Here is a 57,264-nt window from a genome sequence, read left to right as displayed (position 1 = left end):
GAAGATTGCCTGGTCAGTGCCCAGGAAGGGCGCCTGTACCTGCGCCCGGAACACATCGATGCGTTATTGCAAGGCACCGATTTGCTGATGCGCATCGCGACTCCGAACAGTGTGTCGGGGCCTGCGGAAATCCAAGCCTATGTCGCCTTGATGGGGCGCCTGCTGGATCCGATGGCCGCCGCGGTACCGGACCTGGCACCCACCGCGCCGGTGATGGCAGAACTGCAACTCCAAGCACCCGTGGTGGAAGAGCTGGCGCCGCCCGTCGAGCCGCTGGCGGTTGCGCCGAAACAGAACCGGCGCACCACCGAAAACGGCGAGCGCGTGCTGCGGGTCACGGCTGAGCGCCTGAACAGCCTGCTCGATCTGTCGAGCAAATCCCTGGTGGAAACCCTGCGGCTCAAACCGCACCTGGCCACCATGCAGCGGCTCAAGCGCATGCAGAACAACAGCCTGCGGGCCCTGGAAACCCTAAACCTGCACCTCAAGGACCAGGCCCTGAGCCTCGAAGCCCGGGAAGCCCTCGAAGATGCCCGTCGGCTCTTGGCTGAATCCCAGCAACTGCTGGTGGAAAAAAACGCCGAGCTGGACGAGTTCGCCTGGCAGGCCAGTCAGCGCGCCCAGGTGTTGTACGACACGGCCCTGGCTTGTCGCATGCGACCGTTTGCCGATGTGTTGAGCGGCCAGGTACGGATGGTCCGTGACCTCGGTCGTAGTCTCGGCAAGCAGGTAAGGCTGGAGATCGAGGGCGAGAAAACCCAGGTCGACCGTGACGTCCTGGAAAAACTCGAAGCGCCCCTGACGCATCTGCTGCGCAACGCCGTGGATCACGGTATCGAGACCCCGGAACAAAGGCTGTTGGTCGGCAAGCCGGAGGAAGGCCTGATCCGTCTGCGCGCCTCCCATCAAGCCGGCTTGCTGGTGCTGGAGTTGAGCGATGACGGTAATGGCGTCGATCTGGAGAAGGTCCGGCGCAGCATCGTCGAGCGCCAGTTGTCCCCGGCCGATACGGCCGCGCAACTGAGTGAAGAGGAGCTGCTGACGTTCCTGTTCCTGCCAGGCTTCAGTCTGCGCGACACAGTCACTGAAGTCTCCGGGCGCGGTGTCGGCCTGGACGCAGTGCAGCACATGGTCCGCCAACTGCGCGGAGCGGTCGTGCTGGAGCAGACGGCAGGTAAAGGCAGTCGCTTCCATCTTGAAGTGCCGCTGACCCTGTCGGTGGTGCGCAGCCTGGTGGTGGAGGTCGGCGGCGAGGCCTATGCCTTCCCGCTGGCCCACATCGAACGCATGTGCGATCTGGAGCCGGCGGATATCGTTCAGGTCGAGGGCCGCCAGCATTTCTGGCACGAAGGCCGGCATGTCGGGCTGGTGGCCGCCAGTCAATTGTTGCAGCGTCCGGCGAACCAGGTGGCTCAGCAAACCTTGAAAGTCGTGGTGATCCGTGAGCGCGATACGATCTATGGCGTCGCGGTCGAGCGCTTTATCGGTGAGCGTACATTGGTGGTGCTGCCCCTGGATGAGCGTCTGGGCAAGATCCAGGACATCTCGGCCGGCGCCTTGCTCGACGACGGTTCGGTGGTGTTGATCGTCGACGTCGAGGACATGCTGCGTTCGGTGGACAAACTGCTTAACACCGGGCGCCTGGAGCGCATCGCGCGCCAAGGCAGTCAGGCGGTCGAAGCGGCCCGCAAGCGGATCCTGGTGGTCGATGACTCCCTGACCGTGCGTGAGCTGCAGCGCAAACTGCTGCTCAATCGAGGGTATGACGTGGCCGTGGCGGTCGATGGCATGGATGGCTGGAATGCCTTGCGTTCGGAGGATTTCGATCTGCTGATCACCGACATCGACATGCCGCGCATGGACGGTATCGAGCTGGTGTCGTTGTTGCGCCGGGACAACCGCCTGCAATCGCTGCCGGTGATGGTGGTGTCCTACAAGGACCGTGAAGAAGACCGTCGTCGTGGACTGGACGCCGGGGCCGACTATTATCTAGCCAAGGCCAGCTTTCACGACGACGCCCTGCTCGATGCGGTGGTTGAGCTCATTGGAGGAGCACGGGCATGAAAATCGCAATCGTCAACGACATGCCCATGGCCGTGGAGGCCTTGCGCCGGGCATTGGCCTTCGAGCCGGCGCACCAGGTGATCTGGGTGGCGGGCGATGGCCGGGAGGCCGTGCAAAAGTGTGCCGAACACACGCCCGACCTGATCCTGATGGACCTGATCATGCCGGTGATGGACGGCGTGGAAGCCACCCGGCGCATCATGGCCCAAACGCCCTGCGCGATCGTCATCGTCACCGTCGATCGCCAGCAGAACGTGCATCGGGTGTTCGAGGCCATGGGCCATGGCGCCCTGGATGTAGTCGACACGCCGGCCCTCGGCGCGGGCAATCCCCAGGAAGCGGCGGCCCCACTGTTGCGCAAGATCATGAACATCGGCTGGCTGATCGGCGACAAGGGCAATCGGGAGCGACCGGCCCCGAGTCCCGCGCGCAGTTGCGGCCCACGCCAGAGCCTGATCGCCATCGGTTCATCCGCTGGCGGGCCGGCGGCCTTGGAAATCCTGCTCAAGGGCCTGCCCCGGGACTTTTCCCCGGCCATCGTGCTGGTGCAACACGTCGACCAGGTATTCGCCGCCGGCATGGCCGAATGGCTCGGCAGCGCCAGCGGCCTGAACGTACGCCTGGCCCAGGAGGGCGAGCCGCCGCAAAGCGGCACCGTGCTGCTGGCGGGCACCAATCACCATATCCGGTTGTTGAAAAACGGCACGCTGGCCTACACGGCTGAGCCGGTCAACGAGATCTACCGTCCCTCTATCGATGTGTTTTTCGAGAGCGTGGCCAGTTACTGGAATGGCGACGCGGTTGGCGTTTTGTTGACCGGCATGGGGCGAGATGGGGCGCAAGGGCTTAAACTCATGCGCCAGCAGGGCTACCTGACCATCGCGCAGGACCAGCAGAGCAGTGCGGTGTACGGCATGCCCAAGGCGGCTGCGGCCATCGATGCCGCCGTGGAAATACGCCCGCTGGAAAAGATAGCGCCTCGTTTGCTGGAGCTTTTTCCCAAATGACCCTCTCAACAGCAATCCTGGCCCAAGTAGTTTCAGGTGAACGCACATGAATGATTTACAGCTCGACGACTTCAAGACTGACGAAAATGCCGCCATGGTGCTGTTGGTGGACGATCAGGCCATGATCGGCGAGGCAGTACGACGCGGGTTGGCGAACGAAGAAAACATCGACTTCCACTTCTGCGCCGACCCGCACCAGGCCATTGCCCATGCCGTGCGCATCAAGCCGACAGTGATCCTGCAGGATCTGGTCATGCCTGGGCTCGACGGCCTGAGCCTGGTGCGCGAATACCGCAAACACCCGGCGACCAAGGACATTCCGATCATCGTCCTGTCGACCAAGGAAGACCCGCTGATCAAGAGCGCGGCGTTCGCAGCCGGGGCCAACGACTATCTGGTCAAGCTGCCGGACAACATCGAGCTGGTCGCGCGCATCCGCTATCACTCGCGTTCCTACATGACGCTGCTGCAGCGGGATGCGGCGTACCGCGCCTTGCGGGTCAGCCAGCAGCAGTTGCTCGACACCAACCTGGTGCTGCAACGGCTGATGAACTCCGACGGCCTGACCGGGCTGTCGAACCGTCGGCATTTCGACGAGTACCTGGAGCTTGAATGGCGCCGCTCGCTGCGTGAGCAGAGTCAATTGTCGTTGCTGATGATCGATGTGGACTACTTCAAGACCTACAACGACACCTTCGGCCACCTGGAAGGCGACGAAGCCCTGCGCCAGGTCGCCACGGCGATCCGCGACGCCAGCGCCCGGCCTTCCGACCTGCCGGCCCGCTACGGCGGCGAAGAATTCGCCCTGGTGCTGCCCAACACCTCCCAGGGCGGGGCGCGACTGGTGGCGGAAAAACTGCGCATGACCGTCGCGGCGCTGAAGATTCCGCATATTGCCCCGACCGAAGGATCGAGCCTGACCATCAGCATCGGCCTGTCGACCATCACCCCGACAGCAGGCAGCAATTGCCGAGAATTAATCTCGGCGGCGGACAAGGGGCTGTACCTGGCGAAGAACAATGGGCGCAATCAGGTGGGGATCGAGTAACTTCCTTTTGAAGCAAGCAGCGTTATCTTCTGAGCGTCCAACAAGCTCTGAAACCCAGGCTCCAAAAATCGGTTTCTAGCTAAAAGCGGCTCTGTGGTCAGTCTAGTTTTGAACTGGTCACATGAGCTGGTTGCATAGCTCATGGGCAAATCAGCCAAGTACAAGACGATGAGTAGGGGCGACAGAGCTGGCATGGAGCCGCACCTGTTTGACCCTTACTACTTTATCGTCAAATGATATTTGCGTAAAAGCATCAGTGCGCTATCTATCGATATAATTGCGTTAGTAATATCATTATTTTCCGGAGCAATGTTAAAGTTCAAGACGTCGGTCATGTCGGTATAGTTAAGTTTGCACTCTTCAAAGTGTGTGTGTGTGAGGTCGCTTCCATAAAACGATGAGCGAGCGAGATTGCATTTTTGGAAAAAAGTATCTCGAAGCATGCACTGTATAAACTGGGTTTCTACGAGGTTGCGGTTGGTAAAAATGTTGTAGTCAAGCCGGCATTTGTTGAAGGATAGTTTTAATGGGGAGGCAGCATTAGTCCAGTCGAGACCAAGTGATTTGCACTCATTGAAGCTCGCATCAACGAACTGTGAATTGCCAAGTATCACATTGCTAGTATCGCACTCAGTGAATTCACAAGAGTCGAACTGGCACTTGCTTAATTTCGCGCCAGAAAAAAAGCACTTGATGAATCTGCATGAAAAAAAACTCCAGTTCGATATTTTTTTTTCAGAAAATTTCAATCCGGAAAATACCCGATGCTCAAGATGACGAACTCTGTTCATACTTGCTCCTTATTATTTGGTAAGTAATTAAAGTGTCAGCGTTCCTCAAGTACTGTCGCCTTGATGAACGCTTCGTCTGCAGTGGTTGAGTTGAATAGGTCCAGGAAATTTTGCATGCTATTAAATCTATGCATGCCAGATTTTTGGAGGAAATAAAAGTAGTCAGTATTTTCACCTATTTCTTCTAGGATGTGCGAGGAAACGATAATGGTACATCCGGAGTCCTTCATCTTATTTATAAGTTTCCAGATAAGATAGCGATACTGAACATCCACGCCTGCTGTCGGCTCATCCAGGATGAATAGATTTTTTTTACAAATCGCTAGCATTGCTGCTGTCGCGAACCAACGCTTCTCGCCAAAACTACATATTCCTGTTCGATGATTCTTTATTTCTTCGTAGCGGCGCAGCATGTGTTTCGGCCATAAGCGAGTCAAACTTAAAGATGCCTGAAGTTTACTAATCCCCTGAAAAGAGGACATCATTTCTAATACTTCTTTGATGCGTAAAGCAGGGGGGAGAGTAACAACTTGTGGCAAATAGGCGATCTCATCTGCCTTGATGCTGACCAGTAGATTGCCACTTGTTGGTCTCAGGTGTCCGCTTATCAAATCGAACAATGTGGTCTTGCCTGCTCCATTTTCTCCTAATACTCCAATAATGCAGCCGCGTTGAAAAGAAAACGAAATATTATTTAGGACGCTATTTTCGGCGTATTTGAATGTGAGGTTTTCACCATTGATTAAGGTGTTTGTCATTGTCTGTTCCATACGGGGTTTGTTCTCATGAAAGTGGTACCGACTCCACCTAGGGCGATCAGGAAGAGTATTGTGCCGATTGACTCAGGTGCAAATACACCGTTGCCAGACATAAATCGAGTGGCAATTGATAGTGGGTTGAATAAGTTAAGATAAGTAAGTGTCGGCGTATCTGACTTTAAACTAGCAACGCTGAATATCAGCATTGTCATGAAGATTATTGATATGCCAGAGTTTGCATTTGAAAAAGTTATTGGTAGTACAGAAATAATCATTGTGCTCCATGCAAATAAAATCATTATGAGTGCAAAAGGTAGTGAGAAGCTCTTCAGGGCTGTTGTTGGGTTTGTTCCGAAAATAGTTGTTGTTAAGGTTGTAAAGATAATAAAATAGAGAATTGAAAGTATAATAGATGCATTTATTTGTGATACTAGAAAAATTGTTTTTGCTTTTTTGCCCTGAATGAAAGTTTTCATAAAGCCACTTTCACGTCTACCCACAAGATACAAGGAAAATCCAAACAAAGAGACGGAGAGAGCTAAATAGCTCAGATACCAAGACGCTTGTGCGATGTACCACTCAGATGAAAGGTTGTCGTTGTTGAGGGAGTCGAGGTTAAGAAACACGAATAGAAGTGGCGGGGCTATCAGAGACCAGAAGAGGGAAAGCGGCTCTCGGAGTTGTTCGAGGATAAACAAACGACTTAGCGTGCTGGTGTTGACTATCCAAATTCTCAATTTGTGTCTCCTTGCGTATGATTTGATGTGGACTACGGAAAGGGAACCATGCTCAGTTTGCGATCTTCATATGTTTTCGGGAATTCGGAAGAAATTGCATTTTCGAAATTCAATGGGCTGGAACAATCCATGTGTATGAAGAGGGCTGGGCTGAAAACTCGAACGAGCCAAACTAAGCCCCTGATAAGTGACTCACTTCGAGCATAAACAAATACATTGTTTGTGATTGTTTTAAGGTGTGATTCTAGCTCGTATCTAGTGATTTTTGGTTTGTCTAGGAAATCCTTGAGTGAAATTACATGAAGTGGAGTTTCTTTTGTCATGAGCGTGTAGGTGTCTCTTTTGTTGCTTTTCCAGAAGTGACGGTGATAACTGTCGTCGATATCGGTAATATCATATCCGCCAATCTTGAAGTAATGCAAAAAAGCAAAACTTTGCCATAGTTCTGTTATTGATTTTTCTATTGCCGATTCTGCAGAATATCCATAACTAAGGCCGGTGCAATATTGCACGGTTAGTGAGTTGTCATCTGCGCCATATATGCTTATTACTGCGAAGCCTGGAAAGCCGGGTATCGTAATGTCGTATAGCTTTAGTGAGCCGGACTGCTGAAGTTTATTTATTAGAGTTCTGGTGTCGGTTTTCAGGCCCTGCAGTTCGTTGGTTATAATTATCTCTTGGGGTACCTGTTTGGTTATCCAATACCGAAGCAGGCACTGTCTTTCGATGAGTTCTTTTAACGCACCATCAAGGGCAGAGTTAAGATTTATGTGCGCGGCGCATCCTGTCGTGTCTCTGTTAGGTAGATACTTGATATCTTCCTGTAGGGCATGGTTCGATAGTGAGATAAAAACTGTGGGAGCATAACTCATGGCATGGGAAAATAGATTGAACACTCGGTTGCATGAGAATTGATGCGACTCTATTGACGGTCTGAGTTTTTCTTGTGTGGTTTGCGTTAGCGCTGCAGTATAAGTCTGTACTGCTTCAATGGGCATCATATCAGCTAATCTAAGCAGCTTTTCAGGGGTGACTTCGTTGTAAAAGTGGCGGCGTTCCATGAATTCGCCAATAGTTCCACAAAGTGCCTCTCGTGAAGTGCCTACAGCACTTGTTGGAGCGACTCTATGATGATCAAAGGCTTGAGCAAGTGCTGGAAGTTCGCGTGCTATCTGTGGGGTAAGCATAAGGTTGGAAGGCCAAATCGATCCGATTGGTTGAGCTAAATTTATCATTTTAATTACTCGCATTTCCAAAAAATTGCACGACTAAAGGTGCCATGCTTCTCATATCAATACCGATGGTTTTGGCAACTTGAAAATCAGTGAAACCTGCCCAAGGTCGGCTTCGAAGGCCAAGAATTTTTGCGTTTAGATCTGCTGTTTGATACATGGAGCCAGCTTCCATTAAAGCAAGACGGTAGCCTCTCGTACGATATTTGAAGATGGCTCGTTCAAAGAAAATTGCATAAACTAATGCGAAATGTGGCCGCCCAAGAAGTCCAGAGTCGCCGCCCGAAAGATCGCTAAGAATATTCTCAGGGGAGTGGGCGGTCATTGACTCTAATTGTTTGGATAGCGGAAGGAGGTGTAAAATACTATCTCCTGTTGGCCAGTCACTTATTTTTTCAGAAACTCGACAAACAAACACATCAATTGGGTAGAGCCCTCCGCCAGAAGGATAAGGACGCTTTCTGCTTTCGCTATTTCTTGCGCTAAAGCTTTCTATTAACAGTTTGTCAATTACCGAAAACTCAAGCGTTTGTGTATCGTCAAAAAACTCTGCTGATTCGTCTCTGAGTATAGATGTTCTTTTTCCGGTTAATTGGACTGATGATTTAATGCTTGGCCATATGGATAGCTCTGACTCGACCATTTCCGATAGGATTTTGTCCGGAGCGCTCGATAAGTAGCATCTGTTGGTAATTCCTGGTATCAGCGAATAATTGCTTTTTGAATGAAATTCTATTACTTGGTTGTACGTTTCAGGGTCAGTGAAGCGTCCGATCTCAAATGGTGAAATCTCAATAGGTTTTTCCATGGTTACCACACTCCTTTCATGCAGCTACAGCTGTGCCAGTGAGCGATGGGTTCACTTGATACGTTGCAGTTAATTAGATCAGTGCTTATGGCTGATATAAAATTGTCGAGGTGTACCCGATTGATAGGTATTCCTACTAATTGCTGAATTCGTCGGCGCAGAACCTGAGCCGAAAACATCCGGTCGCAATCTGTTATGGGAATGCTTGGAGGTATCGCTTTTTCGTAACTACTTAATAGTTCGATCACTTGGTGCCAGGAGTTTTTGTTGTTGCCGAAGCTTCGTTGCTCTCGGCTTCGCCATCTGTCAACGTGGCAAAAATGACATGGGCTCCCAATGGATGGCATGAAGAGTCCGTCAATTTTAAAATTGTGGCAAAAATAGTACGCCTGAATGAATCCGATATTTTTAAGTGTGGAGCATTTATTGTATAGATCTCGTATGATTGGAGATGAATAGTTCTCCAGGAAAATAATAAATAATGAGCTGTCTTTTAATGCGTCTGGGGGGATGTTGTTGGGTGTGCATGATGTAACTAGATTTACGCCATCCGCTCTTAGGGAGGATTCAAATGTTGATATTGAGCTTAGATCGCTGATTAGTACGCATTGTGAAAATGGAGTGTTTTCGTTTGTGTGTTCAGAGGCTATTTCTAATATTCCTGTTTGCTGTAGAAATTTCACTCCCTTTTCCTGGTCGATATCTCCGGTTCGTAAAGCTGCGCTGAACTCTTCTTTTTGAAAGTACTGGGCTCGATCTCCAGTAAGCTCTGTTAAGAAGCGAATCATGTTTTTGTCTGTTACGCGTATTGAAGTATGTGGGGCGATTAGTAATGTGCCACCAACGCCGTCGGTGAGCCCGAAAGGCCTTATGAAGTACATATCATTCCTTCGAATTTAGGTCGTTACTCTTTTTCCAAGAGTAACGACTTTGGAGGGGGGCTAGTTTCTAGCTTTGGTTGTTAATTGCGTTCTGGTGCGCCGGCGTTACCGCTGCCTCCACTTCCGCCATTGCCACCACTGCAACCGCCACCACCACATCCGCCGCAACCACCACCTTGCCCACCGCAGCTTCCTCCCAAGCTCGTTTGTGGGTGGTCATATGAACTTCTTTGCGAATCTACAGCAATAATCTCGCCGAACTCAGAGATGTATTCATTATCCATAAGATAAATCCTTTTCTAGAATGTAGGTTAGATATTGGTGTTGCCATTGCAAAGTGCTTAACGATCGAGCTCGATGCAGGTTTATTTATAGTTTGAAATGATCTGGTTGCGCAATTGCTAACTTCGTAGTCCTTCTCCCTTTCTAGTGAAAGTTAATTCCTACAAAGTTGTTAGATGCTTTCAGCATTTTGTGAAATTGCGTTTAGTTTGGTCGTGTAAGTTGCTATATGCGCAGCACCGAAATGTCTAAACCTGGGGGGTTTCCGGGCCTACGGCCAAGCAGAACGACTGATTTCGAGAGCTGACCGCCAGGCGGGCTGCCGTGACAGCCTGATTACGGTATACTCGCCGGCTTTCAAAAGTTCGCCAACGAGTGCTGCCCGCCATGGAAATCAACCCGATCCTTAACACCATCAAGGACCTGTCCGAGCGCTCCGAAACCATTCGGGGGTATCTTTGACTACGATCAAAAGCATGAGCGTCTGACCGAGGTCAATCGCGAGCTTGAAGATCCGAGTGTCTGGAACAAGCCTGAGTACGCCCAGGAGCTGGGCCGCGAGCGTTCTGCGCTGGCGCAGATCGTCGATACCCTGGACGAATTGAACACGGGTCTGGCCGATTGCCGCGACCTGCTGGACATGGCCGTCGAAGAAAACGACGAAGGCGCAGTGGGCGATGTCGTCGCCGAGCTGGCCCGTCTCGAAGAAAGCCTGGCCAAGCTGGAATTCCGACGCATGTTCAGCCACGAAATGGACCCGAACAACGCTTACCTGGACATCCAGGCCGGTTCCGGCGGCACCGAAGCCCAGGACTGGGCCAACATTCTGCTGCGCATGTACCTGCGCTGGGCCGATAAACGCGGTTTCGACGCGACCATCATGGAGCTGTCGGCCGGTGAAGTCGCCGGGATCAAGGGCGCCACCGTGCACATCAAGGGTGAATACGCCTTTGGCTGGCTGCGTACCGAAATCGGCGTGCACCGCCTGGTGCGTAAAAGCCCGTTCGACTCCGGCAACCGTCGCCATACCTCTTTCTCCGCGGTGTTCGTTTCACCCGAGATCGATGACAAGGTGGAAATCGAGATCAACCCGGCAGACCTGCGGATCGACACCTATCGTTCCTCCGGTGCCGGTGGTCAGCACGTAAACACCACCGACTCGGCCGTACGTATCACCCACGTACCGACCAACACCGTGGTCAGCTGCCAGAACGAACGCTCCCAGCACGCCAACAAGGACACCGCCATGAAAATGCTGCGGGCCAAGTTGTACGAGCAGGAAATGCAGAAACGCAACGCCGCGTCGCAGGCTCTGGAAGACACCAAGTCGGACATCGGCTGGGGTCACCAGATCCGTTCGTACGTTCTCGATGCCTCGCGCATCAAGGACCTGCGGACCAACATCGAACGCAGCGACTGCGACAAGGTACTCGACGGCGATATCGACGAATACCTGGAAGCCAGCCTGAAATCAGGGCTGTAAGACATGCAATACGGGATCGGTCTCGATCCCTTGTAGGAGCCGGCTTGCTGGCGATCCCCGGCCGCAGGCCGGGGGCAACGAACCCGTGATGGAATATTTAAAGACATGAGCGACCTAGAACTCGACCCGCAAGCCCTGCAACAGGAAGAAAACTCCCTGATCGCCCTGCGCAAGGAAAAGCTTGCTGCCGAGCGCGCCAAGGGCAATGCCTTCCCGAACGACTTCCGCCGCGAAAACTACTGCAATGACTTGCAGAAACAGTACGCGGACAAGACCAAGGAAGAGCTGGCAGAGGCTGCAATCCCGGTCAAGGTTGCCGGTCGCATCATGCTCAACCGTGGCTCGTTCATGGTGATCCAGGACATGACCGGTCGCATCCAGGTCTACGTCAACCGCAAGACCCTGTCCGAAGACACCCTGGCCGCGGTGAAAACCTGGGACATGGGCGACATCATCGCAGCCGAAGGCACCCTGGCCCGTTCCGGCAAGGGCGACCTGTACGTTGAAATGACCAACGTGCGCCTGCTGACCAAGTCCCTGCGCCCGCTGCCGGACAAGCACCACGGCCTGACCGACACCGAGCAGCGCTATCGCCAGCGTTACGTTGACCTGATCGTCAACGAAGACGTGCGCCAGACGTTCCGCGTGCGTTCGCAAGTCATCGCCCACATCCGCAGCTTCCTGATGAAGCGTGACTTCCTTGAAGTGGAAACGCCGATGCTGCAGACCATTCCGGGCGGCGCGGCAGCCAAGCCGTTCGAAACCCACCACAATGCGCTGGACATGGAAATGTTCCTGCGTATCGCGCCAGAGCTGTACCTCAAGCGCTTGGTAGTTGGCGGTTTCGAGAAAGTGTTCGAGATCAACCGCAACTTCCGTAACGAAGGTGTGTCGACTCGTCACAACCCTGAATTCACCATGTTGGAGTTCTACCAGGCCTACGCCGACTACGAAGACAACATGGACCTGACCGAAGAACTGTTCCGTGAACTGGCACAGCTGGTCCTGGGCAGCACCGACGTACCGTACGGCGACAAGGTGTTCCACTTCGGCGAACCGTTCGTGCGCCTGTCGGTCTTCGACTCGATCCTCAAGTACAACCCTGAGCTGACCGCCGACGACCTGAACGACATCGACAAGGCACGCGCTATCGCCAAGAAGGCCGGCGCCAAGGTGCTGGGCTTCGAAGGCCTGGGCAAACTGCAGGTGATGATTTTCGAAGAGCTGGTCGAGCACAAACTGGAGCAGCCACACTTCATCACCCAGTATCCGTTCGAAGTATCGCCGCTGGCCCGTCGCAACGACGAGAACCCGAACGTCACCGACCGCTTCGAGCTGTTCATCGGTGGTCGTGAAATCGCCAACGCCTACTCCGAGTTGAACGACGCGGAAGACCAGGCCGAGCGTTTCATGGCCCAGGTGGCCGACAAGGACGCGGGCGACGACGAAGCCATGCATTACGACGCCGACTTCGTTCGCGCGCTGGAGTACGGCATGCCGCCGACGGCGGGCGAAGGCATCGGCATCGACCGCCTGGTGATGCTGCTGACCAACTCCCCGTCGATCCGCGACGTGATCCTGTTCCCGCACATGCGGCCGCAAGCGTAAGTGTTTCAATTAAAAAGCCGCCTGAAATAGGCGGCTTTTTATTGCCTGTCTGGTACAAACGTATCAAATAGTTACTTTTGAAGTAGAGAGGAATACCTGTCGTGAACTCTGCAATAGCTCAAGAAGGTGCAGCGGGTATCGCCACTGCGGTCGCTGAAAGTGTTCAGTACCAGGGCCGCAAGGCCAGCCGACAGGGCAGCGAGCAGCGTCGACAGGACATTCTCGATGCCGCGATGCGCATCGTCGTGCGTGATGGCGTACGGGCCGTGCGCCATCGTGCAGTGGCTGCCGAGGCTCAAGTGCCGTTATCGGCGACCACTTACTACTTCAAGGATATCGATGACCTGCTCACCGATACCTTCGCCCAATACGTGGAGCGCAGCGCGGCCTACATGGCCAAGCTGTGGGTGAACAACGAGGGCCTGCTGCGCGATATGATCGCCAGCGGCGACGGCAGTCCACAGGCGCGTTCAAAGCTGGCGGACGATATTGCACGGTTGATGACAGAGTATGTTCATCGGCAGTTGGTGACCCGTCGTGAGCATTTGATGGCCGAGCAGGCGTTCCGCCAGGAAGCGCTGTTGAACCCGCGCCTGGCCGAGTTGGTGCGCTCCCATCAACAGATCCTGCTGCAGGGTTCCTGCCAGCTTTTCCAGGTGCTGGGCTCCCGCGAACCGCAACAGGATGCCAAAGTGTTGACGGCGATAATCGGACGGATGGAATATCAGGGCCTGCTCAACGACGCCGAACCGGTCGCCGAAGAGGAAATGCTCGGTATCCTGACGCGTTACATGCATTTAGTGCTGGCGTCGGTTTAATCCCTTGTGGGAGCGGGCTTGCTCGCGAATGCGGTTGCACATTCAACGTCTATGTCGACTGAAACTGCGCATTCGCGAGCAAGCCCGCTCCCACATTAGGTAGGCGTGCGTTCCAAAAGGGAGTGTTGAATGAGAGTCTGGCGCGTCGTAGTGGTCGCCTTGTCGTTCCTGTTGCTCAGTGGCTGCCTGGTGACCTTCAAGGAGCCGCTGCCTACGCGCGAGCCTGTGCCCAAGGGCTTGCTTGGCAAATGGACCAGCACCAATGCCTGGGGTGAGCCGGTCAACCTGGAGCTGACGCGCATCGGCAACAATCGCTATCAGGCCGTGAGTTACTTCAAGGCCAAACCAAAGGAGCGCGAAGCCTATCCTTTCACCGTGTCACGCCACGGCAGCCGCTGGTATCTATCGGCGAAAGTGCCGGCGAAGTTCGGCGGGCATTTCACCATCGGCGGGTTTGAACTCACCGACCAGCATGAACTGGTGGTGTATAACCTCGACCTTGAACAGATCAACCAGGCTCTGGGACAGAAGGCCTTGAGCGGCGAGAGCTTCCAGACCGACGACGGCGATGGCGTGTTGATCAACAGCCCCGTGGACCAAGTGTCCGCCTACCTCGACGACCCGGCCAATTCCGATGTGTTCGTCGAAGTGGTGCGTTACCAGCGCCAGGTCAAAGCCAAGTAACCCAGCACAGCAGATTTCTACAGGAGTTTCGGGTGGACGATTACCAGCAGTCGATACGCATTTTGTCCGATCGCATTGTGCTGGCGCAGACGCCGATTCGCGTCCTCGATGCGGTCAAATGGGACGACAGCATCCGCAAGGGCTTCCTCAAGGCCAAGGGCAAGGAGATGCCGGCGGTGGACCGCGACTACTACCTCAACCGTCCGTTGGCCTTCGATTCCAGCAAGGTGAAGCTGGAATTCCAGAACATCGAGCGCGACATCACCCGCCAGCTTGGCCAGTTCAACCCGGTCGGGCAGATCATGCGCCGCATGTGCAAGGAATACCGCATGGTGGTGCGCATGCTCGAAGCGCGCGGCACCGAGGATTTCGGCCTGATTTCCCAGGAGTTGTACGGCGCTGCGTCCGATGCGTTCCACGCTGGCGACCCGACGCTGTCCGACCTGGGCATGATGCTGTCCGAATACCTGAACAACATCGACGGTCGTGGCGATCTGAAAGATGAACCGAAGACGCTGACGGCCAAGGATGCCGTCGACCTGTTGCAGCATCGCTTGAACAAGGTGTTTGGCGAGGCAGAGGAAACCATCCGGGTGTTCGAGTCCGACGGGATCGTCGCCGATGCGGCAGCCGGCGCCGACTACATCAAGATCCGCTCCGATGCGATGTTCAACCAGCGCGATGTGCGCGCCCTGGAAGTCCACGAAGGGCTGGTGCACGTCGGCACCACCCTCAACGGCCTGAACCAGCCGATCTGCACCTTCCTGGCCAAAGGTCCACCCTCGTCAACGGTGACCCAGGAAGGCCTGGCGATCCTGATGGAAATCATCACCTTCGCCTCGTACCCGAGTCGCCTGCGCAAACTGACCAACCGCACGCGGGCGATTCACATGGTGGAGGAGGGCGCCGACTTCCTGCAGGTGTTCGAGTTCTTCCGCGAACAGGGTTTCGAAATGCCCGAGAGCTACAGCAACGCCAGTCGCGTTTTCCGCGGCTCGGTGCCGACAGGTCTGCCCTTTACCAAAGACTTGTCCTACCTCAAGGGCTTTATCATGATTTACAACTACATTCAGCTGGCGGTGCGCAAAGGCAAGCTGGAGCAGATACCGCTGCTGTTCTGTGGCAAGACCACCCTGGAAGACATGCGCACCTTGCGCCTGTTGGTGGACGAGGGGCTGGTGGTGCCGCCCAAGTACCTGCCGGAACAGTTTCGCGACATGAACGCGTTGTCGGCGTGGATGTGCTTCTCCAACTTCCTCAACCACCTGAGCCTGGACCGGATCGAGGCGGATTACTCCAATATCCTGTAATCACGACACCTTCTGTAGGAGCTGGCTTGCCAGCGAAGAACGATAACGCGGTGCGGCAGGTAAACCGCGTTACGGCGTTCGCTGGCAAGCCAGCTCCTGCAGGGTCAGATATTCACATATATCGCGAGGTTTCAACGGATGAGAATCCTCGGCATCTTCTGCCTTCTCCTGGTCCTCAGCGGTTGCAGTTCCTTGCTGTTCTACCCCGAACCCGGCCAGCTGTTCACCCCGGAAAAAGCCAAGCTCGAATACCGCGAGGTCACCCTGACCACCGCCGACGGTCTCAAGCTGAACGCCTGGTGGCTGCCGGCGAAAAAGGGGGTCGAGGTCAAAGGCACCGTCCTGCACCTGCACGGCAACGGCGGCAACCTGCCCATGCACCTGGGCGGGAGCTGGTGGTTGCCCAAGGAGGGTTACCAGGTACTGCTGGTGGACTATCGCGGCTATGGTTTATCCGAGGGCGAGCCGAGCCTGCCGGCGATCTACCAGGACATCGACGCCGCGTTCAAATGGCTCGACCAGGCCCCCGAGGTCAAGGGCAAGCCACTGATCCTGCTCGGCCAAAGCCTCGGTGGGTCGATGGCCGTCCACTACCTGGTGCAACACCCCGAGCGGCAAAAGCAGCTCAAGGCCCTTGTGCTCGATGGCGTGCCCGCCAGTTACCGTAGCGTCGGCCGCTATGCGCTGAGCAATTCATGGGTGTTCTGGGCGTTCCAGGTGCCGCTGTCCTGGTTGGTGCCCGATGGCGACAGCGCGATCAACTCCATGGCGCAACTCAATGGCGTGCCGAAACTGATCTACCACAGCATCGACGATCCGCTCGTGCCTCTTTCCAACGGGATCCGACTGTATCAAGCTGCGCCGCCGCCAAGGGTGCTGCAATTGACCCGTGGCGGTCATGTGCAGACATTCGCCGACCCGGTCTGGCGCAAGGTCATGTTGCGTTATCTCGATGACCCGCAGCATTTCAACGGCCTGCGCCGCCTGGGTGAAATCCCCAATTACCCGGCGCCACCGAATTCAGAAAATGAACCACCAGAGAGCCCGCAATGAGTGAAGAACGCAACGCCATCCCGCTGATCATCACCGGTATCTGCAGCATCCTCGGCACCGTCGCCGCCCTGTGGTGGTACGGCTACCTGCACTTCGCCAAGCCAGAGGATGCGTTGCTGCTCAACGAATTCACCATGCTCAAGACCGTGCCGGGCGAAGACTACAAAGTCTCCCTGGAGCCGGCGGCGCAGGTGGCGCAGTGCATCGATGGTGTGCTGGTATTGTTCGATACCGAGCAGAAAGGATTGACCGGCGTGTTGATCAACAACAAGAAAAAGGCCGTGCGTTGCATGGGGCAGGAAACGCCGCAGAAGCTGGAGCAGTAAACACAAATAAAATGTGGGAGCGGCGGTGCGACGATTCGACTTGCTCGCTCCCACATTGGTTTTGCGTTATTGCCAATTATTGGGTGTTGGCACTCACCGCCGAACGTGGAATCACCGGCTGGTTGTCATTGGAAATAGTCACTTCCACCCGACGGTTCTGGGCCCGACCCGAGACGCTGGTGTTATCCGCTACGGGATACTCCTTGCCATAGCCCTGGGCGACGATGCGGGTCGGATCGACGCCCATCTTCACCAGCGCCGTGCGCACGGAGCTGGCGCGACGTTCCGACAGTGACTGGTTATGCGAGGTGGTACCGGTGCTGTCGGTGTAGCCCTCGACAATCACTTTGCGATCCGGATTGTCCCGCAGGTACTGCGCCAATTTGTTGATGTTCACCAGACCATTGGATTTCAGCTCGGCCTTGTCGGTGGCGAACAGCACATCACCGAAGGTCACCAGCGTGCCGCGATCGGTCTGCTTGGCGTTGAGGCTGTCCTGCAACTGCTTGATCTGCTGGTCGCGGGCGTCCAGGCGGGCCTGGGCCCGTTGCGCGGAAGCATTTTTCAGGTTGGCTTCGGCGGTACGCAGAGCGATGGTCTGTTTCGCCACTTCGACGCGCTGATTGGTCAGGTAGGCCAACTGATCGACCTTGGCCGCATCTTCCTTGTCCAGATAGGCTTTATCGGCCTTGTCCAGATAATCACTGGCTTCCTTGGTTTCCAGCGCCGCGACTTTGCTCGCCTGCGGGTTGGCCTGCAGCCCTGAATAATTGGTGCGGGCCTGTTCAAGGCTAGGGTTCGGTGGCGTGGAGCACGCAGCCAGGGCGACGCTTGCGGCCAGCAGGGCAGGGATCATCATGTGTTTGCAATTCATGGTTTAGTCCTTTCAATCGATTAAGAAATACGTCGCGCCGCGCCGTTACTGAACGGTGCGCTGGCTTTCCTGACGCAGTTCCTGAACCCCTTTCTGAGAGTCCTTCACAGACTGTTCGGCTTTCATCGCCTGGGCTTTGCGCTCGGCTACGCGAGCGTCCCACTCAGCCTGTTCGGCCAGGGTCCTGGCTTGATCGTACTGCTTGTCGTGCATGGCAATTTCGGCTTGCTTGAGCTTGTCCTGTGCAGCTTTCATTTCCACGGCGGCGAATTCGGTACCGCCGGCGCTGACGGCGCTGTTGACCGCTGACTCGGTGACGGCGAATTGCTCGGTAGGCGGGTTACCGGCGCAACCGGCCAGTACGAGACTGCCACCGATCGCCAGTGCCGCCATTTTCAGACCGTGCAGGGAAGAGGATTTGCCAGTTCGGGTTTTCATTGATTTCAACTCCATTGGGCTAACTCCTGAGCAACGTGAACATCCATCCTGGGCAAGGAGCCGAAAGCTACCGTTTTGGGGGCGTTTTGATACGGCCGTCCCAGGCGTGGTTACTGGGTTGACCCGAGGCGTTTTTTGAAAGTTCAGAGAAATTAGCCTGCTACCGAAAAAAACTTCGACGAAGTGGGCGGGGCTCTATACCGAGGATTGTGGGGATAAGCATGCATGTTCACGCCCCTCGAAGGGGGCGCGAACAGCGTTTTTCAGAAGGGAAGATAGGGGGAAAAATCAGTGTTTCTGTTTGTCGCCCCCGGCCGACAAATCGTGCAGATGACGACGGGACAAGGCGAGAAAACGTGGGGTCGGGCCGATGTCTTCGTACAGCGGGTCGCCTTCTTCGTCAGTGGCTACGACGGTCGTACCTTTCACATAGGGAAAGCTTTTTTCCAGTTCTTCCAGGGCAGCCCCGATCAGTTCGCCCAACAGTTCTTCGGGATGCCGCTTGGGGTACATCTCGATGATCGCCGCAAGCCGTGCGGCAGCCTCCACGTCCAGATGAATCGAATAGCCTGTGTCGGTCAGGCGACCTTTGGCGTTTTCTTCCCAGTGGTTGGCAAGCTCGCGGATTTTCATAATGACCTCATTGCGCTCCTGCTCATTGCAGGCGGGGAATGTCCGGCAGGCGCCGGCGACAGCCGTTGTACGGCGTACTGTTGAGACTAGCTTCAACGCCAAAGGTTTACAGGCCCTTCGTCGTCTTGCTTGTAAGAACCGGTCTGGAGCGGCACTCTTAAGGTTCCTGGTCGACCGGATTTTTCGCTGGAGAACTGTTGATGACCGATATTGATGCACGCTTGCGCGAAGACGTTCACCTGCTGGGTGAGTTGTTGGGCAACACCATTCGTGAACAGTACGGGGACGGCTTTCTCGACAAGATCGAACAGATCCGCAAGGGCGCCAAGGCTGACCGTCGCGGCTCCATGGATGCCGAACTGAGCGCCAGCCTCAATCAGTTGACGGAAGACGAATTGCTCCCGGTGGCGCGGGCCTTCAACCAGTTTCTCAACCTGGCCAACATCGCCGAGCAGTACCAGCTGATCCACCGTCGCGAAGAGTCCCAGCCGGCACCATTCGAGGCGCGGGTATTGCCGGAGTTGCTCGCCCGCCTGCGCGCCGAAGGTCATGGCGCCGAGTCCCTGGCCCGGCAACTGGGTCGACTTGAAATCGAGCTGGTGCTGACCGCACACCCGACCGAAGTCGCGCGCCGTACGTTGATTCAGAAATACGACGCCATCGCCGCGCAACTGGCAGCCCTGGACCATCGCGACCTGACCAGCGCCGAGCGTGAGCAGATCAAGTCGAGGTTACAGCGCCTGATCGCCGAAGCCTGGCACACCGAAGAAATCCGCCGCACGCGGCCGACGCCCGTCGACGAAGCCAAATGGGGCTTCGCGGTGATCGAACACTCGCTGTGGCAAGCGATCCCCAATTACCTGCGCAAGGCCGACCAGGCCCTGCACGCCGCCACCGGCCTGCGCTTGCCTCTGGAAGCCGCACCGATTCGCTTTGCCTCGTGGATGGGCGGCGACCGCGATGGCAACCCGAACGTGACGGCGGCGGTGACCCGCGAAGTACTGTTGCTGGCGCGCTGGATGGCGGCTGACTTGTACCTGCGCGATGTCGATCACCTGGCGGCCGAGTTGTCGATGCAGCAGGCCAGTGAAGAATTGAAGGCCAAGGCAGGCGACAGCGCCGAACCCTACCGCGCGGTGCTCAAACAGCTGCGCGAACGCCTGCGCGCGACCAGAAACTGGGCGCACACCGCGTTGTCGACGCCGACGCCGGCACCCGCCGATGTGTTGCAAAACAATCGCGACCTGCTCGATCCGCTGGAGCTGTGCTATCACTCGCTGCATGAGTGCGGCATGGGCGTGATCGCCGACGGTCCGTTGCTCGATTGCCTGCGCCGGGCCGTGACGTTCGGCCTGTTCCTGGTGCGCCTCGATGTGCGCCAGGACTCGTCGCGCCATACTGCGGCGATGACCGAAATCACCGATTACCTTGGCTTGGGTCGCTATGAAGACTGGAGCGAAGAAGAGCGCATCAGCTTCCTGACGCGCGAACAAAATAACCGTCGGCCCCTGCTGCCGGCCCACTACACGCCCTCGGCCGACACCGCCGAAGTGCTGGCGACTTGCCGGGAAATCGCCGCCGCGCCAGGGGCGTCGCTGGGCTCGTACGTGATCTCCATGGCCGGTGCCGCTTCCGATGTGCTCGCGGTGCAGTTGTTGCTCAAAGAGTCCGGCGTGTTGCGGCCGATGCGCGTGGTGCCGCTGTTCGAAACCCTCGCCGACCTCGACAACGCGGGCCCGGTGATCGAGAAGTTGTTGTTGCTGCCGGGCTATCGCTCGCGCCTGCAAGGACCGCAGGAGGTGATGATCGGTTATTCCGACTCGGCCAAGGACGCAGGGACCACGGCGGCGGCCTGGGCGCAGTACCGGGCGCAGGAGCGGCTGGTGGATATCTGCCGCGAACAACAAGTGGAACTGCTGTTGTTCCATGGTCGCGGTGGCACCGTGGGGCGTGGCGGCGGCCCGGCCCACGCGGCGATCCTGTCGCAGCCGCCGGGTTCGGTCGCCGGACGCTTCCGCACCACCGAGCAGGGAGAAATGATTCGTTTCAAGTTTGGCCTGCCGGACATCGCCGAGCAAAACCTCAATCTGTACCTGGCCGCGGTACTCGAAGCGACCCTGCTGCCGCCGCCACCGCCAACGCCTGAGTGGCGCCACTTGATGGACGAACTGGCCGCCGACGGCGTCAGCGCCTACCGCGCCGTGGTGCGGGAAAATCCGCAGTTCGTGGAGTATTTCCGCCAATCCACCCCGGAACAGGAACTGGGGCGCCTGCCGTTGGGCAGTCGTCCGGCCAAGCGACGTGCCGGCGGGATCGAAAGCCTGCGGGCCATCCCGTGGATCTTCGGCTGGACCCAGACCCGCCTGATGCTGCCGGCCTGGCTGGGCTGGGAAGCGGCACTGAGCAAGGCGCTGGAGCGCGGTGAAGGCGAACTGCTTGCGCAGATGCGCGAGCAATGGCCGTTCTTCCGCACTCGCATCGACATGCTGGAAATGGTCCTGGCCAAGGCCGACGCGGATATAGCCCGGTCCTACGACGAGCGATTGGTCGAACCGGACTTGCTGCCATTGGGTGCGCACTTACGCGACCTATTGTCGCAGGCGTGCGCCATCGTTCTCGGGCTGACCGGCCAGTCACAGCTGATGGCACATAGCCCAGCCACCCTTGAATTCATCCGTTTGCGCAACACTTACCTCGACCCGCTTCATCTATTGCAGGCCGAGTTGCTGGCACGATCGCGGCAACCGGATGTGGCACAGGACAGCCCGGTAGAACAGGCGTTGCTGGTGTCTGTAGCGGGGATTGCCGCCGGTTTGCGCAATACCGGCTAAGGTTTTTTGCCAGGGGTTGGAGCATCCGGCGCGGGCGTCGGATGCGGCTCGATGGCGGGTGCAAAAGTGCTGCCAGGCGACAGTTAATGATGGGGTTGCGACTTGGGGAACCGGGTTGCGGGGGCACGACAGACAGCGGTTTCTCCGACTTTTGGCGGCTTGTGTGGGCGCAGCCTGCTGTGTATCTTGAGCAGCCTTTGGCCGTTTGGGCGGTCACGACCCTATTTTTGAGATTGGCCCCACGAGGCGAATCTGACGTTATCTAAATAAAAAATTGAGGAGCACATCGATGCGCGTCATTCTGCTGGGAGCTCCCGGGGCCGGTAAAGGTACTCAGGCTAAGTTCATCACCGAAAAATTCGGCATTCCGCAAATCTCCACCGGCGACATGCTGCGTGCTGCGGTCAAGGCCGGCACCGAGCTGGGCATCAAGGCCAAGAGCATCATGGATGCCGGTGGCCTGGTGTCCGATGACTTGATCATCGCCCTGGTCAAGGACCGTATCGCCCAGCCTGACTGCGCCAACGGTTTCCTGTTCGACGGTTTCCCGCGCACCATTCCCCAGGCTGAAGCCCTGGTGACTGCCGGTGTCGAGCTGGACGCAGTGGTTGAAATCGCCGTTGAAGACGAAGAGATCGTGCAGCGTATCGCCGGTCGCCGCGTTCACGAGGCCAGCGGTCGCGTTTACCACATCGTCTACAACCCGCCGAAAACTGCCGGCAAGGACGACATCACTGGCGAAGAGCTGGTGCAGCGCAAGGACGACACCGAAGAAACCGTGCGTCATCGCCTGTCGGTCTACCATTCGCAGACCAAGCCGCTGGTGGACTTCTACCAGAAGCTGTCGGCTGCCAACGGCAAGCCGAAGTACAGCCATATCGAAGGCGTCGGTTCGGTTGAATCGATCACCGCCAAGGTGCTTGAAGCACTGAGCTAAAAAAACGCTTCATCTTCTACGGCCCGCTTGCGGGCCGTAGTTGTTTATACTGGCGCACTTTTTCTGACCTCTCTTGTGGATACATCGATGAGCACCTTGCTGGCCCTGGACACCGCGACTGAAGCTTGCTCCGTTGCCTTGCTGCATGACGGCAAAGTGACGAGCCATTACGAGGTGATTCCGCGCCTGCATGCACAGAAGCTGCTGCCGATGATCCAGCAGTTGCTCGCCGATGCCGGCACCACCCTGCAAGCGGTCGACGCCATCGCCTTCGGTCGGGGGCCGGGCGCGTTCACTGGCGTGCGCATTGCCATCGGCGTGGTGCAAGGCCTGGCGTTTGCACTCGATCGTCCGGTATTGCCGGTGTCGAACCTGGCGGTGTTGGCCCAACGCGCCTATCGCGAACACGGCGTCAGCCAGGTCGCGGCGGCCATTGATGCGCGGATGGACGAGGTGTATTGGGGCTGCTACCGCGAAACCGCGGGGGAGATGCGCCTGGTCGGCGCCGAAGCGGTATTGCCTCCGGAGTCGGCCGCGTTGCCGGCCGATGCCAGTGGCCAATGGTTCGGTGCAGGCACCGGCTGGGGTTATGCCGAGCGCATCGCCGTCGACCTGAGCGGCCAGGATGCGGGCATGCTGCCCCACGCCGAAGATTTGCTGACCCTGGCGCGGTTTGCCTGGGCGCGGGGCGAGGCGATCGTGGCGGATGAGGCGCAGCCGGTTTATCTGCGGGACAAGGTAGCGACGCCTAAGGCGCGTTAATCCTTGAAACCGTGTCGTCCCATTCGCGAGCAAGCCCGCTCCCACAGGATTTACGCCAATCCCTGTGGGAGCGAGCCGGCTCCGGGCGGCGATCCGACGAAGGCGATCTCCCTGACGAAACCAATCGTCGTTTTCTAACCCCGGGTTTTAAACCTTTTGCCTTTTATGTGTTCTAGTTATCACTGGGCGGTTTGCGATGTGGCTTAGGTGCCACTAGACTGCCATTACTGATACCGAGCATGCACCTATGCGTATAGACGGCGTTTCCTCTCAGTCCTACCCCATCAAGCGCAAGCCTCGCAAAGACCAGGTCGTGCATGACGAGTCCGTCGATATCGAAGGCGAGCTGGAGTTCGCCTCTGAAGAGCAACTGGCTGCCCGTGCCGCCAAAGCCGCTGCGCAAAAGCTGAGCAATCTTCCCGCCCGTCAGCAGGACATGCTTTATCACCGCGCGATGAGCAGAAGCGTGGCAATGGCACTCTCCAGCTATCTGAGTACTGCCAGTTTCGTCGATTGGGATGCGCAAGTGCTGGGCCTCGATCTGTACATCTGATGCTGCCTTACTACCTCGGTTGCCCGTCCTGGAGTGAAAGCGCCTGGCGCGATTATTTGTATCCAGCAGATGCCAGGCCCGCGGAATTTCTCGATCTGTATTCCCAGGTATTCAACGCCGTCGAAGGCAATACAACCTTCTATGCGAGCCCGGCTGCGAGCACGGTGCAGCGCTGGGCAGAAACCATGCCCGAGCATTTTCGCTTCACCGCCAAATTTCCCGGTGACATCAGCCACGGCGGTGACTTGCGCGATCAACTGACCGCCGCCGAGACCTTCACCCAACTGCTCAGACCCCTCGGTGAGCGGGTTTCGCCACTGTGGTTGCAGTTGTCGAAAAGCTTCACGCCACAACGCTTGCCCGAACTGGCCGGCTTTATCGATGGCCTGCAACGACCGCTGGCCGTAGAAGTGAGGCATGACGACTTTTTCGCCAAGGGTGATAGCGAGCGCGAGCTCAATCGCCTGTTGCTCGATCGCGGTGTCGAGCGCATTTGTCTCGATCCCCGTGCGTTGTTCAGCTGCACCTCGACCGAGCCTTCAGTACTGCACGCCCAATCGAAGAAACCCCGTGTGCCCCCGCGTCCGGCAGCATTCACGCGGTTTCCACAGGTGCGCTTCATCGGTCATCCGCAGCTTGAGGCCAACGATCCGTTCCTGCTGCCGTGGGTGGAGAAAATTGCCCTGTGGATCGAAGAGGGCCGTACGCCCTATATCTTCCTGCACACCGCCGACAATCTGCTCGCGGCGAAACTGGCGCAACGTTTTCATGCGCGCCTGATGCTGCGACTGCCTGGCTTGCCGGCGCTGCCTGAGCTATACAGAGAGCCCGCGGCCGAGCAACTTGGCTTGCTCTGACAGCGGACTCGTTTCCCTACAGGAGCCTGCCAATGGATGCGCAAACCCTTCGAGCCCAAGCGTTCAGAGCCCTGCACGAACGCCAAGGGGCTTTTGTGATCCCCAATCCGTGGGATGCAGGTTCGGCGAAAATACTCGCCAGCCTGGGTTTCGAGGCGCTGGCGACCACCAGCGCCGGTTACGCTTTTTCCCAGGGACGCCCCGATGGCGGCCTGACCCTGGACGACACCCTGGCCAACGTCCGGGCGATCGTCGCCGCCACCGACCTGCCGGTCGCGGTCGATCTGGAAAACGGCTTTGCCGATGATCCCGCCGAGTGCGCGCAGAGCATTCTGGCGGCTGCGGGCGCCGGTGCCGTCGGCGGTTCGATCGAAGACTTCACCGGCCGTGCGCAGGGGCCGATTTATTGTTTCGAGCATGCCGTCGCGCGCATCGAGGCCGCCGTCGCGGCCGCCCGCAGCTTGCCTTTCGCGTTTACGCTGACCGCCCGGGCCGAGAATTTCCTGCATGGCAATCCGGATCTGGCTGACACGATTCGCCGCTTGCAGGCGTTCGCCGAAGCCGGTGCGGACGTGTTGTATGCGCCGGGATTGCGCAATGCGGACGAAGTCCTGGCGGTGGTCCGCGCCGTGGCGCCCAAGCCGGTCAACGTATTGATGTCCGGCGGCTTGAAGCTGACGGTCGAGCAACTGAGCGAAATGGGCGTCAAGCGCATCAGCGTCGGCTCGGCGTTGGCCTTGGCGGCGATGGGCGAGTTCTATCGCGCCGCCGGGGAGATCAGGACAGCGGGCACGTTCGGCTTCACGTCACGCTCCATGCCGTACGCCCAGGCCAATCAGTTTTTCAAAGGCTGACGATGCGGCTTCGCGGGTATCTGCTGCTGGTACTGGTGATCATCGCAGCGGCAGGTGCGGGCGTCTGGCGCGGCTGGATTTCGCTGCCGCCGCAGTGGAATCCCTGGGCACCGCTGGACGTAAAGGCCGCGCCGAACCTGTTGACCCGCTACAAACTGATGCGGCTGCGCGCTGATCCGCAGCTGTGCGACCAGGCGCTGAGCAGCTCTGGATTGCGTGTGACCCGTCAGGCCGACAGCCCGGACGCCGAATGTCCGCTGACCAATACCCTGCGAGTCCAGGGCAGCGGAGTCGCCCTGAGCAGCAGTTTCCTCGCCAGTTGCCGACTGGCGGTGTCGTTTGCCCTGTTCGAGCATCACGCTTTGCAACCGGCGGCGCAGGCGGTCTATGGGCAAGCGGTCACCCGGGTCGATCATCTTGGCAGCTTTGCCTGTCGCAATGTCTACAGTCGCGAGAATGGCAGGCGTAGCCAGCATGCGTCGGCCAATGCGCTGGATATCGCCGGTTTTCGCCTGGCTGACGGTCGGACCATCAGCGTGCTAAAGGATTGGCCGAAGGATAATCAGGACGCGCAGTTTCTAAGGCAGGTTCGCGATGGCGCCTGTGGCCTGTTCAGTGTGGTGTTGAGCCCGGATTACAACGCCGCCCATCGCAATCACTTTCATGTGGATGTCGGGCCGTGGTGGGTCTGTCGTTGAGGCTCAGGCGGCGAGGCGCAGGTTCTGCAGAACGATCGGGCGCGCCCAGCGGCTGTCGAAATCGAGCTGCTTCTGTTGTTCCACCAATTCTTCAGGCGAGAACGGCGGGAACGGCTTGTCCAGCAGCTCGAGTTCGAACTCGGCGATGGGCAGGTGCAGCGCACGCGGTTGTGGAGTCGGGCCCGCTGCTGGAAGGTGCTGGCCGGCGGTGAGTACGATCGGTCGGACCCAGCCGCTCTCGAAGTCCTGCTGCTTTTGCTGGGCGTCGATTTCTTCAGGCGGGAAGGGTGGGAATGGCTTGTCGGCCAGGTCCATGTCGAACTCGGCAATCGGCAGGAACAACGGCTCTGGCGGACGAACTTCGTTGTCCCTCACGTCGCATTCGCGCTGGGAAACGATGTGTGCCAGCAAGTCGCTGCCAACGCTGGGCTCAACCGGGCTGTCGAGATCAACCGGTGGAAAATTCAACGATTCAGGCAGCACTGCCTCACCCGACTGTTCGGCCAGCGCACGGGCAAAGAAATCCTGCCAGATGTGACTGACGCCGCTCAGCGCCTGGGTGTTGCGCAGGTTGTAGTCGCCGTAGGGCGAGATAAAACCTGTGATTGTGGGTTGAATGTCTGACATTTCTCTCGGTCGACGCTCAGCTCTGGCAAAATGCTCGTTAGTTTTGTTATCGGCCGTTTTTGCCGATCATTAATTTTTTGAGCGTGTTTTCCGATGATTGATCAACCTGCGGCCTGCCGCATCCATGTCGAGGCGCTGGGCGCGGCCTTCGAGCCCCAGGCCGAGCAATGGGCCGAGCGCCTGGGCCTGCCGCTACAAATGGCTGATGGCGAGTTCGCGTTGCAGGTGGGTGACCAGGGGTTGCAGCTGCAACAGTTGGGGCCGGATGCGCCAGGCCCGGTACGGGTGGATTTCGTCGAGGGAGGTGCGGCGCATCGGCGGTTGTACGGTGGCGGTAGCGGCCAGATGATCGCCAAGGCTGTCGGCATCGCCCAGGGCGTACGCCCGCGTGTGCTGGATGCCACCGCCGGGCTGGGCAAGGATGCGTTCGTGCTGGCCAGCCTGGGCTGCGAGATGAGCCTGATCGAGCGTCAGCCATTGATCGGTGCCTTGCTCGAAGATGGCCTGGCCCGGGGCGCGGAAGATTTCGACGTGGCGCCAATCGTGGCGCGCATGCGCCTGCTCAAGGGCAATTCGATCGAGGTGATGCGCCATTGGGAGGGCGACCCGCCGCAGGTGATCTACCTCGACCCGATGTTCCCCCATCGTGAGAAAACCGCCTTGGTGAAGAAGGAAATGCGCCTGTTCCGGCCGCTGGTAGGGGATGATCCCGATGCACCGGCCTTGCTCGAAGCGGCATTGGCGTTGGCCACCCACCGGGTTGTGGTGAAGCGCCCGCGCAAGGCGCCATGCATCGAAGGGCCGAAGCCGAGTCATGCACTGGATGGCAAGTCCAGTCGATATGACATCTATCCGAAAAAGGCGCTCAAGCCGTAAGACCGAGTCGTCCCAATCGCGAGCAGGCTCGCTCCCACAGGGAATCTACGATGTGGCATAGATCCATGTGGGAGCGAGCCTGCTCGCGATGGGGCCAGACCCGGCAGCCTGAATCTATTTGGCTCACTCAGGCCGATAAGCCCGCATGAACAATCCCACCACTTCCTGCACATGGCTCTCGGCCGCATCGCCGGTCAACGGCTCGCCGCAGCCGTAAAGCAACCGAAAGTTCGCCGCGCCCTTGAGCAGGCAGAAGAAGTGTTCCGCCGCGTTGCGCGGTTTATCGATACTCAACACGCCGCTTTCGTTGATTCGCGCCAGCAACCGCTCCATGCCGTGGAGCATGCGCTGGGGCCCAGCCTCGAAGAAGATCAGCGAGAGTTTCGGGTCCTGGCTGCCCAACGCCATGATCAGGCGATGCAGGTTCACCGACTCGTCGCTGTTGATCAGCTGATGAAAGCCGCGGGCGATGTTCAACAACACCGTTTCCACGGCCACGCCTTCCGGCAATTCGAAGAACAGCGACGGCAATTGCTCCTCGCACTTGGCCACCACGGCGGCGGAGAACAGCGTCTCCTTATCGTTGAAGTGACTGTAGACCGTCAGCTTCGACACCCCGGCCTGCGCAGCGACTGCATCCATGCTGGTGTTGGCGTAACCCTTGGTCAAAAACAGCGTTTTCGCTGCATCGAGGACCGCCTGGCGCTTGGCCAGATCCTTGGGGCGGCCCGGGCCACTGGGTGCTGAAAGATTGTTCGGCATATTCGCTTTTATTACTGGACTGGTGAGTTTGCTATTAATAACATACTCGTCAGTATAATTATTCCAAGCACCATTGGCGAAAGGTCCTTCACCATGTTCCGCTATGCCTTGCCCCTCGCGTTGCCAGTCACCCTGGCGTTTTTATTGACCGCGTGTGGTCACGAGGAGGCGCCTGCTGTCAGCGTGCGCCCGGCCATGGTGGTGCAGCCACAGCCTTCGACCCAGGCGACGGAAAGCTATCCCGGCGAAGTCCGCGCTCGCTTTGAACCGGACCTGGCGTTCCGCATTGGCGGCAAAGTCAGCCGACGACTGGTCGACGAAGGGCAGCGGGTCAAGGCCGACCAACCGCTGGCGGAACTCGATCCCCAGGACGTACGCCTGCAACTGGAAGCCACCCGCGCCCAGGTCGCCGCCGCCGAAGCTAATCTGAACATGGTGCGCGCCGAGCGTGATCGTTATAAAACCCTGATGGAGCGGCAGCTGGTCAGCCGTTCGCAGTACGACAATCACGAAAACCTTTATCGGTCCGGTGAAGCGCGTCTTAAACAGATCAAGGCCGAATTCAACGTCTCGACCAATCAGGCCAGTTACGCGGTACTGCGCGCGCCGCAGGATGGTGTAGTCGCCAAGCGTGCGGTGGAAGTCGGGCAAGTCGTCGCGGCCGGGCAAACGGTGTTCACCCTGGCCACCGATGGCGAGCGGGAAGTGTTGATCAGCCTGCCGGAGCAGAGCTTCGGCCGCTTCAAGGTCGGCCAGCCGGTGTCGGTTGAATTGTGGACGCAACCGGATCAGCGCTTCGCCGGACACATCCGCGAACTGTCGCCGGCCGCCGATCCCAAGTCCCGCACCTTCGCTGCGCGTATCGCCTTCAATGCCGGCAGGGTGCCGGCAGAACTCGGCCAGAGCGCCCGGGTCTTCGTGCAGACCGACGCGGCCGTACCGTTGTCGGTGCCACTGTCGGCGCTGACCGCGGAAAATGGCGTGACCTACGTCTGGGTCGTCAGCGCCAACAACACCTTGAAGAAGACCCCGGTGCGGGTCGGCGCCTTCGGTGAAAAAACCGTCCCCGTGCTCGAAGGCCTCAGTGCCAGCGACTGGGTAGTGGCCGCCGGCGTCCATGTGCTTCTCGACGGGCAACAAGTGCGTCCGGTGGATCGCTCCAACCGCGTGGTCAATCTGGCGGACAAGGAGTAATCCCCGATGGGTTTCAATCTTTCTGCCTGGGCGCTGCGTAATCGCCAGATCGTCCTGTTCCTGATGCTTTTGCTGGCGATCGTCGGCGCACTGTCCTACACCAAGCTGGGTCAAAGCGAAGACCCGCCGTTCACCTTCAAGGCCATGGTGATCCGCACCAACTGGCCGGGAGCGACTGCGCAGGAAGTCTCGCGCCAGGTCACCGAGCGCATTGAAAAGAAGCTGATGGAAACCGGCGAGTACGAGCGCATCGTGTCGTTCTCCCGCCCGGGTGAATCCCAGGTGACGTTCATCGCCCGTGACTCCATGCACTCGGTGGATATCCCGGACCTCTGGTATCAGGTGCGCAAGAAGGTCAGCGACATTCGTCACACCCTGCCGCCGGGCATTCAAGGGCCGTTCTTCAATGATGAATTCGGCACTACCTTCGGCAATATCTACGCCCTGACCGGCGAGGGCTTCGATTACGCCGTGCTCAAGGACTATGCCGACCGCATCCAGATCCAGCTGCAGCGGGTCAAGGATGTAGGCAAGGTCGACCTGCTCGGATTGCAGGACGAAAAGGTCTGGATCGAGCTGTCCAACGTCAAGCTCGCCACCCTCGGGCTGCCCCTGGCGGCGGTGCAACAGGCGCTTGAAGAGCAGAATGCGGTGTCCACCGCCGGGTTCTTCGAAACCAGCAGCGAGCGATTGCAGCTACGGGTCACGGGTAATTTTCAGACGGTCGAAGAGATCAAGAACTTCCCGATTCGTGTCGGCGATCGGACGTTCCGCATCTCGGATGTCGCAAACGTGCGACGCGGGTTCAACGATCCACCGGCACCGCGCATGCGCTTCATGGGTGAGGACGCCATCGGCCTGGCCGTGGCCATGAAGGACGGTGGTGACATCCTGGTGCTGGGCAAGGCCCTGGAAATCGAGTTTGCCCGTATCCAGAAAAATCTCCCGGCCGGCATGCAACTGCGCAAGGTCTCCGACCAACCGGCTGCGGTGAAGACCGGGGTCGGCGAGTTCGTCCAGGTGCTGGTCGAAGCGCTGGCCATCGTGTTACTGGTGAGCTTCTTCTCCCTCGGTGTGCGCACCGGCATGGTGGTGGCCCTGGCCATTCCGCTGGTGCTGGCGATGACGTTCGCCTGCATGTATTACCTGGGGATTGGCCTGCACAAGATCTCCCTCGGCGCGCTGGTGCTGGCGCTGGGCTTGCTGGTGGACGACGCCATCATCGCCGTGGAAATGATGGCGATCAAGATGGAGCAGGGCTTCGACCGGATCAAGGCGGCGAGTTATGCCTGGACCAGTACCGCCTTCCCGATGCTCACCGGCACGCTGATCACCGCTGCCGGTTTCCTGCCGATCGCCACCGCGCAATCGGGTACCGGTGAATACACCCGGTCGATCTTCGAAGTGGTGACCATTGCGCTATTGGCGTCCTGGGTGGCGGCGGTGCTTTTCGTGCCGTACCTGGGGGAAAAACTCCTGCCGGACCTGGCGAAAATTCATGCAGCCAAACACGGTGCCGGCCAACCCGATCCCTACGCCACGCCGTTTTATCAGCGCGTTCGGCACCTGGTGGAATGGTGCGTGCGCTGGCGTAAGACGGTGATCATGGCGACCGTGGTGCTGTTCATTGCGTCCATCGTGCTGTTTCGTTTTGTGCCACAGCAGTTTTTCCCGGCGTCGGGCCGACTGGAGTTGATGGTCGACCTGAAACTGGCCGAAGGCGCGTCCCTGAGCAACACGGCCGAGGAGGTCAAGCGCCTCGAAGCCTTGCTCAAGGACAAAGCCGGGATCGACAACTACGTGGCCTACGTCGGCACCGGTTCGCCGCGTTTTTACCTGCCGTTGGATCAGCAATTGCCAGCGGCGAGCTTCGCCCAGTTCGTTGTCCTGGCGAAAACCATCGAGGAGCGTGAATCCCTGCGCACCTGGCTGATCACTACCCTCAACGAACAATTTCCGGCCATGCGCTCGCGGGTCACTCGTTTGGAAAACGGTCCGCCGGTTGGTTATCCGGTGCAGTTCCGGGTGACCGGTGAACACATCGAGGAAGTCCGCGCACTGGCCCGCAAAGTCGCGGCCAAGGTTCGCGAAAATCCCCATGTGGTCAACGTCCACCTGGACTGGGAAGAGCCGAGCAAGGTGGTGTACCTGAACATCGATCAGGACCGTGCGCGGGCATTGGGGGTGAGCACGGCGAACCTGTCAAAGTTCTTGCAGAGCTCGCTGACCGGTTCCAGCGTCAGCCAGTACCGCGAAGACAACGAGTTGATCGAGATCCTGCTGCGCGGCACCTTGCACGAGCGCACCGAGCTGTCGCTGCTGCCAAGCCTGGCGGTGCCGACCGACAATGGTCGCAGCGTGGCCCTGTCGCAGATAGCGACCCTGGAATACGGCTTCGAGGAAGGCGTGATCTGGCACCGCAATCGCCTGCCCAACGTCACCGTGCGTGCCGACATTTATGGCAAGGAACAACCGGCGACCCTGGTGCAGCAGATCATGCCGACGCTGGACCCGATCCGCGCGGAACTGCCTGACGGGTATTTGCTGGATGTGGGCGGTACGGTCGAGGATTCTGCGCGTGGGCAGAACTCGGTGAAGGCGGGCGTGCCATTGTTTATCGTGGTGGTGTTGACCTTGCTGATGCTGCAATTGCGCAGTTTTTCGCGCACCGCGATGGTGTTCCTGACAGCGCCCCTGGGCTTGATCGGGGTGACGCTGTTCCTGATGGTGTTCCGTCAGCCGTTCGGGTTCGTCGCCATGCTCGGGACCATCGCGCTGTCGGGGATGATCATGCGTAACTCGGTGATCCTGGTGGATCAGATCGAGCAGGATATCGCTGCCGGGCTGAAACCCTGGCAGGCGATCATCGAGGCCACGGTGCGGCGTTTCCGGCCGATTGTGCTGACCGCGCTGGCGGCGGTCCTGGCGATGATTCCGCTGTCGCGCAGTGTGTTTTTCGGGCCGATGGCAGTGGCGATCATGGGGGGGTTGATCGTGGCGACGGCGTTGACGCTGTTGTTCCTGCCGGCGTTGTATGCGGCCTGGTTCCGGGTCAAGAAAGAACCGGCCTGATTGTTCAAGCGTGTACACCTGTAGGAGCTGCGGCAGGCTGCGATCTTTGATCTTGATTGTCAAAATCAAATAATCGTCCAACCACGGCCCGAACCTGCGGCACTTCCTACAGCCATATCAGAACCGTCCGATATTGAGACTCGCAGGTCCGGATGTTGTACTCAAGACTCGGTTTCACGAGTTTTCGAGACAGCTCCAATGAAGAAGCCACCCATGCTGAAGGGGCGGTCAGACCCGGTTTTTGATTTGCTGACAAAGTCGCCCCACAAGGAGCGCCTCACTGAATACCTCGCCTTGCTCAAGCCCCTGGACGAGCAGGGGCGCTATTTGCCATTCGATGATTTGCGTTATCGCTGGGCCTCTGGACTGGATTCGAATCTTTGCTGGGCTTTGGTCAAGAAAGCCCGAACAGCGCAGTACGCCAGCCTGTTGCCATTGGGTGAGCCGGTGCAATGGGGCCGTTTCCTGTTGACGCCCTTGGCGCAAAAAGCGATTTCCTCCGTGGACCGTCGAACGACGACGGCCGCGTTGGAATACATGAGCAGCCAGATCGGCGAGAACGCGCATTTCAGCTACCTGCTCAACGACCTGATCGAAGACGAAGCCATCAGCAGCAGTCAGCTCGAGGGTGCAGCGACTACCACTCGGGTGGCCAAGGACATGCTCAAGCGCCATCGCCTGCCGCGTACGCCGGATGAGCGAATGGTCATCGGCAATTACAGGATGATGAACTTTGCCTGGGAGAAACGGAACGAGCCCTTGAGTGTCGAGCTAATCACGGCACTTCATCGCGTTGGCGTATCCGGTATCGACGATGCGCAATATTCGCCAGGGCATCTGCGGATCAGGGATGACGTGGTGGTGCAGGACGGCCAGGGCAATACCGTTCATGTACCGCCTCCCGCCGCGGGGCTCGCTGCCCGATTGCGGGTGTTGTCGCAGTGGATCAATCAATCCCATGACGATCCGCACCGTGTGGATCATCTGCACCCGTTGATCAAGGGCATCGCGCTGCATTTTGCCCTGGGTTATGAGCATCCTTTTCGCGATGGCAACGGCCGCGTCGCGCGGGCGTTGTTCTACTGGTTCATGTTCAAGAACGATTTCTCGGCGTTTCGCTACATCGCAATCAGCGTCTTGCTGCGCAATGCGCCGGTGAAATACGGCCGTTCCTATCTCAACACCGAAGCGGATGACCTGGACCTGACGTATTTCATCGATTTCCAGTGTTTGGTGGTGCTGCGTGCTGTCAGCAGTTTTACCGAGGCCTACAGGAAAAGTCTTGTTAATGCCGAGAGCCTTGATCGTTGGTTGTCGGAGTCCGGGTTTTTCGAGCGGCTGAGTGGGAAGCAGCGGGCGGTGTATCAGGTGGCCAGGAGCGGGATGGCGAAGGAGTTTACGGCGATCAATGTGAAGGAGAATCTGGGGTGTTCGTACAACACGGCGTCGGCCACCTTGAACGGATTAGTGGATTTGGCGTTGTTCGAGAAACGCAAGCTGGGGCGTGAGTGGGTGTATTTTCTGCGTGTTAAAGCGAACTGATTTGTGGGAGCGAGCCTGCTCGCGAAGACGGTAAGCCTGCCAACATTTATGTTGACTGAACGGGCCTCATCGCGAGCAGGCTCGCTCCCACAGGTTTTTCGGTGAGGTTTAGAGCGTACCAAATACTTTCTTGGCCAAACTGGTCGCCGCCGCCGCCGGGTTCTGGCGGATGGTTTCTTCCTGTTTGCCGATCATCTCGAACAAGCCATTCAACGCCTGTTCGGTCACATAGTTTTCGACGTTGGCATTCTTCGCGTCGATCACGCCCATGGTCGCGGCCTGGCCGGCGAAGGAGTTGTACTGCTGGGCCAGGCCGACCTGGTCGGTGGCTTGCTTGACGATCGGCAGGAATTTGATGCGGATTTGTTCGCGGCTGGTCTTGTTCAGGTATTGGGTGGCCGAGTCATTGCCGCCGCTGAGGATGCCCTTGGCGTCTTCCACGGTCATTTTCTTCACCGCATCGACGAGGATTGGCTGGGCCTGGGTCACGGCGTTTTCCGCCGCTTTGTTCATGCTGGTTTCCAGTTGGTCGACCTGATCACCCATGCCGAACTGTTTCATTTTGCTGGCGACCTTGCCCAGTTTGCCCGGCAGCTCGATTTTCACCTCCGGGTTGTTGCTGAAGCCACCCGGGGTGCCGAGTTGTTTCACGGCCAGTTGCGCGCCTTGGGTCAGGGCGTCCTTGAGCCCGCCGGTGGCGTCTTTCTGCGACAGGTCGCTGAGGGACAGTGCCGCGGCGCTGGCGGAGATCATCAAGCCTGCGCACAGGCCGGCAAAGCTTAGGGTGGGGCGGAACATGGCAACTTCCTTTTTCAAAAAAATTCTGGGCGAGTCAATCTAGACGGTTGGCGTGGGCTGATCCGCCGCATCTTCGCTGCGATGCAACGCCACCTGACGGATCGACAAGCGAATCTCTGCCGGCAACACCCGTTTGGCCGCGCCTTCGGCCAGTTCGCCGAGCAGCTCGTGATAGCTCAGCTTGCCGGCCTCGTCGCGCTTGAGCACTTGAAGGTCGAGCATCGTCTGGATGAAGTGGCGGAACAGGCTCTTGTCGAAGAATTCCGGGGCGTTCAAGCCATGCAGTATCGACAGGCGCTGGGCCATGACCGTGCACAGGTCTTCCAGCTCTTCGGCGCTGATGCTGTTCTGGCCGCTGTTGAGCAGCAAGGACACGGTCATGTAGAAACGCTGCAACGTCTGGGCGATGCTTTTCGACAGCAGCGTCAGCAGCACAAAATGCCGCGAGCTTGGCGCCGGGCGCAGGTACACGTTGTTTTCGAAACGCAGCAAGCCTTGCTCGACGAAGGCTTCCAGCCACTGGTCGATCACCGCGTCCAGTTCGTCCAGCGACCAGCGAATGAACAACTCCGCTTGCAGGTAGGGGTACAGCGCACGGGTGTAGCGCAGGACCTGTTCGCGGCTCATGCGCGACGCGCTCTGGAAGAAACTCGCGAGCAGCGACGGCAGCGCAAAGATGTGCAGCACGTTGTTGCGGTAGTAGGTCATCAGGACGGCGTTCTGCTCGTCCAGGTAGAGAATCTTGCCCAGGGCGTCGCTTTGCTCGGACAGCAGGTCCATGTCCTTCACGTGCTCAATCAGAGCGCGACCATCGCCGTCCGGCAGCGTGGTGTGCGGCGAGTACGGGACTTTGCGCAACAACGCCAGGTACAGGTCGAGGACACGCGCCATTGCGCGATCGTCCAGGGCCAGGCGGCTGGTGGACAGCAGCGCCAGCGCAACCAGGTTGACCGGGTTGATCGCCGCCGCTTCGTTCAAGTGCCGGGCGACTTTTTCACCGAGGCGGTTGGTGGTTTCGTTGAGCCAGGCCGGTTTGAACTGCGGGCCCAGTGCCTGCGTGCGCCAGTCCGGCTGCTCGCTGTCGAGGAATTGCGCGAGTTTGATCGGCTCGCCGAAGTTCACCGCCACTTGCCCGAAGCGCTGCTTGAGTGCGCCGATGACTTTGAAGATGTCGAAGATCGATTCTTTCTTCTTGGTCGCGCCCCGCAACTCGCCAAGGTAGGTGCGGCCTTCCAGCACGCGCTCGTAACCGATGTACACCGGTACGAAGACGATGGGCATGCGCGACGAACGCAGGAAGCTGCGCAAGGTAATCGCCAGCATCCCGGTCTTCGGTTGCAGCATGCGCCCGGTGCGTGAGCGGCCGCCCTCGACGAAGTATTCGACCGGGAAGCCTTTGGTGAAGAGGGTGTGCAGGTATTCGTTGAATACCGAGGTGTACAGCGGGTTGCCCTTGAAGGTGCGGCGCATGAAAAACGCACCGCCGCGACGCAGCAGGCCACCGATCCCCGGCATGTTGAGGTTGATCCCGGCGGCGATGTGCGGCGGGGTCAGGCCATTGCGGAACAACAGATAGGACAGCAGCAGGTAGTCGATATGGCTGCGGTGGCAGGGTACGTAGATCACTTCGTACCCCGGGGCGACTTTTTGCACCCCTTCGATGTTGTTGACCTTGATGCCGTCGTAGATCTTGTTCCAGAACCAGCTCAGCACCACTTCCATGAAGCGGATCGCAGTGTAGGTGTAGTCCGAGGCGATCTCGTTGCCGTAGCGCAGGGCTTGGGCCTTGGCTTTTTCCGCAGAGATGTTTTCACGCTCGGCTTCGTCGAGGATCGCTTGCTTGACCAGCGGCTGGTTGACCAGGCCCTTGACCAGATTGCGCCGGTGGGAAATATCCGGTCCGATGACGGCGGCTTTGAGGTTGCGAAAGTGCACCCGCAAAATGCGCTGGGCCATGCGCACGGTGCGCTCGTGGCCCTTGTTGTGCTCGATCAGTTCGCGCAGGTGGATCGGCGCGGAGAACTGCACGCGGGTCTTGCGGCCCAGCACGATGATGCTGAGCAAGCGACGCAAACGCCCGGTGACGGCCCAGCTGTCGGCGAACAACAGCTTCCATGGACTGTTTTCGCTGTCCGGCGACTGGCCCCAGAACACGCTGACGGGAATGATCTGCGCGTCTTCGGCAGCGTTCTGGCTCAAGGCGCTGACCAGGCGGGTCAGGGTGGGCGGTGCGCCGCGCTTGTCCTGGCGGCCTAGCCAGTCCGGGTCCGGGGTCAGGTAGAAGAACGCGGCCGGTTCCAGCAGGTTGCCCACCGAGACTGGCAGCACCGGGCGCGGCAGGCCGGCCTTGGTGCATTCGGTGTCGACCACGGCGAGGTCGGTCAGCGAAGGATTTTGCAGAACGTAGAACACCGGACGACTGCGGTCGAGGTTGAGGGTGAACGACGACTGGTTGATCGTCTCCGAGCGAACCCAGAGGTACAACAGCCGGCGCAGGGTGCCAAACACAAGACGGCGGAACGGGGAGCGGGTCATACGGCTTCTGCGTGAGTGAATAAAACCGAGCGTTTGCTCGGGCGCTCGATAGTGTGCCGGATTCGCTGAAAATCGGCAAAAAAGCAGTCAACCAATCTGTAGTTGAGACTTTTTGTGTGTGTCATATACTCGGCCGCTCAAAATAAAAACAACGGGGGTACTGACATGGTTACGCGCGAAACCGGCAATGTGAAGTGGTTCAACGACGCCAAGGGCTACGGCTTTATTCAGCGCGAGGACGGGGTGGACGTGTTCGTGCATTACCGCGCGATTCGCGGGGAAGGGCATCGCTCGCTGACCGAGGGTCAGCAGGTGGAATACGCGGTGGTGACCGGCGAGAAGGGCTTGCAGGCTGAGGATGTGGTAGGTCTGTAACTCGGATCTTCAGATCACCCAGAACCAATGTGGGAGCGGGCTTGCTCGCGAATGCGGTGTGTCAGTCAATGTTGATGGCGACTGACAGACCGCATTCGCGAGCAAGCCCGCTCCCACATGTGATTGGCGTCGTTTACGCGGTTTTCCAGGTGATCTCTTCTTCACCGTCGGCGCTGATGCGAATCCAGCGATCCGCCGTCTCTTCACCTTCTTCCTCGACCCAGCTACCCGGTGCGCAGCGCACTTCGACGTTGAGTGCGGCGAACGCGGCGCGGGCGCAGGCGATATCGTCGTCCCACGGCGTCTGGTCGCTTTCCAGGTACAGGCTGTTCCATTTCCCTACGGCCTTGGGCAACCAGGTTACTGGCACGTTGCCAGCCTTGCATTTGTAGGTCTGGCCTTTCTGCACCCAGTCGGTGCACGGGCCCAATGCCGTGCCGAGCCAGGCCGAGATGGCCTTGTGGTCGACGTCGGCGTCTTTCAGGTAAATCTCGATATCGGGTTGGCGCATGGATGTCCTCACTGCGTGTCTGAAAAATCCATTCGCGGATTTAGCCGGTCTCGGGCCGTTGCCCAAGGCCAAAAATGTTTGAAGTTATTGAAGTACGAAATAATCGTAGCGCATCGACACGGTGACCTCGAAAGGTTCGACCTGATCGACAACCGCTGCCCGGCGTTCGGCACTGGCACGCCAGCCGTGGGGCGTCATGGCCAGCAGGTTCGCCCGGTCCTGACCGCTGGCAAGCGTCAGTTTGAATGTCAGGGTTTCGCTGTGTGCCAGTGCCATGCCTTCGGGCACCAGGTCCAGGTGCTTGTCGTCGATGTACTCGCGGACTTCGTCGTACAGCCGCTCACGCAGCTCCATCAGGTGGCCGCTGGTCGGCCCGACTTTCATCAGGCCGCCGCCGGGGCTGAGCAGGCGCTTGGCTTCTTCCCAATCCAGCGGGCTGAAGACACTGGCCAGGAACTGGCAGCTGCCCGACGCGAGCGGCACGCGGGCCATGCTGGCGATTAACCAGGTGAGTCCGGGATTGCGTTTGCAGGCACGCTTGACCGCTTCCCGGGAAATGTCCAGGGCGTAGCCGTCGGCGTCCGGCAAGGCGTCGGCGATTTGCGCGGTGTAATAGCCCTCGCCACAACCGATGTCCACCCAGCGCTGTGGCGCGTAGCCGGCAGCCAGTTCCGCGAGGCGCTTGGCCACCGGCGCATAATGGCCGGCGTTGAGGAAGTCGCGGCGGGCCTCGACCATCGCCTGGTTATCCCCAGGGTCGCGGCTGTTCTTGTGCTGCACCGGCAACAGGTTCAGGTAACCCTGGCGCGCGCGGTCGAAACGATGCCCGGCGGGGCAGGCCACGCCGTTGTCCACCGCGCTCAGCGGTTCGCTGCAGATCGGACATGCCAGCATCAGGCGAGCAACTTGATCAGGGTCTGGTAGTAGATTTCGGTGAGCACATCGAGATCGGCCGCCAGCACCCGCTCATTGACCTGGTGGATGGTCGCGTTGACCGGCCCCAGCTCAACCACTTGCGTGCCCATGGTCGCGATGAAGCGGCCATCGGAGGTACCACCACTGGTGGACGCCTTGGTTTCCCGACCGGTGATGTCCTTGATGCTCGACGACACCGCATCGAGCAGCGCGCCCGGTTCGGTGAGGAACGGCAGGCCGGACAATGCCCAATCGATGTGCCAGTCCAGGCCATGCTTGTCGAGGATATCGGCGACGCGCTTCTGCAGGCCTTCGACGGTGGATTCGGTGGAGAAGCGAAAGTTGAACACCGCGATCAGGTCACCCGGGATCACGTTGGTCGCGCCGGTCCCGGAGTTGACGTTGGAAATCTGGAAACTGGTCGGCGGGAAGAAATCGTTGCCGTGGTCCCAGTGCTCGGCGGCCAGTTCGGCCAAGGCCGGAGCTGCAAGGTGGATCGGGTTCTTCGCCAGGTGCGGGTAGGCCACGTGGCCCTGAACACCGCGTACGGTAAGCTTGGCGCCGAGGGAGCCGCGACGGCCGTTCTTGACCACGTCACCGACCAGGGTGGTGCTCGACGGTTCGCCGACGATGCACCAGTCCAGACGCTCCTTGCGCGCGGCCAGGCGTTCAACCACCGCCTTGGTGCCGTGATGCGCCGGGCCTTCTTCATCGCTGGTGATCAGGAAGGCGACCTTACCCTTGTGGTCCGGGTAGTCGGCGACGAAACGCTCGGCGGCCACGGTCATCGACGCCAGGCTGCCTTTCATGTCCGCCGCGCCGCGGCCGCAGAGCATGCCGTGCTCGTCGATCACCGCGTTGAACGGGTCGATCTGCCAGGCCGTCACGGGACCGGTCGGCACCACGTCGGTGTGGCCGGCGAAGCACAGCACGGGCCCATCGTGTTTGCCGTGGGTGGCCCAGAAGTTATCCACATCTTCGATGCGCATCGGTTCCAGGGCAAAACCGGCATCGCCCAGGCGCTGCATCATCTGCTTCTGGCAATCGGCATCGACCGGGGTCACGGACGGACGGCGGATCAGGTCGATGGCGAGTTGAAGGGTCGGCGAAAGGTCGGCGTGGGCCGTCATGGAAAACTCCGGAAGCTGTAAATGCGGGAGCGAGCCTGCTCGCGATGGCGGTCTGTCAGCCAACATAGTTGTTGAATGTGACGGACTCATCGCCAGCAGGCTGGCTCCCACAGGTATTGGGTCGGGCCATAAGGCCGCTGGGCGCGCAAAATGGCGGTTATCTTAAAGCAAAACGGCGACCATTGGCCGCCGTTTAGTGCATCCGGGCTGATTTAGACCACCGGTGCCGTTTGCCCCTCGACCGACGGTTTCGGCAGCGACGACAGGAACGCCATGATCAGCGCGGCCAGGTACGGCAGCGACTGCACCAGCAACATGGTCACCCAGAAGCGCATGTCGTTGCTCGGCATGCCGTTCACCAGGTAAATGCCCAGGGCCGCGCCCCACAACAGCAACATGATGAACACTTCTTCTCGAGCCTCGGAAATCGCCACCCAAAAGCCGTGGTTATCGGCGTTTTTCGGCGTGCGGAAGAACGGAATGCTGCTGGTGAAGAAGCCGTACAGCACTGCCTTGGCGATGGTGTGCGACAAGGCCAGCCCGGCCAGCGCCGCGCAGAATGCATCCTTGAGGTTCACGCCCACCGCACGACGGTAGAGGAAGATGATCTTGCCGACCTTGAACACGAACAGCGCCAAGGGCGGGATGGCGAAAATCAGCAGCGGCGGGTCGACCCGTTGCGGCACGATGATCATCGCCGCCGACCACAACAATGCGCCGACGGTGAAGAAGATGTTCATGCCATCGGCCACCCACGGTAACCAGCCCGCGAGGAAGTGGTAGCGCTGGCCGCGCGTCAGTTGGGTGTCCTTGCCGCGCAGCAGGCTGGCGGTGTGGCGCTTGATGATCTGGATGGCGCCGTAGGCCCAGCGGAAACGCTGTTTCTTGAAGTCGATGAAGGTATCGGGCATCAAGCCTTTGCCGTAGCTGTCGTGGTAATACGCCGCCGACAGGCCTTTTTCGAACACGCGCAAGCCCAGTTCGGCGTCTTCGCAGATGCACCAGTCGGCCCAGCCCAGTTCTTCGAGCACCGAGCGGCGGGTCATGGTCATGGTGCCGTGCTGGATGATCGCGTCACGGTCGTTGCGGGTGACCATGCCGATGTGGAAGAAGCCTTTGTATTCCGCGTAGCAAAGCTTCTTGAAGGTGCTTTCGTTCTGGTCGCGGTAATCCTGCGGCGATTGCACCACGGCGATCTTCGGATCGGCGAAGTGCGGCACCATGTGCTTGAGCCAGTTGGGGTGCACGCAGTAATCGGAGTCGATCACGGCGATCACTTCCGCATCCTTGGCGGTGTGCGGAATCAGGTAGTTCAGCGCGCCGCCCTTGAAACCGGCCAAGGGTGCGACGTGGAAGAACTTGAAGCGCGGACCGAGGGTTGCGCAGTAATCGCGCACCGGTTCCCAGACCGCCGGGTCCTTGGTGTTGTTGTCGATGATCAGGACTTCGAAGTCCGGATAGTCGAGGTTGGCCAGGGCGTTGAGGGTCTGTTTGACCATCTCCGGTGGCTCGTTGTAGCAAGGCACGTGGATCGACACTTTTGGACGGTAGCTGGAGTCGCCTTCCACCGGCAGGAACTCGCGTCGGCGCTTGTGCACCCACACGGCTTCGGCCAGTTCATGGGCCTCGGTCAGCAATACGATGAATACACCGAGCGCACCAAGCGCTAGCAGGAATCCTACGGTCAGGCTGAACCAAGTGCTGTATTGCTGGCTGTAGTCATAACCGATCCACACCAGCACCGAACCGCAGAGGAACGCGATGAAGGTCAGGAAGGTACGGCCACGCTGACGCAGGGCCGAGCCGTCGATCATCAGCAAGGTCAGCGACAGCAAAGCCAGCACCACCGAGCCGATAGCCAGCACACGCCATTGCGGAATGGCGACCACCGGGCCTTCGAAGTTGAATTTCTGTTGGCGCGCGGCGTTGAACACGCCCCAATAAGCACCCACCGAGCCTTCATCGCTGGCCTTCCACGGTTGGTCGAACGCTTCGATCACGAAGTAGTTGAAGCCCTGGCGGTTGAGCTTGTTGACCAGGGTTCTCAGGTAGATCGCCTGGTCTGCCGGCGACGCATCGGCGCCTCCGCGCATGCGGCCGTTGCTCGGCCAGCCCACTTCGGACAGCAGCAGCGGCTTTTTCGGGAACATCTTCTTCAGGTCGCGGGCGCGATCGAGGACGAACTGCCCGGCCTTGTCCATCGGGATGAATTCCCAGTACGGCAGCACGTGGGCGGCGATCAGGTCGACGTGCTTGGCCAGTTCCGGGTGCTCTTTCCAGACGTGCCACTGTTCGGACGTGGTCACCGGCACCTTCACGGCGGCGCGGACGCGGTCCAGCATGACGCTGAGTTCCTGGGCAGTGATTTCCTTGCGGAAGATCGCTTCGTTACCGACCACCACGCGAACCACACTGCGTGAGGTATTGGCGATTTCGATGGCGCGGGTGATTTCGCGCTCGTTGCGCTCCTGGTCCGGGCTGATCCAGATTCCCAGCGTCACCCGCAGGCCGAACTCTTCCGCCAGTTTGGGAATGTTCTCCAGCGTGCCATCGACCGAGTAAGTACGGATGTTGTCCGTCAGCTTGCTCATGATCTCCAGGTCACGACGCATTTGATCGTCGGTCGGGTACTGCTCTTTCTGTGGGAATTGACCCTGCTGGAAAGGTGAGTACGAGAAGCCGGAGATCTGTTCGGGCCAGTTGGGGGCGGTCACCGGGCGATTGATCAGCGCCCAGAAGCCGGTAAACAAGGCAGCGATGGCGAGCACCACCACCAGGTTGAGTCCAAATTTACGCGATGACATAGTTATTTCGGGTTCCAAAGACTGTGGAACGAAGGAACGGTCGGACCGCCAAGGGGCGCGCATCCTACACTGGGCATTCTCTGAACGTACAGCGGACAGGGAATTACCCGACATTGGGCAATTCACTTTCACATAAGTTCTTACACTTACCGCTTGAAGCCTAAAATTTAGTGCTGCGAAGGCCTATACTGCGCGCCGGTTTTTGAGGTGATGGTCATGAGTACAGAAGATCCGCGGTTTGCAGGCATCGCCCGCTTGTATGGCATCGAGGGCCTTGAGCGCCTGCGCGCAGCCCATGTGGCGATCGTCGGCGTCGGCGGCGTCGGTTCCTGGGCGGCGGAAGCCATGGCCCGCTGCGGTGTCGGCGAGATTTCGTTGTTCGACCTGGACGATGTCTGCGTCAGCAACGCCAACCGCCAGCTGCACGCGCTGGACAGCACCGTCGGCAAACCCAAGGTCGAGGTAATGGCCGAGCGCCTGCGCGGGATCAACCCGGATTGCACGGTGCACGCGGTGCCGGATTTCGTCACCCGCGAGACCATGGCCGAGTACATCACACCGAACATTGACTGCGTGATCGACTGCATCGACAGCGTCAACGCGAAAGCGGCGCTGATCGCCTGGTGCAAACGGCGCAAAATCCAGATCATCACCACCGGCGGCGCGGGCGGGCAGATCGACCCGACGCTGATCCAGGTCTGCGACCTCAACCGTACATTCAACGACCCGCTGGCGTCGAAAGTGCGCTCCACCTTGCGCCGCGACTATGGCTTCTCGCGCACCGTGACCCGTCATTACAGCGTGCCGTGCGTATTCTCCACCGAGCAACTGCGCTACCCGAAACCCGATGGCAGCATTTGTTTGCAGAAGAGTTTTGTCGGTGACGGCGTGAAGCTCGACTGCGCCGGCGGGTTTGGCGCGGTGATGATGGTGACGGCGACCTTCGGCATGGTCGCGGCGACCAAGGCGGTGGACAAGATCGTGGCGGGTGTGCGGCGGCCGGCGGAGCGCGTTAAACCTCAAGCCTGAGGTTGTTGCTGATGGCCTCTTCGCGAGCAAGCCCGCTCCCACATTGGAAATGCGCCGAACACAAATCCCCTGTGGGAGCGGGCTTGCTCCGGGCGGCGTTCCGACGAAGGCGATTAACCGGCCAACTCCATCATCCGCTGAAGCACCGCATTCAGGCCGTTACTACGCGACTGCGACAACTGCCGCCCCAACCCCAATTGATTGAACCACTCCGGCAAATCCACCTGCCGCAACTCAGCCGCTGACAACCCGTTGACCCGCGCCAGCAGCAATGCCACCAGCCCCCGAATCAACCGCGCATCGCTGTTGGCGCTGAACTGCCAATGACCGTCACGTAACTCACCCACCAGCCACACCTGGCTTTCACAGCCGTGCACCCGGTTGGCGTCGCACATGTCCGAGTCGCTCAAGGCGGGCAGGCGCTCGCCCCATTGCATCAACAGCCGCGCACGTTGCTCCCAGCCAGCGGCAGCCTGAAAGGTTTCGAGTGCGGTAACGGCGTTGGCGGGCAAGCTCATCGCAGCAACTCCAGCGCCTGGTCCAGGGCTTCAAAGAATCGTTGCAGGTCCTCGGAATCGTTGTACAGCGCCAACGACACCCGAATCGCCCCGGCCAGCTTGTAGCTTTTGAGCAAGGGCATGGCGCAGTGATGACCGGCGCGCACGGCGATGCCCTGTTCGGTCAGCAGGTGCGCCAGATCCGAGTTATGCACACCTTCGACGGTAAAACTGGCCAGGGCCACCTGCGGCCTGCCCAACAAGCGAATGCCGTCGCGTGCCGCAAGTCCTTTCAACAGACAGGCATGCAGCGCTGCTTCATGGGCCGAGACCGCGTCCTGATCGAGACCGACGAGGTAATCCAGGGTTGCCCCCAGCCCGATGACACTGGAGATCGGCGGCGTTCCGGCTTCGAAACCCAGTGGGGCATGGCGAAAGCGAGCGCTGAGGTAGTCAGCGTCCAGCACCATTTCGCCACCGAACTGCCAATGACGCAGTTGCTTGAGCGCCTCGTTGCGCCCGAACAGCACGCCCAGGCCATCGGGGCCGTAGAGCTTGTGGCTGGAAAACACATAAAAGTCGCAGCCCAGCGCCTGCACGTCGTGCCGGCCATGGACCACGCCCTGGGCGCCGTCGATCACGGTCAGCGCGTTGTGTGCCTTCGCCTGCGCCAGCAGCGCGGGTAGCGGTTGCCAGGCGCCGATGACGTTGGACAGCTGGCTGACGGCCAGCAGGCGTGTGCGAGGGCCGATCAACCGTCCGGCGGCTTCAAGGTCGATCACGCCGTCAGCATCCAGCGGCAGGATCACCAGCTTGAGGTCGCGACGGGTTGCCAGTTGTTGCCATGGCAGCAGGTTGGCGTGGTGTTCCAGGGCGCTGATGGCAATCTCATCGCCTGGATTGAAGAGAGGCTCCAGGCCATAGGCCAGGAGGTTCAGCGCGGAAGTCGCGCCGTGGGTGAAGATGATTTGACCGCTGTCGCCGGCATTGAGCCAATGGGCGGCTTTGCGCCGACTGTCCTCGAACGCCTGGGTGGCGTGAGCGCCGGGCAGGTGTTGCGCCCGATGCACGTTGGCCGCGCCGTTGGCGTAGTAATGCGCCAGGGCATCGAGCAGGGCTTGGGGTTTTTGCGTGGTGGCGGCGTTGTCCAGGTAGGTCTGGCCTTGCCGCTGCAGGGCGGCGATGGCTGGAAAGTCGGCGCGCCAGGGAGAGAGTATCATCATGCTATCGGGCCCTGGTGAACATGGGCGGGGTATACACAAGACACTGTGGGAGCGAGCCTGCCCGCGAAGGCGTCCATATGGATGCCAGAAGCTTCGCGAGCAGGCTCGCTCCCACAAGTGCCTGCGGCACTTAGTTGTGAGCGTGCAGTGCTTCGTTCAGTTCGATCGCCGATTTGTGGGTTTTGCATTCCACTGCACCGGTTTCCGAGTTACGACGGAACAGCAGGTCGGTCTGGCCGGCCAGTTCACGGGCCTTCACGACCTTGACCAGCTTGTTGTTCTCGTCCAGCAGCGCCACCTTGGTGCCAGCGGTCACGTACAGGCCCGATTCAACGGTGTTGCGGTCGCCCAACGGGATGCCGATACCGGCGTTGGCGCCAATCAGGCAGCCTTCGCCCACCTTGATCACGATGTTGCCGCCACCCGACAGGGTGCCCATGGTCGAGCAACCGCCGCCCAGGTCCGAACCCTTGCCGACGAATACGCCGGCGGAAACGCGGCCTTCGATCATGCCCGGGCCTTCGGTGCCGGCGTTGAAGTTGATGAAGCCTTCGTGCATCACGGTGGTGCCTTCGCCCACGTAGGCGCCCAGGCGCAGGCGCGCCGCGTCAGCGATACGCACACCGGCCGGTACCACGTAGTCGGTCATTTTCGGGAACTTGTCCACCGAGAACACCTCCAGCAGCTCGCCGCGCAGGCGGGCTTCGAGTTGATGCTCGGCCAGTTCGGCGAGGTCGATTGCGCCCTGGCTGGTCCAGGCCACGTTCGGCAGCAGTGGGAACACGCCCGCCAGGTTCAGGCCGTGCGGCTTGACCAGGCGATGGGACAACAGGTGCAGCTTGAGGTAGGCCTCAGGCGTGGAGGTCAGCTGTGCATCTTCGGCCAGGACAGTGGCGACCAGCGGCTTGTGGCTCTCGGCCAGACGGGTCAGCAGGGCCGCCTGGGTAGCGTCGACGGCTTTCACGGCTTCAGCCAGTTGCGAGGCTTGCGCGGTGGTGAAGGTGATGGCCTGGTTGCCTTCGCTGTAGCCCAGGATCGGCGCGATGGCAGCGACCAGTTCGGCCGAAGGATTAAGCAGCGGCTGTGCGTAAAATACTTCCAGCCAGGCGCCTTGACGGTTTTGAGTGCCGACACCAAAGGCCAGGCTGAATGGGGTAGTGGACATGTTGATACCTCTAACAAAATTGAAACGGGCTGCTTACTTGAGCGCGGCCGCGTAGATATCTGGCTTGAAGCCAATCAGGGTTCGGTCACCGAGATCGAGCACCGGGCGCTTGATCATCGAAGGTTGTGCGAGCATCAATTCAATGGCTTTCGGCTGGTCGAGATCGGCTTTGCGTTCGTCGTCGAGCTTGCGAAAGGTCGTGCCTGCACGGTTCAACACCACTTCCCAGCCGTGCTCGTTGCACCATTGGGTCAGGTGTTCACGGTCGATACCGACCGCTTTGTAATCATGGAAGTCATAGCTGACAGCATGTTCATCAAGCCAGGTGCGCGCCTTTTTCATGGTGTCGCAGGCCTTGATGCCGAAAAGGTGCAACGTTTTACTTGAAACGGTCAAGGAATCGCCCCCTTTACAGGTGTCGGAAATAAAAGGTGTCGGATTATGCCATGGCCGGACGGTTTCGCGGCGGCTGTAGGACAAAACCTGTGGTAACGCGGTTGTGACAGCGTGCGACATAGGTACAAGGGCCAGCACATAGTCTAAGCGGCTAATATGGCACTTCAAATGCTGTCGATTGTCCGGGAACCCCGTTTTATGCAAACCGCCTACACCGTCCTGATCCTGTTGATGCTGGTGGGCGTTTCACGCTTGCTGGGGCGGGTGATCCCGCTTCCATTGCCGTTGGTGCAAATTGCCGCGGGTGCCTTGCTGGCCTGGCCGACCCTTGGCCTGCATGTGGCGCTGGACCCCGAATTGTTCCTGTTCCTGTTCCTGCCGCCGCTGTTGTTTTCCGACGGTTGGCGCATGCCCAAGCGTGAATTCTGGCAGCTACGTGGACCGATCCTGACCCTGGCCGTGGGTTTGGTGCTGTTTACCGTGGTCGGCGCCGGGTATTTCATTCACTGGTTGCTGCCAGGTATCCCGCTGCCCGTGGCGTTTGCGTTGGCGGCAGTGCTGTCGCCCACGGACGCCGTGGCGGTCTCGGCGATCTCCCAGAATCGCTTGCCGACGCCCTTGATGCACATTCTGCAGGGCGAGGCGCTGATGAACGATGCCTCGGGTCTGGTGACCTTCAAGTTCGCGCTTGTGGCCGCCGTGACCGGGGCATTCTCGCTGGCCAACGCCAGTGTCACCTTTGTCTTGGTGGCGGTGGGCGGCCTGGCGATTGGCGTCGCGTTGAGCTGGCTGGTGGGGCGCCTGCGCGCGTGGATGATCGCCCGTGGCTGGGATGACCCGGCCACCCACGTCGTGTTCATGTTGTTGCTGCCGTTTGCCGCGTACGTGCTGGCCGAGCGCGTGGGTGCATCGGGCATCCTGTCGGCGGTAGCGGCGGGGATGATGCAGAGCTGGCTCGACCTGCTGCCGCGCCAGACCAACACGCGGCTGCTCAATCGCAGTGTCTGGTCATTGCTGGAATTCGCCTTCAATGGCCTGATTTTCCTGCTGTTGGGCTTGCAGTTGCCAGACATCATCAAGGCCGTTGCCAGCCATGAAACCTCGCTGTGGCCGACGCTGTTGTATCGCTGCTTCGATGTGCTGGCGATTTTCCTGGTGTTGCTGGTGCTGCGGTTCGTCTGGGTGCAAAGCATCTGGCGCCTGTCCATTCTGTTGCGGCGCTGGCGTGGCAAGGCTGAGATTACCCGGGTGCCGAGCGCCCGTTCCTGCTGGTTGCTGACCGTCGGTGGCGTGCGCGGGGCAGTGACGCTGGCGGGTGTGATGTCGGTGCCGATGTTCATGGGTGCCGACGCATTTCCCGAGCGTGACCTGCTGATCTTCATCGCGGCCGGGGTGATTCTGCTGTCGTTGATCGCCGCCTGCATTGCCTTGCCGTTGCTGCTGCGCGGCATCGAGAAAAGCCCGGACGACAAGCGCCGCAATGAGGTGCGCGAGGCCTGGCGTAAAACCGCCGAAGCGGCGATTCATGCCCTTGAAACCGAAGAGGTCAACCCGCAGGATGCCGCTCAAGCAGCCCTGGCGGCAGAACTCAAGGCGCGGATCATGTCCGAGTATCGGTATCAGCTGGAAGTGTTCAATGACTCGGCCGAAGCCCAGGCGCTGGCGTTCCAGATGGATCTGCTGGAGCGGCGTCTGCGCTTGAAGGCGCTGCGGGCGCAGCGCCTGGAGCTTTACAGTCTGAGCCGTCATCACCAGGTCGGCGATGACGTGTTGCGTGAGGTGTTGGGTGAGCTGGATCTGAGTGAAGCCAAGCTCGGCCAGGTGAAATAACCCCGCGGTTATTTGCGGCGCTGGATGAAGTCGCGGATACGTTGCGCAGCCTCGACACACTCGGCCAACGGCGCAACCAGCGCCATGCGCACACGGCCGGCACCCGGATTGACGCCATCGACATCCCGCGACAGGTAGGAGCCCGGCACCACGGTCACATGCTCCTGCTCGAACAGGTCGCGGCAGAAGGCTGCGTCGTCACCGGCCACATTCGGCCACAGGTAAAAACCGCCGTCCGGGCGTTGCACGTCCAGCACCGGGCTGAGGATTTCCAGCACGGCGTCATACTTTTCGCGATACAGCGCACGGTTGGCGCGTACGTGCACTTCGTCGTTCCACGCGGCGACGCTGGCCAGTTGGGTCTGGACCGGCATCGCGCAGCCGTGGTAGGTGCGATAGAGCAGGAAGCCCTTGAGGATATCCGCGTCACCGGCCACGAAGCCAGAACGCAGGCCCGGCAGGTTGGAGCGCTTGGAGAGGCTGTGGAAGACCACGCAACGCTTGAAGTCCTTGCGACCCAATTCCACGCAGGCGCTGAGCAGCCCGGCCGGCGGGGTCTGTTCGTCGAAATACAGCTCGCTGTAGCATTCGTCCGCAGCGATCACGAAGTCGTGTTCGTCAGCCAGGGCGATCAGCTTCTTCAGGGTCTCGACCGGAATCAGAGCGCCGGTCGGGTTACCCGGCGAGCACAGGAACAGGATCTGGCAGCGTTTCCAGATGTCCGGGGAAACGGCATCGAAATCCGGGTTGAAGCCGTTTTCGTCCAGGCACGGCAGGTAGTGCGGCTTGGCCCCGGCGAGGAACGCGGCGCCTTCATAGATCTGATAGAAGGGGTTGGGGCTGACCACCAGCGCGTCGTCGCCACGATTGACCACGGTCTGGGTGAAGGCGAACAGCGCTTCGCGGGTACCGTTGACCGGCAGCACGTTGCGCGCCGGGTCGATCCAGCCGTTCGGCACGCCGAAGCGCCGCTCGCACCAGGCGCCGATGGCTTCGCGCAGCGCGGGGATACCGAGGGTGGTCGGGTACACGGCCATCTGATCCAGGTTGCTGGCCAACGCCTCGGCGACGAAGCTGGGCGAGCGGTGCTTGGGTTCGCCGATCGACAGCGCGATAGGGCGCTTGTCCGGGTTGGGCGTGACGCTGCCGAGCAGGGCGCGGAGCTTTTCGAACGGGTAGGGCTGGAGCTGGGTCAGGGCGTTGTTCATGAGGGCCTCGTTCAATGTGGGAGCGGGCTTGCTCGCGAAAGCGGTGTGTCTGTCGCCATCAATGGTGTTTGACAGGACGCTTTCGCGAGCAAGCCCGCTCCCACAGGGGGAATATGTATATTCAGATACTGATGCGCGACAACTTGATATCGGGTTCCTGGTTAACACTCAACTGCTCGACGATTGCGTCTTGTAACCGACTGCACAACAACGGGTCGGACAACGGCTGGTTGTTCGCGTCGGTAATGAAGAACACGTCTTCCACGCGCTCGCCGAGGGTGGCGATCTTGGCGTTTTGCAGCGACAGGTCGAACTCCAGGAAAATCGTGCCGACCCGTGCCAGCAGGCCAGGGCGGTCAGGGGCGGTCAGTTCCAGTACGGTCACCGGACGCTGGGCGTCATTGTGGATCGTCACCTGTGGCGCAAAGGCGAAATGCTTGAGCTGGCGCGGCACCCGACGCTGGATGATGGTCGGGTAATCGTCCGGATTGCGCAGGGCTTCGGTCAGGCCGTCACGGATCTGCTTGACCCGCGCCGGATTATCGCCGATCGAGTCGCCGTCGGTGTCGAGCACAATGTAGGTGTCGAGGGTGAACTGGCTGCTGGAGGTGATGACCCGGGCGTCATGGATGTTCAGGTTGAGCTGGTCCATCGCGGCCACGGTCACGGCGAAGAAGTCGTGCTGGTCCGGTGCGTAGATGAAGATCTGCGTGCCACCCTCGAACTCGCGCTGGGTGGTTTCCTTGATCAGCACCAGCGGCCCGCCGTCGGCTGGCTGCTGGAGGATCGCATCACTGTGCCAGGCGACGTCGCCGGCAGTGTGGCGCAGGAAATAGTCATCACCCAGTTGCGCCCACAATTGCTCGACGTCGTCCGGGTCGGTGCCGCCCCGCACGAGGATGTCCAGCGCGGCGCTTTGGGTCTGGCGGATCTGTTCTTCGCGGTCCACCGGGTTCTCCAGGCCGCGACGCAGGGCGCGCTTGGTTTCGGTATAGAGCTGGCGCAGCAGGCTGGCCCGCCAGGAGTTCCACAGCGTCGGGTTGGTGGCATTGATGTCGGCGACCGTCAGCACGTACAGGTAGTCGAGGCGGGTTTCGTCGCCCACGGTCTGGGCGAAATCATGGATCACCTGCGGGTCGGACAAATCCTTGCGCTGGGCCGTGGTCGACATCACCAGGTGGTTTTGCACCAGCCAGACGATCAGGCGGCTGTCCCACACCGGCAACTGATGGCGCTGGCAGAAGGCCTCTGCGTCGACCGCGCCGATTTCCGAGTGATCGCCGTGCCGGCCCTTGCCGATGTCGTGGTACAGGCCGGCCAGGTAGATCAGTTCGGGCTTGGGCAGCTTGGCCATGAGCTTGCTGGCCAGCGGGAATTTTTCCGAGACCTGGGTGTACTGCAGCTTACGCAGGTGCTTGATCAGGTTCAGGGTGTGGGCGTCGACCGTATAGATATGGAACAGGTCGTGCTGCATCTGCCCGACGATGAAACCGAATTCCGGCAGATAGCGCCCGAGAATGCCATAGCGGTTCATCCGGCGCAGGTTGCGGTGGATGCCGATCTTGCATTTGAACAGCTCGATGAACAGGCTGGTGTTGCGAATGTCGTTGCGGAAGTTGTCGTCGATCAGGTGCCGATTCTCGCGCAGCAGACGAATGGTATCGGCACGCACACCCTTGATTTCCGGTTGTTGGGCCATCAGCACGAAGATCTCGAGCATGGCGAACGGCGTGCGGCGGAACACGTTGTCGTTGCGCGCTTCGATGTAGCCGTCGTGCAGCTGGAATCGCGAGTTGACCGGTTGTGGCGGTGCCGCATCCTCCGGCGCGAGGATGACTTCCTCGAAGTGCTGGATGATCAGGTCGCTGAGCTGGGCAATGCTCATGACCACGCGGAAATATTGCTGCATGAAGTTCTCGACGGCCTGCTTGGCGTCGTCCCCCTCAAACCCCAGCAGCCCGGCAATGGTGCGCTGGTGATCGAACAGCAGGCGGTCTTCGGAGCGTCCGGCGAGCATGTGCAGGGCGTACCGGACCTTCCACAGGAACTCCTGGGAGGAAGCCAGCAAGGCGTTTTCGCTTTCGACCAGGAACCCTTCGCCGGCCAGTGCCCGCAAGTTCAAGGTGCCGTATTCGCGACGGGCCACCCAGAGGATCGTCTGGATATCCCGCAAGCCACCGGGCGAGCCCTTGACGTTGGGTTCCAGGTTGTATTCGGTGTCGTTGTACTTGTGGTGACGAGCCTTCTGCTCGGCGCGCTTGGCCAGGAAGAAGTCCTTGCTCGGCCACATGTGCGCGGTGCTGGTGACATCCAGCATGCGTTGGCGCAAGTGTTCCGGGCCGCAGATGGTGCGGCTTTCCATCAGGTTGGTCACGACTGTCAGGTCGGCGCGGGCCTCCTGGGCACACTCCTCGACCGACCGAACACTCTGGCCGACTTCCAGGCCGATGTCCCACAGCAGGGTCAGGAAACGCTCGATGGAATCGCGGAAAACCTCGTGGTCGGCACTGTCGAGCAGGATTAACAGGTCGATGTCGGAATAGGGGTGCAGTTCGCCACGGCCGTAGCCGCCGACCGCCACCAGCGCGATATCGGCGTCTTCACTCCAGTCGAACTGTTCCCAGGCCTTTTGCAGGAGGTTGTCGACGAACCAGGCGCGGTCCTCGATCAATCGGCGAATGTCCCGGCCACTGCGAAAGCGTCCGTCGAGCACTTCGCGAGCCTGGCGGATCGCCTTCTTGAAGGCCGCGATCGGGCTGGCCTTCAGGGCCAGTTCAGCCTGGAACTGGCCACGATCGAAGAGTTCGGGATCCACCTGCGGCATTGATTGGCTTTCCTTTCTATAGGCTGGGGACGGTGACGGGATCAGGCCGAAACGCGGGGGATGGTGTCATCGCTGCGCAAGGTGAAGATCTCGTAGCCGGTTTCGGTCACCAGGAGGGTGTGCTCCCACTGCGCCGACAGCTTGCGATCCTTGGTGATCGCGGTCCAGCCATCGCCCAGCACCTTGGTGTCGGCCTTGCCCTGGTTGATCATCGGCTCGATGGTGAAGGTCATGCCGGCTTTGAGCTCCATGCCGGTGCCGGCACGGCCGTAGTGCAGAATCTGCGGCTCTTCGTGGAACACCTTGCCGATGCCGTGGCCGCAGAACTCGCGAACCACCGAGAAGCCGTTTTTCTCGGCGTGCTTCTGGATGATTTCACCGATGTCGCCCAGGCGGCAGCCAGGCTTGACGATTTCGATCGCCTTGTACATGCATTCCTGGGTCACTTGCGACAGGCGCTCGGCCCAGACAGGTACGGTGCCGACGTGGAACATGCGGCTGGTGTCGCCGTGGTAGCCGTCCTTGATGACGGTGACGTCGATGTTCAAGGTGTCGCCATCCTTGAGCGGCTTGTCGTTCGGGATGCCGTGGCAGACCACGTGGTTGATCGAGGTGCAGATCGACTTCGGGTAGCCCTTGTAATTCAGCGGGGCAGGGATGGCCTTCTGTTCGTTGACGATATAGTCGTGACAGATCTGGTTCAGTTGATCGGTGGTAACGCCCGGTTTGACATGTTCGGCAATCATTTCCAGCACATCGGCGGCCAGTTTGCCGGCGACGCGCATTTTTGCGATGTCCTCGGGGGTTTTGAGGGTGACGGTCATACAGGCTCTCTCTGCGCTCGATGGCGCTTTCTTGACGAAAAGGGCGTTGCGCGATCGCTCTTCGCAGCCCTGAAAAACGCGATTCTAACAGACGATCAACGCAAATCCGCGGCTCTGTGCATCGCTTCTCTTTATAGAATGGTGCATTCTGGGCGGATTCCAAGGGGGTGATGATGAGCATTCGCCTCGATTGTAGAATCCGGGTTCCGTTTTTCCCTGCCTTGTGATATAAAATGCGCCGCTTTCCGGGGATGCCCCGAAAAGCCTAAATCCACACACGTGTCGACACGATGACCTGGGTGCCGCAAGCGAAATGCTGGTGGTTGGTCATTGGGATACGTGGAGGCCAAACCCGACTTATTAAGGAACTATCATGTCCCAAGTCAACATGCGCGATATGCTGAAGGCCGGTGTGCACTTCGGTCACCAGACCCGTTACTGGAACCCGAAAATGGGTAAATACATTTTCGGCGCGCGTAACAAGATCCACATCATCAACCTTGAAAAAACCCTGCCAATGTTCAACGAAGCTCTGACTTTCGTAGAGCGTCTGGCCCAGGGCAAAAACAAGATTCTGTTCGTCGGCACCAAGCGTTCCGCTGGCAAGATCGTTGCTGAAGAAGCAGCACGTTGCGGTTCGCCGTACGTCGATCACCGCTGGTTGGGCGGCATGCTGACCAACTTCAAGACCATCCGTGCTTCCATCAAGCGTCTGCGTGACCTTGAAGTACAAGCCGAAGACGGTACTTTCGCCAAGCTGACCAAGAAAGAAGCGCTGATGCGCTCCCGTGACCTGGAAAAGCTGGATCGTTCCCTGGGTGGTATCAAGGACATGGGCGGTCTGCCAGACGCTCTGTTCGTTATCGACGTTGATCACGAGCGCATCGCGATCACCGAAGCCAACAAGCTGGGCATCCCGGTCATCGGCGTTGTCGATACCAACAGCAGCCCGGAAGGCGTTGACTACATCATCCCAGGCAACGATGACGCAATCCGCGCTATCCAGCTGTACATGGGTTCGATGGCTGACGCTGTGATCCGTGGTCGCAACAACGTTGCCGGCGGCACCGTAGAGTTCGCAGCTGAAGAAACTCAGGCTGCAGCTGAGTAATTGACGCCCTGGCGTTGACTCAGTAAGCAAAAAGGGGGCTTGGCCCCCTTTTTGCCACCTCGAAAACCATTTGTCGGCGCCCACTGATCTATCTGTAACGTGCGGCAGCTAACAAGGATGGTTCGGGAAGAATTGAACGCCCGTTCGATCGGGTGGAATGGTTGATAACCTATCCAAGAGGAATTTAGAAATGGCAGAGATTACTGCAGCGTTGGTCAAAGAACTGCGCGAGCGTACTGGCGAAGGCATGATGGACTGCAAAAAAGCCTTGACCAAGGCTGGCGGCGACATCGAAAAAGCCATTGATGACATGCGTGCTTCGGGCGCCATCAAGGCTGCCAAGAAAGCGGGCAACGTTGCCGCTGAAGGCGCTATCGCCATCAAGGCTGACGACAAGTCCGCCGTACTGCTGGAAGTGAACTCGCAGACCGACTTCCTGGCCCTGCAAGACGACTTCAAGAACTTCGTTGCTGCCAGCGTAGAAAAAGCCTTTGCTGAAAAACTGACCGACGCAGCTCCGCTGATCGCCGCTCAGGAATCGGCTCGTGAAGCCCTGGTGGCCAAAGTTGGCGAAAACGTCAACATCCGTCGCCTGGTTCGCGTTGAAGGTGACGTGGTCGGTACTTACCTGCACGGCAACAAGATCGGTGTTGCTGTTGTTCTCAAGGGCGGCGATGTTCAGCTGGCCAAAGAGATCGCCATGCACGTGGCTGCAAGCAACCCTGAGTTCCTGCTGCCTTCGCAGGTTTCGCCAGAAGCCATCGAGCGTGAAAAGGGCGTTTTCATGTCCTTGAACGAAGACAAGATGAAAGGCAAGCCTGCTGAAATCGTCGAGAAGATGATTGCTGGCCGTATCACCAAGTTCCTGGCCGAAGCCAGCCTGGTTGAGCAAGCTTTCGTCATGAACCCAGAGCTCACCGTTGGTGCCCTGGCCAAGAAAGCCGGCGCTGAAATCGTTTCCTTCACCTACTTCAAGGTAGGCGAAGGCATCGAGAAGCCAGTTGACAACTTCGCTGAAGAAGTTGCCGCACAACTGGCTGCCGCCAAGCAATAAGACGGTTTTTTTAACTGTCGCCCTGAAGAGGCTGCCCGCTCACGCGCGCAGCCTCTTTTCAGATGGGCAGCCAATTTTTATTGGCTTCCGTTTGGAACTGGCTTACAAAGCCATGTTCCGATGGCGCTGAAGCAGCGCCACGCTAGAGTGAACGCCAGCTGAAAACAGCTCGCAAAGAATTTTTTAAAATACGCCGCAGGAGAGATTCGCAATGGCTCAGCAGGGCAGTGGTTATCAGGCTCGCTATAAACGCATTCTACTCAAGCTTAGCGGCGAGGCCCTGATGGGCTCGGAAGAGTTCGGGATCGACCCGAAAGTTCTGGATCGCATGGCACTGGAAGTCGGCCAACTGGTCGGTATCGGTGTCCAGGTCGGCCTGGTGATCGGCGGCGGCAACCTGTTCCGCGGCGAAGCGCTCAGCAAGGCGGGCATGGACCGGGTCACCGGCGACCACATGGGCATGCTGGCCACTGTGATGAACGCCCTGGCCATGCGCGATGCGCTGGAACGTGCCAATATCTCGGCCATCGTGATGTCGGCCATCTCCATGGTTGGCGTGACCGATCACTACGATCGCCGCAAGGCCATGCGCCACTTGAACTCCAAGGACGTGGTGATTTTCGCGGCCGGCACCG

At 59.2% G+C, this 57,264-nt stretch carries 52 protein-coding genes (2 of these 52 only partly in view); 27 read left to right on the top strand and 25 right to left on the bottom strand.

The features are described 5' to 3' along the window. The 3 genes in view from BKX96_RS15140 to BKX96_RS15130 are tightly spaced (at most 46 nt apart) and all read left to right on the top strand, a layout consistent with a single transcriptional unit that may run on beyond the window. Nucleotides 1-2,064 carry the 3' portion of a hybrid sensor histidine kinase/response regulator gene (locus BKX96_RS15140; protein WP_077184490.1) on the top strand. The gene continues 216 nt to the left of window position 1, outside the view, so 2,064 of the gene's 2,280 nt are visible here — the last part of the coding sequence; the start codon falls outside the window, past its left edge; its stop codon occupies nt 2,062-2,064. Then, nucleotides 2,061-3,071 carry a chemotaxis response regulator protein-glutamate methylesterase gene (locus tag BKX96_RS15135; protein WP_046816471.1) on the top strand — a complete coding sequence of 337 codons (1,011 nt, stop codon included), beginning with the start codon at nt 2,061-2,063 and terminating at the stop codon, nt 3,069-3,071. Before BKX96_RS15140 ends, BKX96_RS15135 begins: the two co-directional genes overlap by 4 nt. A gap of 46 nt (nt 3,072-3,117) precedes the next feature. After that, nucleotides 3,118-4,119 (top strand): response regulator, encoded by a 1,002-nt coding sequence (locus BKX96_RS15130; protein WP_077184488.1) that lies wholly within the window; start codon nt 3,118-3,120, stop codon nt 4,117-4,119. A gap of 218 nt (nt 4,120-4,337) precedes the next feature. Here BKX96_RS15130 and BKX96_RS15125 read toward each other — a convergent pair whose 3' ends face one another. The 7 genes from BKX96_RS15125 to BKX96_RS32320 all read right to left on the bottom strand — a co-directional run bounded on the left by BKX96_RS15125 (nt 4,338) and on the right by BKX96_RS32320 (nt 9,610). Then, complete coding sequence (locus BKX96_RS15125) at nt 4,338-4,910, bottom strand: pentapeptide repeat-containing protein (RefSeq protein WP_046816473.1); 573 nt, start codon at nt 4,908-4,910, stop codon at nt 4,338-4,340. Between the two features lie 35 nt (nt 4,911-4,945). Next, nucleotides 4,946-5,668 carry an ATP-binding cassette domain-containing protein gene (locus BKX96_RS15120; RefSeq protein WP_046816474.1) on the bottom strand — a complete coding sequence of 241 codons (723 nt, stop codon included), beginning with the start codon at nt 5,666-5,668 and terminating at the stop codon, nt 4,946-4,948. Next, the gene (locus BKX96_RS15115; RefSeq protein ID WP_178134555.1) at nt 5,665-6,405 is read right to left on the bottom strand and encodes a hypothetical protein; all 741 of its coding nucleotides are present in this window, start codon (nt 6,403-6,405) and stop codon (nt 5,665-5,667) included. The genes BKX96_RS15120 and BKX96_RS15115 overlap by 4 nt, the downstream gene beginning before the upstream one ends. A 32-nt stretch (nt 6,406-6,437) precedes the next feature. Further along, a complete protein-coding gene (locus tag BKX96_RS15110) occupies nt 6,438-7,640 on the bottom strand; it encodes a YcaO-like family protein (protein ID WP_248687796.1) in 1,203 nt (400 codons plus the stop codon). 1 nt (nt 7,641) lies between these two features. Beyond that, nucleotides 7,642-8,445, bottom strand: a complete 804-nt coding sequence (locus BKX96_RS15105) for a SagB/ThcOx family dehydrogenase (protein ID WP_235431828.1) — start codon at nt 8,443-8,445, stop codon at nt 7,642-7,644. Between the two features lie 2 nt (nt 8,446-8,447). Beyond that, on the bottom strand, nt 8,448-9,326 hold the full coding sequence (locus tag BKX96_RS15100) for an McbB family protein (protein WP_077184484.1): 879 nt from the start codon (nt 9,324-9,326) through the stop codon (nt 8,448-8,450). Nucleotides 9,327-9,406: 80 nt separating this feature from the next. After that, entirely contained in the window at nt 9,407-9,610 is a 204-nt protein-coding gene (locus BKX96_RS32320) for a hypothetical protein (RefSeq protein ID WP_077184482.1), read from the bottom strand. Nucleotides 9,611-9,995: 385 nt separating this feature from the next. Between BKX96_RS32320 and prfB the strand changes: the two genes are divergently transcribed. The 7 genes from prfB to BKX96_RS15060 all read left to right on the top strand — a co-directional run bounded on the left by prfB (nt 9,996) and on the right by BKX96_RS15060 (nt 16,890). After that, nucleotides 9,996-11,091 (top strand): peptide chain release factor 2 gene (gene prfB / locus BKX96_RS15090; protein ID WP_143512432.1). Its coding sequence is split into 2 segments (ribosomal slippage): nt 9,996-10,067 and nt 10,069-11,091, totalling 1,095 coding nucleotides; the frame shifts between segments, so codons are not numbered across the junction. Between the two features lie 105 nt (nt 11,092-11,196). Beyond that, entirely contained in the window at nt 11,197-12,699 is a 1,503-nt protein-coding gene (gene lysS / locus BKX96_RS15085) for a lysine--tRNA ligase (protein WP_033043263.1), read from the top strand. Between the two features lie 101 nt (nt 12,700-12,800). After that, a complete protein-coding gene (locus BKX96_RS15080) occupies nt 12,801-13,517 on the top strand; it encodes a TetR/AcrR family transcriptional regulator (protein ID WP_077184480.1) in 717 nt (238 codons plus the stop codon). A 129-nt stretch (nt 13,518-13,646) separates the two neighbouring features. Next, nucleotides 13,647-14,201 (top strand): hypothetical protein, encoded by a 555-nt coding sequence (locus BKX96_RS15075; RefSeq protein WP_046816476.1) that lies wholly within the window; start codon nt 13,647-13,649, stop codon nt 14,199-14,201. A gap of 32 nt (nt 14,202-14,233) precedes the next feature. Beyond that, on the top strand, nt 14,234-15,511 hold the full coding sequence (locus tag BKX96_RS15070) for a flavohemoglobin expression-modulating QEGLA motif protein (protein ID WP_046816477.1): 1,278 nt from the start codon (nt 14,234-14,236) through the stop codon (nt 15,509-15,511). 138 nt (nt 15,512-15,649) lie between these two features. Continuing rightward, nucleotides 15,650-16,564 carry an alpha/beta hydrolase gene (locus BKX96_RS15065; protein ID WP_077184478.1) on the top strand — a complete coding sequence of 305 codons (915 nt, stop codon included), beginning with the start codon at nt 15,650-15,652 and terminating at the stop codon, nt 16,562-16,564. Continuing rightward, a complete protein-coding gene (locus BKX96_RS15060) occupies nt 16,561-16,890 on the top strand; it encodes a PA3694 family proteiin (RefSeq protein ID WP_046816479.1) in 330 nt (109 codons plus the stop codon). Before BKX96_RS15065 ends, BKX96_RS15060 begins: the two co-directional genes overlap by 4 nt. A 76-nt stretch (nt 16,891-16,966) precedes the next feature. On the opposite strand, the gene lptF is transcribed toward BKX96_RS15060, so the two are convergent. The 3 genes from lptF to BKX96_RS15045 form a co-directional block, all read right to left on the bottom strand. Next, nucleotides 16,967-17,764 carry a lipotoxin F family OmpA-related lipoprotein LptF gene (gene lptF, locus BKX96_RS15055; protein WP_046816480.1) on the bottom strand — a complete coding sequence of 266 codons (798 nt, stop codon included), beginning with the start codon at nt 17,762-17,764 and terminating at the stop codon, nt 16,967-16,969. A 45-nt stretch (nt 17,765-17,809) separates the two neighbouring features. Further along, nucleotides 17,810-18,217 (bottom strand): DUF4398 domain-containing protein, encoded by a 408-nt coding sequence (locus BKX96_RS15050; RefSeq protein ID WP_046816481.1) that lies wholly within the window; start codon nt 18,215-18,217, stop codon nt 17,810-17,812. A gap of 273 nt (nt 18,218-18,490) precedes the next feature. After that, on the bottom strand, nt 18,491-18,835 hold the full coding sequence (locus tag BKX96_RS15045; RefSeq protein WP_046816482.1) for a hypothetical protein: 345 nt from the start codon (nt 18,833-18,835) through the stop codon (nt 18,491-18,493). A 200-nt stretch (nt 18,836-19,035) separates the two neighbouring features. Here BKX96_RS15045 and ppc point away from each other — a divergent pair, with 200 nt between their 5' ends. The 7 genes from ppc to BKX96_RS15010 all read left to right on the top strand — a co-directional run bounded on the left by ppc (nt 19,036) and on the right by BKX96_RS15010 (nt 26,327). After that, nucleotides 19,036-21,666 carry a phosphoenolpyruvate carboxylase gene (ppc, locus tag BKX96_RS15040; protein ID WP_077184476.1) on the top strand — a complete coding sequence of 877 codons (2,631 nt, stop codon included), beginning with the start codon at nt 19,036-19,038 and terminating at the stop codon, nt 21,664-21,666. Nucleotides 21,667-21,955: 289 nt separating this feature from the next. Next, nucleotides 21,956-22,603, top strand: a complete 648-nt coding sequence (adk, locus tag BKX96_RS15035; protein WP_046816485.1) for an adenylate kinase — start codon at nt 21,956-21,958, stop codon at nt 22,601-22,603. 87 nt (nt 22,604-22,690) lie between these two features. Further along, a complete protein-coding gene (gene tsaB, locus BKX96_RS15030) occupies nt 22,691-23,365 on the top strand; it encodes a tRNA (adenosine(37)-N6)-threonylcarbamoyltransferase complex dimerization subunit type 1 TsaB (RefSeq protein WP_046816486.1) in 675 nt (224 codons plus the stop codon). Nucleotides 23,366-23,612: 247 nt separating this feature from the next. After that, nucleotides 23,613-23,918 (top strand): hypothetical protein, encoded by a 306-nt coding sequence (locus BKX96_RS15025; RefSeq protein ID WP_046816487.1) that lies wholly within the window; start codon nt 23,613-23,615, stop codon nt 23,916-23,918. Then, nucleotides 23,915-24,775 (top strand): DUF72 domain-containing protein, encoded by an 861-nt coding sequence (locus BKX96_RS15020; RefSeq protein WP_082240494.1) that lies wholly within the window; start codon nt 23,915-23,917, stop codon nt 24,773-24,775. Before BKX96_RS15025 ends, BKX96_RS15020 begins: the two co-directional genes overlap by 4 nt. 32 nt (nt 24,776-24,807) lie before the next feature. Further along, the gene (locus BKX96_RS15015) at nt 24,808-25,629 is read left to right on the top strand and encodes an isocitrate lyase/PEP mutase family protein (RefSeq protein ID WP_077184472.1); all 822 of its coding nucleotides are present in this window, start codon (nt 24,808-24,810) and stop codon (nt 25,627-25,629) included. A 2-nt stretch (nt 25,630-25,631) separates the two neighbouring features. Further along, on the top strand, nt 25,632-26,327 hold the full coding sequence (locus BKX96_RS15010) for an extensin-like domain-containing protein (RefSeq protein WP_077184471.1): 696 nt from the start codon (nt 25,632-25,634) through the stop codon (nt 26,325-26,327). A 3-nt stretch (nt 26,328-26,330) separates the two neighbouring features. On the opposite strand, the gene BKX96_RS15005 is transcribed toward BKX96_RS15010, so the two are convergent. Further along, nucleotides 26,331-26,954: an energy transducer TonB gene (locus BKX96_RS15005; RefSeq protein ID WP_077184468.1), complete on the bottom strand. Its 624-nt coding sequence runs from the start codon at nt 26,952-26,954 to the stop codon at nt 26,331-26,333. Between the two features lie 93 nt (nt 26,955-27,047). Between BKX96_RS15005 and BKX96_RS15000 the strand changes: the two genes are divergently transcribed. Further along, entirely contained in the window at nt 27,048-27,830 is a 783-nt protein-coding gene (locus tag BKX96_RS15000; protein WP_046816492.1) for a class I SAM-dependent methyltransferase, read from the top strand. A 123-nt stretch (nt 27,831-27,953) separates the two neighbouring features. Here the strand turns inward: BKX96_RS15000 and BKX96_RS14995 are convergent, their stop codons facing one another. Continuing rightward, a complete protein-coding gene (locus BKX96_RS14995) occupies nt 27,954-28,592 on the bottom strand; it encodes a TetR/AcrR family transcriptional regulator (RefSeq protein WP_046816493.1) in 639 nt (212 codons plus the stop codon). A gap of 93 nt (nt 28,593-28,685) precedes the next feature. Between BKX96_RS14995 and BKX96_RS14990 the strand changes: the two genes are divergently transcribed. The 3 genes from BKX96_RS14990 (at nt 28,686) to BKX96_RS14980 (ending at nt 34,400) form a co-directional block, all read left to right on the top strand. Next, nucleotides 28,686-29,786 carry an efflux RND transporter periplasmic adaptor subunit gene (locus BKX96_RS14990; protein WP_046816494.1) on the top strand — a complete coding sequence of 367 codons (1,101 nt, stop codon included), beginning with the start codon at nt 28,686-28,688 and terminating at the stop codon, nt 29,784-29,786. 6 nt (nt 29,787-29,792) lie between these two features. Further along, nucleotides 29,793-32,858 (top strand): efflux RND transporter permease subunit, encoded by a 3,066-nt coding sequence (locus BKX96_RS14985; RefSeq protein ID WP_046816495.1) that lies wholly within the window; start codon nt 29,793-29,795, stop codon nt 32,856-32,858. Between the two features lie 198 nt (nt 32,859-33,056). Beyond that, the gene (locus BKX96_RS14980; RefSeq protein WP_046816496.1) at nt 33,057-34,400 is read left to right on the top strand and encodes a Fic family protein; all 1,344 of its coding nucleotides are present in this window, start codon (nt 33,057-33,059) and stop codon (nt 34,398-34,400) included. Between the two features lie 108 nt (nt 34,401-34,508). Here the strand turns inward: BKX96_RS14980 and BKX96_RS14975 are convergent, their stop codons facing one another. Further along, on the bottom strand, nt 34,509-35,198 hold the full coding sequence (locus BKX96_RS14975) for a DUF4197 domain-containing protein (protein ID WP_046816497.1): 690 nt from the start codon (nt 35,196-35,198) through the stop codon (nt 34,509-34,511). Between the two features lie 39 nt (nt 35,199-35,237). Then, complete coding sequence (gene plsB / locus BKX96_RS14970) at nt 35,238-37,733, bottom strand: glycerol-3-phosphate 1-O-acyltransferase PlsB (protein ID WP_046816498.1); 2,496 nt, start codon at nt 37,731-37,733, stop codon at nt 35,238-35,240. A gap of 165 nt (nt 37,734-37,898) precedes the next feature. Between plsB and BKX96_RS14965 the strand changes: the two genes are divergently transcribed. Next, on the top strand, nt 37,899-38,108 hold the full coding sequence (locus BKX96_RS14965; protein WP_077184466.1) for a cold-shock protein: 210 nt from the start codon (nt 37,899-37,901) through the stop codon (nt 38,106-38,108). Between the two features lie 133 nt (nt 38,109-38,241). Here the strand turns inward: BKX96_RS14965 and BKX96_RS14960 are convergent, their stop codons facing one another. From BKX96_RS14960 to BKX96_RS14945, 4 genes are all read right to left on the bottom strand, one after another. Continuing rightward, nucleotides 38,242-38,619, bottom strand: coding sequence for a hypothetical protein (locus BKX96_RS14960; RefSeq protein ID WP_046816499.1), 378 nt, complete (start codon nt 38,617-38,619; stop codon nt 38,242-38,244). Nucleotides 38,620-38,703: 84 nt separating this feature from the next. Further along, the gene (locus tag BKX96_RS14955; protein WP_077184464.1) at nt 38,704-39,513 is read right to left on the bottom strand and encodes a putative RNA methyltransferase; all 810 of its coding nucleotides are present in this window, start codon (nt 39,511-39,513) and stop codon (nt 38,704-38,706) included. Further along, entirely contained in the window at nt 39,513-40,664 is a 1,152-nt protein-coding gene (gene dapE / locus BKX96_RS14950) for a succinyl-diaminopimelate desuccinylase (protein WP_046816501.1), read from the bottom strand. Before dapE ends, BKX96_RS14955 begins: the two co-directional genes overlap by 1 nt. A gap of 212 nt (nt 40,665-40,876) precedes the next feature. Further along, nucleotides 40,877-43,468, bottom strand: a complete 2,592-nt coding sequence (locus BKX96_RS14945) for a glycosyltransferase (RefSeq protein ID WP_046816502.1) — start codon at nt 43,466-43,468, stop codon at nt 40,877-40,879. 210 nt (nt 43,469-43,678) lie between these two features. Between BKX96_RS14945 and tcdA the strand changes: the two genes are divergently transcribed. After that, nucleotides 43,679-44,497, top strand: a complete 819-nt coding sequence (gene tcdA / locus BKX96_RS14940) for a tRNA cyclic N6-threonylcarbamoyladenosine(37) synthase TcdA (protein WP_046816503.1) — start codon at nt 43,679-43,681, stop codon at nt 44,495-44,497. 113 nt (nt 44,498-44,610) lie between these two features. On the opposite strand, the gene BKX96_RS14935 is transcribed toward tcdA, so the two are convergent. The 4 genes from BKX96_RS14935 to BKX96_RS14920 all read right to left on the bottom strand — a co-directional run bounded on the left by BKX96_RS14935 (nt 44,611) and on the right by BKX96_RS14920 (nt 47,778). Then, nucleotides 44,611-45,015, bottom strand: coding sequence for a SufE family protein (locus tag BKX96_RS14935; RefSeq protein WP_046816504.1), 405 nt, complete (start codon nt 45,013-45,015; stop codon nt 44,611-44,613). Then, nucleotides 45,012-46,217: an aminotransferase class V-fold PLP-dependent enzyme gene (locus BKX96_RS14930; protein WP_046816505.1), complete on the bottom strand. Its 1,206-nt coding sequence runs from the start codon at nt 46,215-46,217 to the stop codon at nt 45,012-45,014. Before BKX96_RS14930 ends, BKX96_RS14935 begins: the two co-directional genes overlap by 4 nt. A 130-nt stretch (nt 46,218-46,347) precedes the next feature. Continuing rightward, nucleotides 46,348-47,382, bottom strand: a complete 1,035-nt coding sequence (gene dapD, locus BKX96_RS14925) for a 2,3,4,5-tetrahydropyridine-2,6-dicarboxylate N-succinyltransferase (protein WP_046816506.1) — start codon at nt 47,380-47,382, stop codon at nt 46,348-46,350. 33 nt (nt 47,383-47,415) lie between these two features. Next, the gene (locus BKX96_RS14920; RefSeq protein ID WP_046816507.1) at nt 47,416-47,778 is read right to left on the bottom strand and encodes an ArsC family reductase; all 363 of its coding nucleotides are present in this window, start codon (nt 47,776-47,778) and stop codon (nt 47,416-47,418) included. A 198-nt stretch (nt 47,779-47,976) separates the two neighbouring features. Here BKX96_RS14920 and BKX96_RS14915 point away from each other — a divergent pair, with 198 nt between their 5' ends. Further along, nucleotides 47,977-49,608 (top strand): Na+/H+ antiporter, encoded by a 1,632-nt coding sequence (locus BKX96_RS14915; protein WP_077184462.1) that lies wholly within the window; start codon nt 47,977-47,979, stop codon nt 49,606-49,608. An 8-nt stretch (nt 49,609-49,616) separates the two neighbouring features. On the opposite strand, the gene dapC is transcribed toward BKX96_RS14915, so the two are convergent. From dapC to map, 3 genes are all read right to left on the bottom strand, one after another. Further along, a complete protein-coding gene (dapC, locus tag BKX96_RS14910) occupies nt 49,617-50,816 on the bottom strand; it encodes a succinyldiaminopimelate transaminase (RefSeq protein ID WP_077184460.1) in 1,200 nt (399 codons plus the stop codon). A 121-nt stretch (nt 50,817-50,937) separates the two neighbouring features. Continuing rightward, nucleotides 50,938-53,640, bottom strand: a complete 2,703-nt coding sequence (locus BKX96_RS14905) for a [protein-PII] uridylyltransferase (protein ID WP_046816510.1) — start codon at nt 53,638-53,640, stop codon at nt 50,938-50,940. Between the two features lie 41 nt (nt 53,641-53,681). Then, nucleotides 53,682-54,464 (bottom strand): type I methionyl aminopeptidase, encoded by a 783-nt coding sequence (gene map, locus BKX96_RS14900; RefSeq protein WP_046816511.1) that lies wholly within the window; start codon nt 54,462-54,464, stop codon nt 53,682-53,684. Between the two features lie 373 nt (nt 54,465-54,837). On the opposite strand from map, the gene rpsB reads away from it, so the two are divergent. The 3 genes from rpsB to pyrH all read left to right on the top strand — a co-directional run. Beyond that, nucleotides 54,838-55,575 (top strand): 30S ribosomal protein S2, encoded by a 738-nt coding sequence (gene rpsB, locus BKX96_RS14895; protein ID WP_003222119.1) that lies wholly within the window; start codon nt 54,838-54,840, stop codon nt 55,573-55,575. A 190-nt stretch (nt 55,576-55,765) separates the two neighbouring features. Next, entirely contained in the window at nt 55,766-56,629 is an 864-nt protein-coding gene (gene tsf, locus BKX96_RS14890) for a translation elongation factor Ts (protein ID WP_046816512.1), read from the top strand. Nucleotides 56,630-56,840: 211 nt separating this feature from the next. Continuing rightward, nucleotides 56,841-57,264: the 5' portion of a UMP kinase gene (pyrH, locus tag BKX96_RS14885; RefSeq protein WP_003222124.1), read on the top strand. Its footprint extends 320 nt past the window's final position; only the first 424 of its 744 coding nucleotides appear in the window; it begins with the start codon at nt 56,841-56,843; its stop codon lies off the right edge, out of view.

Origin of the sequence: Pseudomonas putida (genome assembly GCF_001976065.1) — a bacterium.
GTDB classification, from domain to species: domain Bacteria; phylum Pseudomonadota; class Gammaproteobacteria; order Pseudomonadales; family Pseudomonadaceae; genus Aquipseudomonas; species Aquipseudomonas serbica.
This window is presented reverse-complemented; position numbering and strand designations above follow the sequence as displayed.

Coding starts and splice junctions, on each gene's coding strand:
- BKX96_RS15135 (WP_046816471.1), top strand. CDS start 2,061: ATGAAAATCGCAATCGTCAACGACATGCCCATGGCCGTGGAGGCCTTG.
- BKX96_RS15130 (WP_077184488.1), top strand. CDS start 3,118: ATGAATGATTTACAGCTCGACGACTTCAAGACTGACGAAAATGCCGCC.
- BKX96_RS15125 (WP_046816473.1), bottom strand. CDS start 4,910: ATGAACAGAGTTCGTCATCTTGAGCATCGGGTATTTTCCGGATTGAAA.
- BKX96_RS15120 (WP_046816474.1), bottom strand. CDS start 5,668: ATGACAAACACCTTAATCAATGGTGAAAACCTCACATTCAAATACGCC.
- BKX96_RS15110 (WP_248687796.1), bottom strand. CDS start 7,640: ATGATAAATTTAGCTCAACCAATCGGATCGATTTGGCCTTCCAACCTT.
- BKX96_RS15105 (WP_235431828.1), bottom strand. CDS start 8,445: ATGGAAAAACCTATTGAGATTTCACCATTTGAGATCGGACGCTTCACT.
- BKX96_RS15100 (WP_077184484.1), bottom strand. CDS start 9,326: ATGTACTTCATAAGGCCTTTCGGGCTCACCGACGGCGTTGGTGGCACA.
- BKX96_RS32320 (WP_077184482.1), bottom strand. CDS start 9,610: ATGGATAATGAATACATCTCTGAGTTCGGCGAGATTATTGCTGTAGAT.
- lysS (WP_033043263.1), top strand. CDS start 11,197: ATGAGCGACCTAGAACTCGACCCGCAAGCCCTGCAACAGGAAGAAAAC.
- BKX96_RS15075 (WP_046816476.1), top strand. CDS start 13,647: ATGAGAGTCTGGCGCGTCGTAGTGGTCGCCTTGTCGTTCCTGTTGCTC.
- BKX96_RS15065 (WP_077184478.1), top strand. CDS start 15,650: ATGAGAATCCTCGGCATCTTCTGCCTTCTCCTGGTCCTCAGCGGTTGC.
- BKX96_RS15060 (WP_046816479.1), top strand. CDS start 16,561: ATGAGTGAAGAACGCAACGCCATCCCGCTGATCATCACCGGTATCTGC.
- lptF (WP_046816480.1), bottom strand. CDS start 17,764: ATGAATTGCAAACACATGATGATCCCTGCCCTGCTGGCCGCAAGCGTC.
- BKX96_RS15050 (WP_046816481.1), bottom strand. CDS start 18,217: ATGGAGTTGAAATCAATGAAAACCCGAACTGGCAAATCCTCTTCCCTG.
- BKX96_RS15045 (WP_046816482.1), bottom strand. CDS start 18,835: ATGAAAATCCGCGAGCTTGCCAACCACTGGGAAGAAAACGCCAAAGGT.
- ppc (WP_077184476.1), top strand. CDS start 19,036: ATGACCGATATTGATGCACGCTTGCGCGAAGACGTTCACCTGCTGGGT.
- adk (WP_046816485.1), top strand. CDS start 21,956: ATGCGCGTCATTCTGCTGGGAGCTCCCGGGGCCGGTAAAGGTACTCAG.
- tsaB (WP_046816486.1), top strand. CDS start 22,691: ATGAGCACCTTGCTGGCCCTGGACACCGCGACTGAAGCTTGCTCCGTT.
- BKX96_RS15025 (WP_046816487.1), top strand. CDS start 23,613: ATGCGTATAGACGGCGTTTCCTCTCAGTCCTACCCCATCAAGCGCAAG.
- BKX96_RS15015 (WP_077184472.1), top strand. CDS start 24,808: ATGGATGCGCAAACCCTTCGAGCCCAAGCGTTCAGAGCCCTGCACGAA.
- BKX96_RS15010 (WP_077184471.1), top strand. CDS start 25,632: ATGCGGCTTCGCGGGTATCTGCTGCTGGTACTGGTGATCATCGCAGCG.
- BKX96_RS15005 (WP_077184468.1), bottom strand. CDS start 26,954: ATGTCAGACATTCAACCCACAATCACAGGTTTTATCTCGCCCTACGGC.
- BKX96_RS15000 (WP_046816492.1), top strand. CDS start 27,048: ATGATTGATCAACCTGCGGCCTGCCGCATCCATGTCGAGGCGCTGGGC.
- BKX96_RS14995 (WP_046816493.1), bottom strand. CDS start 28,592: ATGCCGAACAATCTTTCAGCACCCAGTGGCCCGGGCCGCCCCAAGGAT.
- BKX96_RS14990 (WP_046816494.1), top strand. CDS start 28,686: ATGTTCCGCTATGCCTTGCCCCTCGCGTTGCCAGTCACCCTGGCGTTT.
- BKX96_RS14985 (WP_046816495.1), top strand. CDS start 29,793: ATGGGTTTCAATCTTTCTGCCTGGGCGCTGCGTAATCGCCAGATCGTC.
- BKX96_RS14980 (WP_046816496.1), top strand. CDS start 33,057: ATGAAGAAGCCACCCATGCTGAAGGGGCGGTCAGACCCGGTTTTTGAT.
- BKX96_RS14975 (WP_046816497.1), bottom strand. CDS start 35,198: ATGTTCCGCCCCACCCTAAGCTTTGCCGGCCTGTGCGCAGGCTTGATG.
- plsB (WP_046816498.1), bottom strand. CDS start 37,733: ATGACCCGCTCCCCGTTCCGCCGTCTTGTGTTTGGCACCCTGCGCCGG.
- BKX96_RS14965 (WP_077184466.1), top strand. CDS start 37,899: ATGGTTACGCGCGAAACCGGCAATGTGAAGTGGTTCAACGACGCCAAG.
- BKX96_RS14960 (WP_046816499.1), bottom strand. CDS start 38,619: ATGCGCCAACCCGATATCGAGATTTACCTGAAAGACGCCGACGTCGAC.
- BKX96_RS14955 (WP_077184464.1), bottom strand. CDS start 39,513: ATGCTGGCATGTCCGATCTGCAGCGAACCGCTGAGCGCGGTGGACAAC.
- dapE (WP_046816501.1), bottom strand. CDS start 40,664: ATGACGGCCCACGCCGACCTTTCGCCGACCCTTCAACTCGCCATCGAC.
- BKX96_RS14945 (WP_046816502.1), bottom strand. CDS start 43,468: ATGTCATCGCGTAAATTTGGACTCAACCTGGTGGTGGTGCTCGCCATC.
- tcdA (WP_046816503.1), top strand. CDS start 43,679: ATGGTCATGAGTACAGAAGATCCGCGGTTTGCAGGCATCGCCCGCTTG.
- BKX96_RS14935 (WP_046816504.1), bottom strand. CDS start 45,015: ATGAGCTTGCCCGCCAACGCCGTTACCGCACTCGAAACCTTTCAGGCT.
- BKX96_RS14930 (WP_046816505.1), bottom strand. CDS start 46,217: ATGATGATACTCTCTCCCTGGCGCGCCGACTTTCCAGCCATCGCCGCC.
- dapD (WP_046816506.1), bottom strand. CDS start 47,382: ATGTCCACTACCCCATTCAGCCTGGCCTTTGGTGTCGGCACTCAAAAC.
- BKX96_RS14915 (WP_077184462.1), top strand. CDS start 47,977: ATGCAAACCGCCTACACCGTCCTGATCCTGTTGATGCTGGTGGGCGTT.
- dapC (WP_077184460.1), bottom strand. CDS start 50,816: ATGAACAACGCCCTGACCCAGCTCCAGCCCTACCCGTTCGAAAAGCTC.
- BKX96_RS14905 (WP_046816510.1), bottom strand. CDS start 53,640: ATGCCGCAGGTGGATCCCGAACTCTTCGATCGTGGCCAGTTCCAGGCT.
- map (WP_046816511.1), bottom strand. CDS start 54,464: ATGACCGTCACCCTCAAAACCCCCGAGGACATCGCAAAAATGCGCGTC.
- rpsB (WP_003222119.1), top strand. CDS start 54,838: ATGTCCCAAGTCAACATGCGCGATATGCTGAAGGCCGGTGTGCACTTC.
- tsf (WP_046816512.1), top strand. CDS start 55,766: ATGGCAGAGATTACTGCAGCGTTGGTCAAAGAACTGCGCGAGCGTACT.